We start from the raw sequence: 57,671 nt of genomic DNA on the forward strand, positions 1-57,671 counted from the left end.
CTTTAGAAATTTATGTAGACGGTGAACAAATCATACTAAAAAAATACGAACCAGCTTGTATTTTCTGCGGAGATGCAAGAGACGTTATAAACTATAAAGGAAAAAATGTTTGTACTAATTGTTTAGATGAAATCAAAAACAATAGATAATACCTAATATAAAATAAGAAGCATCTATACGCATAGATGCTTCTTGTTCTATAAAGAATCATAAAAAATAATTATAAATAAAATATTCTTATAAATAATTATTATATATTAATTGAAAATTTATAAACTTCACTTTTAGGCACTTCCCTGTCCTTAGCAACAGCTTTAATAGCTTCTTTCTTACTGAGACCTTCATTTATATATTTTATTATATGATCTTCAATAGATAAATCTATCCATTCTTTTTCTTTTTCTTGTTTTATCTCTTCAAGTCTTTTACCTTCAAGTACAAGAACAAATTCACCTCTAGGTTTATTTTCTGTAAAATAATTTATAGAATCTTCTATTGTACCTCTAAATATTTGCTCATATAATTTTGTTAATTCTCTACATACTGCGATTTGTCTATTTCCAAAAGAATCATGTAAAAAAGATAACGTATCAATTAATCTATGAGGTGCTTCATAAAATATTAAAGTTTCTTGATTTTGAATTAATTCTTCTTTTATTTTTTTTCTCTCTTTATTTTCTCTAGGTAAAAAACCTCTAAATATAAATTTAGTTGTATCTAGACCAGAATAAACTAATGCTGTTGTTATAGCAGTTGCTCCAGGTAAAACAATAAATTCTATACCCTTTTCTATACATCTTTTAACTATAACACTTCCCGGATCAGATATACCTGGTGTTCCAGCATCTGATACTAACGCTATTGTTTCACCATTTAAAATTTTATCAATAATTTCATCACTTTTATCATTTTCATTATATTTATGATAACTTATCAATGTTTTTTTAATATCAAAATGATTTAATAATTTCAAAGTCTGCCTAGTATCTTCTGCTGCTATAATATCTGCTTCTTTTAATACTTCCAATGCTCTTAACGTTATATCTTTTAAATTTCCTATTGGTGTAGGTACTAAATATAACTTTCCTGCTTCCATTTTAAATCCTCCCATAAATTCTATCTATTTCATTTGTATAAGATCCATCTTCATTGTGAACATATAAAGGAATATCCCATTTCAGGTATGCTCCACCATCTCTTTGCCCTTCTACTAATACTATATTAGCTGCTTTTCCTGGTTTAGGATATATCATTTTAACTCTCTTTGGTTCTATTTTGTATTTTCTCATTAATGTAAATATATCTGCTAACCTTTCAGGCCTATGAACTATAAACATCCTACCATTGTCTTTTAATAATAATCTTGATGCATATATTACATCTTCCAAATTACATAAAACCTCATGTCTAGCAATAGCTAATTTATCACTAGGATTTATAATTCCAGCATTATTCAATTTATATGGTGGATTTACAGTAACAATATCAAATTTATCTATTTTCTTTAAATATTCTATATTTTTTAAATTCTCATTTATAAATATAATCTTATCTTCTAAATTATTAAGTTTTACACTTTTTTTAGCCATATCAACCATTTCTTTTTGTATTTCTAAACCATAAATTTCTTTAGGATTATATTTACCTTGTAATAAAAATGGTATTATTCCTGTTCCAGTACATAAATCCATAACTCTATGTTTGTTTTTAACATTTGCAAAATCAGACAATATTACAGCGTCTACTCCAAATTTAAAACCATTAATCTTTTGTATTAATCGTAAGCCTTTTAGTTGTAAATCATCTATAACTTCGTCTTTATCTAAATTAATTAAACTATTTTCAATCATAAATTTCTTCCTTTATCCGCATATTCTAAATAATTATAACTTATACATTTATTCTAAACAACTTAATATAAATTTAGTATTTTTATTTAAAGCTATATTTTAGCATAATATTAATACATATTTAGATCATGATCTTATTTCCTAAGCATCAAAATAAGGCTAGATAGTTACCTATCTAACCTTAGATATATATTAAATTATAAAATTCTTCTAGCTGCATAAAATTTATATACTGAAGATACCTTTACAACATCTCCTGTTTGTGGAGCATGAATCATATTACCTCCACCAACGTATATCCCAACATGTCCTGCATGGGTAAATACTAAATCTCCTGGTTGTAATTGGCTTCGTGATACAGGTACACCTACTCCTATTTGTGAATAAGTAGTTCTTGTTATATCAACACCTGCTGCTTTTCTATATACATATTGAGTAAATCCGGAACAATCAAAATGGCTTGGACCTGTTGCTCCATACACGTAGGCCTTTCCTAAGTGCTTGTATGCTTCATTTAATATAGATTGTGCATTTCCTGCCGATGGCACAGTAACATTTGAAGATCCTAAATTCCCCCTATTAGGAGATTTATTTGCAGCTGCTATTGCAGCTCTTCTAGCTTCTTCTTCTTCTCGTTCCTTTTGTGCTACTTTCGATTTTGCACTTTCAATCTTCGCATTTACTTCTTCTATAACTGTTGGACTTTTAAGTTGGTTATCCCTTATATTTCTTAATTGAGATATTACTGATTTTAAATCGCTAAGAGAGCTACTTGAACTATCTATCACATCAAATTGTGATTTAACAACCTCTTTTTCTGCTTGTGATAAATATTCCTTGTCAAATTTCTTCTTTTCTTCTTTTGTCTTCTCAACTAATGCTTCTTGATCTTTTTTCTTATCATCTAATTCTGATAAACTTACTTGAACTTCAGCATTAAGCTTGTCTATTTTCTTCTTTTTATCTTCCAATGAAGATATTTTTTCATTTAAAGAATCTCTTTTTTCAACAATCTCTTCTATGGCTTTTTTATCTGTACCTAATATTCTACCTAATGACTCTGCTCTTGAAAAGAAATCACTAGTAGACTCTGATTCAAATAAGAAGTTTAAATAACTAAATTCCATATTTCCTGACATATATATAGCTTTTAATCTCTCACCTAATGCTTCATCTAATTTAGAAATATCTTCTTTACATTGTTCTATATCTTTACCTGTATTATCAATTTGTGTGTTTACATTCTTAATTTCTTTTTTATTATTTAAAACAGTTTGTTCTAAAGGTTCTATTTGAGTATTTAAATCATAAATTTTATCTTGAATTTCATTTATATTACGTTCTATTTCAGCATATTTTTGTCTAGTTTCATTTAATTGTTTATTTTCAGGCGTAGCAAAAACTGGCACTGAATTACCTAAAACAATCATGGTGGCTAACATTGCAGCTAAAAGCTTTTTTCTCATTAAATCCCGGTTCTTTTAGGAACCTTCCCTCCTTTATATTAACAAAATGCGTTTACATATCTAAAATTATATCACTTTACATATTTATGGACAACTTTTCTACAGTATTAATACAAAGAATTATACCATATTCTTTTTAAAATAGTCCATAATGCCCTAATTTTCTAAACTATACTACATAAAATATTAGTTATCAAAGGTTTTCAACCCATTATATTACTTATTTAAAAATTTTAATAAAATAATCTAAATATATGTTAGTTAAAAGTTTACATAACATTATTATATTAACATATAAAATAGTAAAATTAAATTCTTGACATAAGTTTTTTGAGATAATATAATTATTTTCATCTGCACTATTTAATACAACATAAAAAGAACTTAAGGGATCGCCTCAAGTTCTTTTTATTATTTAATAATATACTTTTCCAAATAATCTGTGGATAACTTCTAAAACGTCATATTCTAAAAATGTTACGAGTATCAATAAAAATAATCATATACCATTATTTCTGCACTATCTCTTAAAAATGTACATGCTAAAAAATGGATGCCTCACATTTGCTTAGTGATTTTTTTTATCTTTTATGGTATTTTTATAAACATACTAAAAGTGTTAGGGGAATGATTATATATGTTAAGTAATATAAATGCAGCCATATTCGATTTAGATGGAACTTTAGTAGATTCTATGATGATTTGGCAACAAATAGATATAGATTATCTTAAAAAAAATGGATATGAATTACCTAAAGATTTAAAAAATGATATTATACATTTAAGTTTTAGACAAACAGCAGAATATTTTAAAAATCGATTCGATCTCGAAGACTCAATTGATACAATATTAAAGCATTGGCATGACATGGCCTTTGAATATTATTCTAATAAAGTTGAATTAAAAGAGGGAGTAAAAGAATTTTTAGATAGCTTAAAATCTAAGAACATAAAAATAGGACTAGCTACTAGTAACTCTAATGAATTATTAGAAGTTTGTTTAAAAGCAAATAATATCTATGATTATTTTGATTCAATAACTACTACAGGTGAAACTAAAAAAGGAAAGGATTCTCCTGATGTATATTTGCTTGCTGCTAAAAGATTAGATACTACTCCAGATAAATGTGTAGTATTTGAAGATATATTGCCAGCTATAAAATCTGCTAAATCAGCTGGAATGAAAGTTATTGCAGTAAAAGATGAATTTAGTATTGATTCAAAAGATGCTATTGTACATGTAGCTGATAAATATATAAGCTCATTTTTTGAGTTGATATAAAAAAATCGCCAAGGCAACTGTGGAGCCGTCGATTTTTTTAGCCATGCACCCTTTCCAAACGTAGTGCAGGAATAATGGTGCGGCATATGATTATTTTTTATTCTTTAGGTTTTATTTCTTAATCATTAAGCAAAAATATAATTTCCTAAAGAATAAAAAAACGTGGCTAAGCCACGTTTTTATGTTATTATTTTCTTTCAACAACATATTTTTCTGATAATTGCTTTATCATTTCTAAATACTTGTTTTGTTGTCTTTCATTCACAAGTTGTCTTAATACTGCTTCTTTAACTTGATCAAATGGAACTGTAGAACCTTCAGTCTTATCTTCAACTAATATTAAGTGATAACCAAATTGAGTTTTAACTGGTTCACTAACTTTTCCAATTTCTGATTCAAAAGCAACTTTTTCAAATTCTGGAACCATAGATCCTTTTCCAAAACTTCCTAAATCTCCACCGTTTTCCTTAGATGGACAAGTTGAATATTTTTTAGCAGCCTCTTCAAATGATAATCCATTAGCTATTTCTTCTTTTATAGAATTAGCTTCTTCTTCAGTCTTAACTAAAATATGTTTTGCTGAAACTTTTGGTGGATTTACAAACATATTTTGATTATTATCATAATATGCTTTAACCTCATCATCAGTTACTGTAACATCAGCTAAAACCTTATTGATTGCTAACTGAGTTAGTGCTTCTTTAGCTAATCCTTCAACTAAGTTTTTGTACTCATCTGTTTTATCTATTTCTAATTCCTTACCAAAATTACGCATTAGTTCAAAAGCTATAACTTGTTCTAATAAAGCTTTTCTTCCTTGCTCTCCTTCAAACATAGCTCTTCTATCTTGTGGATATCTATTTAGTACTACATCTAAATCTTTTTCTTTGATTTCATTTCCAGCAACAATTGCCACTACTTTATTTTCCATTTCAATTCTCCTTTTAACTCTTTTTTTATATACCTCTATATTTTAACAATATAAATCAATATAAATCAATGATAACAATAAAAAAAGAAAATTAATCATTATTATTTTCAAAAATGTTATACTAATTATGGGTGATTTTATGAATAATATATTAAAAAACGATTGGAATAATTATATAGGTGATGAATTTGAAAAAGATTATTACCTTAAATTAAGAAAAAATTTAATACAAGAATATGAAACCAAAACAATCTATCCTGATAAATATAATATCTTTAATGCTCTTCATTATACAGCATTTAAAGATGTTAAAGTTGTGATATTAGGGCAAGATCCTTATCATGGTCCAAATCAAGCACATGGATTAAGCTTTTCTGTAAACCCTGGCGTCAGAATTCCTCCATCACTTTTAAATATTTATAAAGAATTACGTGATGATCTTGGATGCTACATACCTAATAATGGTTACTTAAAAAAATGGGCAGATCAAGGAGTATTGCTTTTAAATGCAGTACTTACTGTAAGAGCAGGTCAGGCTAATTCACATAAAAATATAGGTTGGCAATTTTTCACTGACAACATAATAAAAGTATTGAATACTAGAAAAGAACCTATTATCTTTATTCTTTGGGGCAATAATGCTCAAAAAAAAGAAGAATTAATAACAAATCCAATACATTGTATTATTAAATCAGTGCATCCAAGTCCTCTTTCTGCATCCAGAGGTTTTTTTGGTAGCAAACCATTTTCAAAAACTAATAAATTTTTAGAAGAAAATAATGAAAAACCTATAGATTGGCAAATAGAGAATATTTAGAAGTTATTAAAAGTGGATATTAGTAGTTAAGAGTTCAGGTTAAAAATTTTGTTGGGATTTTTACTATAATAATATCCACTTTTAAATAATTTATAGAATTATTAATTCTTATAACTTTACATTAAAAGATAATTAATAACTTTATGCATTCTTAATTTTACATATAACTTTAATCTATATATGATGTTCTTTGTATTCTTTTATCTTAGAATAGATTAATGAGCTTACTATTCCTAATACTCCTCCTGCTGCAAAAAAAAGTACTGTATTATCAAAAATTGTGCCAATAATAATTCCAACTCCAACTCCAATTGCAATTCCTTTAGCTAAATTTTCATACTCTTTATCAGTTAACATAATTTTTTCTAGCATCAAACTCATCTCCCATCTAAAATATTCTTATTTAAAACATTACTATATTAAAAATATAATATTATTTTACATTAATACTCTTAAAAATTTATTAATTCAAAGTTAAGCATTTCTTATTATTTATTTTATATCATTGGAAATTCCTATTTGTTACATATATGTGTCCTAATTATTACAAAATAGTTTCATTTGTATTTTTATATAAAAAACTAATTTTAATTATATTTTCTATAACTCTAAAAGATATAACTATCTCTAAAAAATAATTTGTATAAAAAATATATTATGTATATATATTAAATTTATATGATATTATATATTTATCGTTAACTTATTAAGGAGAGAGTTGTATGGAATATAAATTTTTATATGATAATAAAGAATACCAATTAAACAAAGAAAATTGTGAAGGAATATTTTTAAATTCTGATAATGATATTGAAGAAATTGAAAATTTATCAGTAGAATTAATTTTAAGCTCATTATGTGAAGGAAATGAAGTTAATTTTTCAAAAGAATATTATGGTGATAAATGTTTATGTGATATTCAAGAAGAGTTAAATAAATCTTATGCTTATTTAGAGTATCACTTTTTTATTTATACAAAAGAAAATAAATATATAATAAATACTATTTGCAAAGACTATGAAAGTACTTCTTACAATAAACTTCACAGGTCTGGGAAAATAGATAATAGTTACATTGTTAGTATAATAGTTTGTCCTTGTTGTGGTAATTACACAATAGAAATTGAACAATGCACAGTTTAATATTTTTTAATAGGTATAGATGAATATGAAAGCATCTGTGCCTTTCTTTTTTATTAACTTTTAAGGCTTTAAATATCCTATAATTTTCTAGACATAAAAAAACACTAACAAATGTTAGTGTTTTATTGGTGGCTCGAACTGGAATCGAACCAGTGACACGAGGATTTTCAGTCCTCTGCTCTACCGACTGAGCTATCGAGCCATATCTACCTGGCAACGTCTTATCCTCCCACACAGTCTCCCGTGCAGTACTATCAGCGCTGTAGACCTTAACTGTCCTGTTCGGAATGGAAAGGAGTGTTACCTCTACGCCGTCATCACCAGATCACAAGTAGTATTATATCTAGATATCACTATTATGTCAATAACTTTTTTAAATTTTTTTATTTTTTTATTGTTTATTCGTATTTTAACTAATTATATATAATTAACACTTAACATTACTAGTGTTAACAAGATTTTAATATGATTTATAAAATCAGCTTATTAGCTTAATGTTTATAATATCTATAGTAATTCATTAATTCCTTTGTTTATTAAATACTATTACAATAAACACTCTTTATTCATATCTATTTAATTTTTATAATAAATTGTGTAATAATAAAATATATAAATACAGTTTGGAGATGATTTCATGAATACTGAAATAGAAAAACTAACAACAATCTTAAAAGATAGTAATAACATAGTCTTCTTTGGGGGTGCCGGAATGTCAACAGAATCTGGAATACCTGATTTTAGAAGTGCTAATGGCTTATTTAATAAAAAACTAAATGTAACTTTTACTCCTGAACAATTAGTGTCTCATAGCTTTTATATTAAATATCCTGAGGAATTTTTTAACTTCTATAAAGATAAACTTATATATCCAAAAGCTAAACCTAATGCTGGACATATAGCATTAGCTAAACTAGAAGAAATGGGTAAACTTAAGGCTATTGTTACTCAAAATATTGATGGACTTCATCAAGCTTCTGGTTCAAAAAATGTTTTTGAACTTCATGGATCTATTAATAGGAACTACTGTATTAAATGTCATGAATTTTATGATTCAGACTTTATATTAGAATCAAAAGGAGTACCTACTTGTACAAAATGTGGAGGAACTGTTAAACCAGATGTAGTTCTTTATGAAGAAGGATTAGATGAATACACTATCACTGGTGCAATTAAAGCAATATCTAAAGCAGATACATTAATCATAGGAGGAACCTCATTAGTCGTTTATCCGGCTGCTGGATTAATTGATTATTTTAAAGGGAATAATCTCATACTTATAAATAAAAGTGCTACTTCAGCTGACTCAAAAGCCGATTTAGTTATTAATGATTCAATTGGAAAAGTTTTAAGTGATGCTGTTAATAAGATGTAACTAAAATATGCTTAATATGCATTTATTTATTTTATAAATATAAAAATTTATAACTAATAAGGGTATGTTTTCTCAATAGAAAACATACCCTTATTAAAAGCTTTAATTTTATAACTATTTCTTACTACTTAGCAATCATTATTTCTTCTATTTTATCTACACAGCCACCACAACATGTACCTGCATTAGTAGCTTCTTGTACTTCTTCTAAAGTAGTAGCTCCATTATTCATTGCATCCTTTATATCTTGTGCTGTAACTCCAACACATCCACAAATTACTTCACTCATATCCATCTTTCTATTCTCCTTAATAATCATTTTTTATATTACAAGAATAACTCCCTGTGATTTAATTTTAATACATATAACATAAAATTTCAATAGAAATTATTAAATAATATAAATTATTATCTAATAATTTAAAGATTTATTTTAATTATTAGTATTATAAATAAAATTTAATTACAATATAAATTTTATTTAAAACGAATTAAGGAATTTTTTCTATACAGTATAAATATAATTTAAATGATAGTTGTTATAGGAGATTTAATATGAAGATTTTATTATTTTTATTATTTATTATTGTTGCATCAGGTTCTTTACTATTTTTAATATATAATTATGAAAATAGAATATCATCAGTAAAAAAGCAATTAATAGCTAGTCAAGAACAATTTTTTAAATTAAAATCAAAATATAATCAATTAAATACTTTAAAACATAATCCTTCAATTATGTTCTTAGATTTAACTGAACATGCTGGTCTATTAACTAAAGATTCTATAGTATATCTATCTCCAAATGAATTAGCTCCAGCATTACAAACTCTAGACATATCTATGGAAGTTTATATACTTGATAAAGCTTTATGTAACAAAACTGTATGGTATTATGTATCCCTTCCTATAGATACAAATATAAATTCAAGAGGTTGGGTAAAAGAAGATTGTTTTTCTAGTTTCTTAGATAAGTCATCATATACAGATATAATTAAATGTTAGGTACATTCAAATAAATAACTATTCGAGAATGTAGAATAATTTGTGTAAATTAAATATTTTAATATATTGTATAACTGGAAATTATGTTTCCAGTTATATTTTTAATATTTTTACAAATACTAAAACTACGTGGTTTCATAATTTTAGTATGCACTAAAATAAGTATTATATACTGTAATTTTCTAATAAGTACAAGCTATATTGCTAACGCTTCCTCGATTCTATCTTTGAACATTATTTCTAATTTTAAAAGAGTTATTCCCCAATTAGCTATTGGTGAAGTCCATTTTTTCATAACTTGATCTGTTGCTAAATATAATGATTTTCGCAAAGAATCATCTGTTGGAAATACTGTTCTAATTTTAGTGAATTTTCTTAATTGCCTATTAAATCCTTCTAGTGCATTAGTAGTGTAAATCATTTTTCTAATTTCTTTAGTATATGAAAAATATGTAGACAATCTATCCCAATTTTCATACCATGAATCTATTACAGTACTATAAACATCATCCCATTTATTCTTTAGCCTATCGAGCTGCGTTAGCGCTATCTCCTCTGTATCTGCTTTATACACCAGTTTTAAGTCTTTCATAAATTCTTTTCTATTTTTATATGATACATATTTCATTGAATTTCTTATTTGATGTATTATGCAATTTTGAATACATACTTTTGGAAAAACAGCTTTAATAGCATCTGGTAATCCTCTTAAACCGTCCATACATGCAATTAATATGTCTTTAACACCACGATTATTTAAATCATTACAAACGCTAAGCCAAAATTTTGCTCCTTCGGCTTCGCCAATCCATATTCCTAATATATCTTTATAGCCTTCCATATCAACACCCATGCAAATATAAGCAGCCTTTGTAACTATTCTATGTTCGTCTCTCACTTTAAAATGAATAGCATCCATATAAACTATAGGATACACAGGATCTAACATTCTATTTTGCCATTCAGCAGCTGCAATCATTACTTTATCTGTTATTTTAGATATCATTGATGGAGATACATCTATTCCATATAATTCTTCCAGTTCGGATTGAATGTCTCTTGTAGACATTCCACGAGCATATAAACCAATTATTTTTTTATCTAATTCATTACAATCAGTTTCATATTTTCTTATAGTTCTTGGTTCAAACTCTGATTTTCTATCTCTAGGAATATCTATAGGTATCTCCCCGTAGCTGCTTCTAACATCTTTTTTTGAATACCCATTTCTATAATTCTTGTCACTATCGTTATCGGTTCTCTCATATTTTTCTCTACCTAAATGTTCTTCCATTTCAGCTTCAAGTAGTTGTTGCATAACATCTTTTAATAATCTTTGCATTAACCCATTCTTACCCACAACATCGTCCATACTTTTGCATTTCTTTATTTCTTCTTGATAATTTATATCTGGTACTCTCATTTGTAATCCTCCTCTAATATTCATAAGTATATTATTCCAAATCTACCATAAAACCATTCAAAAAAAGATGTAGTAGATTTGCTTTTACACAAATCTCACTACATCCCCAACTATTCAATATGCTAGTTTATTTTGTGAACTACTTATTCCTTGAGTTCTACTAATATCACAACCATTAGTAGAGACTAAGTTATTATATTTCACAAAATATCCTTTGCATCTTTGACTTATTATTTATTTTCATATGCCTTAAAATCTTTATACTAATTTTTAGTTAATAATTAATAATTAAAAGGTGAAAGTTAAAGCTATTTAGAAATTGTAATACTAATTTCTTTATAACTCTACGCTTTCACCTTTTAATTTTAACTAAGGTACGTTTAAATAAATTCATTATTATTTGTTAGTTAATATAATAGAAGCACCCATATATAACAAATATATTACTATTGTTACTATTAATGGCCAATTCATTATTTTGTCTTCTTTATTATGAGAAATCCCTTTATTTAAATTCTCATACTCTACAATTTCAGCCTCTTTATACTGAATTTGTTCATTAATTAAATCTCTTTTTCTCTTATCATTTATTTTCTTAAGTTTTTTAAGTACCAATACAATTAAAACTGCTGAAACTATTCCAAGACCTATAGTGCCTTTTAATAAGTTCAGCTTTTCAGCTATTGATAATGATTTGATAGATATATCCTTTGCTGTCTCTTCAATTCCAAATTTATTTTGAGTAAATGTTAATAGTTTTTGTAAAGCTACAGATGTTCCATTAATCATAAAGTGAAATGTCATAGAAGCAAATATACTATTAGTTATTCTAACTAAATAAGCTAAAATCCCTCCTAGAACAGCTGCATATAAAAATTGCTGACCATTTAAATGAAATATACCAAATAACAAACCTATTATCACACAAGTTTTTAAATCACTTTTATCATCATATCCTGATTGAACTATCCCTCTTAAAGTTATCTCTTCTGTTATGGCTGGCATAACCGCCATTAAAAGTAACATTATTAAAAATGGTGTATTTGATATTTCAGATACAAACTTACCTATATCATTTTCAAAGAAAAATGATGTTATAAGTGAAAATAAAGTCACCAATGGTTGACTTATAATAGATAAAAGAACTATTAAGAAGAAGTCTTTTAAATATAGTTTATTAAATTTAAAAGTTTGTTTTATATTTGCCTTAACTATTATCACATATAATATTGCTGGAATTATAAATAAAATCATATGATTCAAAAATAATGCTACTCTTATATCACTTGTTCTCATATAAAAATACAAAAGTGGGCATATAATGTTTGTTCCTATTATTTCCCATAATAATATTATTAAAAAATACAAATTTGCTCTAAATGTTTTTCTCATACTTACACCTTTAACTACAAAATTTAAGATTTAGGCACATTCAAATAAATAACTATTCAGTATGATAGCTTATTTTATGAACTACTTTTTCTTTGGAGCCTACTACTAGCACAACTATTAATGAAATCCCAAGTCATTGTATTTCACAAAATATCCTTTGCATCTTTAACTTTTTATTTATTTTCATATGCCTTATATTCTACTAAATAAAATATATTCACTACAATTTTAAATTATAAATTTAATTCATCTTAAAATAAAGTCCAATATTTAATATATCTAAATATATAACTAATTATAAAATTATTTTAAATTAAATTAATTTAAAGTGTATAAATAATTATCTCTTAGGAAAGAATTTATATTGAAGTAACTAACTTCAATATTTAATCGCCTCTCCCCCCATTTTATTTATATACCAAATTTTATTCCTATTGTTATTAACATAGCAATAGGAATATTTTTTTCTTCAAAATATTTTAATTAAGACCTTAAGATATGTTTTCTACTTCTCTTCTAATCATATCTAAAGCACATATAGTTGTTAGTTTTCTTACTTTTGATCTATTTCCCTTAAATAAATACCTTTTAGCATATGCCTTACCATTTATACATATTCCTATATAAACTAATCCTACTGGTTTTTCTGGCGTTCCACCACCTGGTCCAGCAATTCCAGTTGTAGATATCCCTATATCAGTTCCTGCAGTTTTACAGATTCCTTTTGCCATTTCAATTGCTACTTGTTCACTTACTGCTCCATAACTATCTAAAGTATCTTTTCTAACTCCTAATCTTCTTATTTTGGCATTATTAGAATATGTTACTGCACCTTCCATAAAAACTTCTGATATTCCTGGATACGAAATTAATGTACTAGCTATTAATCCCCCAGTACATGATTCAGCACTTGCTAAAGTTAAATTCTTATTTATTAAAGTTTTTCCCAATACTTCTTCTATTGTCTCATTACTAATGGAATATATATTTTCTTTTAATCTTTCCCTTATATCATTTAATACTGGTTCTATTAATCTTAATCCTTCAGCTTTATCATTTGCTTTAGCAGTTAATCTTAACTCTACTTCTCCATTTTTTGCATAAGGTGCCACTGTTGGATTAGTTTGATTATCTATTATATCCTTTATTTTTTCTGCTACAGAACTTTCTCCTATTCCTATTATTTTTACTACTTTAGAATATAAGACTGCATTAGTCTTATTACCTAAATAAGATTTTATATTCTCCTCAAACATAGGTTTAATTTCATTAGGAGGACCTGGCATAATAATCATTACTTTACCTTTAGCTTCTATAATAATTCCTGGTGCTGTTCCATTATTATTTTCAACTACAATCGAATCTTTTGGATATAAAGCCTGTTTTAAATTATTTTTAGGCATGCTTTTACCCATTGATTTAAAATAATCTTCAATTTTTTCTCTTGAATATTTATCTTCTACTAATTCTCTATCAAAATATTTTGAAGCGACTTCTTTAGTCATATCATCATCTGTAGGCCCAAGACCTCCTGTTGTTATAACTATATCACTTCTACTAAATGCTAGTTCAAATGCTTCCATAATTCTTTCTTCATTGTCACCAACAACTTGTTGATTATATACATCAAGCCCTAGCAAAGCTAACTCCTTAGATAAATATTGAGAATTAGTATTCACAATATCACCTAATAATATTTCTGTTCCTATTGATACTATTTCAACTTTCATTCTATAACCTCTCTATTAAAGATTTAAAGATTTTCTGTATGACTTCTATCATTTTTAAATAGAATGTTAAATTTATCTTTATCTCTTACTATTTTAGTCAATGAAGCTTGACCATATACACCCTTAAGTTCACACTCAAATTCTGTAAAGTAACTCATTATAACTTTTAAAGCCATTCCATGAGTAACTATTAAAATATTTTTATCACTTTCTTTCTCTAAAATTGATTCTAACATCTTAAAACTTCTGTTCTTTACATCCAAAAGTGTCTCTCCATTTGTACCTTTTATTTCATGATTTCCACAAAACATTTCTTCTAAAAAATTATTTTCACCTATTATTGGTAGATCTTTTATATACTTTCCTTCGTATTCTCCAAATCCAATTTCTTTAAATTCATCACAAGTTACTATTGGTGTATTATTAGCTTCTGCTATAATTTTGGCTGTATCTAAAGCTCTTTTAGTTGGACTTGAATATATTACATCTATTTTTTCATTTTTTAATCTATCTCTTAAACTCCTAGCTTGTCTCAATCCTCTTTCTGTTAAAGGTGAATCTTGACTTCCTTGAAGCTTTCTATCTATATTCCATTCAGTTTCTCCATGTCTAGTTAAAAATAATGTCATCATACCTAATCACTCTCCATACTGTAATTCATATAATTAATTTTACAATACTTACAAATTATATTCAAAAGATAATGTAAATACGCCACGCTTTTTAGTTAAAAAATAAAACCACTTACCTGCATAAATATATAACAGTTAAGTGGTCTTATAAAAATTTTATATTATTAATCTTCTTTAGTTTCAAGTAATGCTAATGCTACTGCACCAATAACACCTGCATCTGTACCAAGTCCCGCTGGTACAACTTTAACTGATTCTGCCATTGACTTAAAGCATCTCTTATCTACAACTTTTCTTACTGTATCAAATACGATATCTCCAGCCTTTGAAACTCCTCCACCAATAATTATAACTTCTGGATCAAAGATTGAAACTGCATTAGCTACAGCAATTCCTAAATAGTTTAATGCATTATCTACGATTTCCTTACATACTTCATCTCCAGCAGCTGCTTCTACAAATACTTCATATGAAGTTATTTTTTCATATTTTCTTAATGATGTTTCAACTTTACTATTAACAGCTTCTTGTCCTCTTTTACCAATAGCTGTTCCTGATGATATCGCTTCTACACAACCAATATTTCCACAATTACATCTTGGACCATCAGGATTTACAGTCATATGACCAATTTCTAAAGCATTTGATGTATGACCTCTGTATATCTTTCCATCTAATACGGCTCCGCCGCCTACGCCTGTGCTTACTGTAAAGAATAATACGTTTTTAGCACCTCTTCCTGCACCAAACATAAATTCTCCAATAGTAGCAACGTTTGCATCATTATCTAGAAATACTGGTACTTCAAACTTCTTATTTAGTGGATCTACTAAGTTAAAATTTTTAAACGGAAGATTAGGTGTATATATTATTACCCCTTTTTCTGCATCAAGTGGTCCTGGTGAACCAATTCCTATTGATTTTACATCCTTATAAGTAACTCCACCATCTTTTATTACCTTATCTACCGAATCTATTATTCTATTTAATACAGGAATTTCTCCCTCATGTGCATTAGTTGGAACTGTTGTTTGGCTAATAACTTCACCATTTAAATTTGATAAAGCTGCACTTATTTTAGTTCCTCCTAAGTCAACTCCTACTACAAATTTTTGCATAAATTTATCCTCCATACTGAATACTTTTGTTGTAATCTTTTTCACCGGTAACGGTTCTAATAAATTCATTATACTATATAATTCAGCTTAAAGGAATGGGGAAATTAGTATTTTATCTTTCTTTATGCGCATTTATGGAATAACAACCATATGAATTAAAGCCAGCATTACTAATAATAAATTTATTATCTGCAAGCATAGAATTAATTAACTTTATATTTTCTTCGCTATCCTTATTTATTCTTATTATGAAATTATCACCATGATCTACAATACTAAAATAATCAAAAATATTACTATATTCGCTTAATCCAAGTCTTCCTATAATATCCATACTATATGTTGACATACATTATATCCCTCACATCTATTATTGAACTTATAAATTTAATTATCATCTTGTATAACCTTATTATTCCTCTATTATTTAGTATTATTCTATATATTATTATGTAAAAAAAGATATAAATACTATTATTTTCTAGTACTTATATCTTTTATAAAAACTCTAATCCGTCTAAATTAATAACATATCTTATTACATTATTACTATATTCATAATAACATTACTTATTATCCAAATTCAGTTTTTCTATTATCTTACTTGCTTCTGCTTCTGGTACTTCTTCATATCTTAAGAATTCTTTCTTAAAACTTCCACTTCCATGAGTAATAGACCTTAGTTCAGTTACATATCTAGTTATTTCTGAAAGAGGAATTTCTGCAGTTATTTCTTGAGAAGAATCTATTGGATTCATGCCTATGATCCTCCCCCTCTTTTTATTTATATCCCCCATAATATCACCTGTATATTCATCAGGAACTGTTACTTGTACTTTCATTATAGGTTCTAACAATATTGGCTTAGCTTGTTCTAGACCTTTTTTATATGCTATTGATGCTGCAACTTTAAATGCCATTTCTGATGAATCTACTGGATGATACGATCCATCATGTAATGTAGCTTTAAGACCTATTACAGGACATTTGGCAAGAACTCCATGTTCTATACATTCTTTTAATCCCTTTTCTACTGCTGGTATAAAGTTTCTAGGTACAGCTCCTCCAACTATCTTGTCCACAAATTCTAAGTCTGTTTCCCCATCATTTCTAGGTTCAAACTTTATTACAACATCTCCATATTGTCCATGGCCACCTGATTGCTTTTTATGCTTTCCTCTAACATCAGCTGATGATTTTATAGTTTCTTTATATGGAATTCTAGGTTCCTTTAATAAAACATCAACACCAAATTTATTTTTAATTTTGCTTGCAATTATATCTATATGTGTTTCACCAAGACCTGATATTATTATTTCTGAACTTTCATTATCCCTAGTTATATCAAAAACCAAATCTTCATCTTTCAATTTAGCCAATGCTTGTGATATTTTTTCTTCGTCTCCTTTAGTTTTAGGGATTACAGCCATAGAAATAACTGGAACAGGTACATTCATCTTGTCATATACTATTTTAAAGTTACTATCGCATAAAGTGTCACCTGTATTTGTATATTGTAATTTCGATATAGCTCCTATATCTCCTGCTATAATTTTTTTAGTTGGAATTTGATTTTTACCTCTGATAAAATACATGTGTGAGAATTTTTCTATCTTATTTTTATTGCTATTCAATACATTAATATCTTCCGTTGCTGCTCCAGTCATAACTCTAAAGAATGATATCTTACCAACAAAAGGATCAGAAATTGTTTTAAACACCAAAGCAGAAAACGGTTTATTCTCATCAATAGTTATAAATTCTTCTTCATTAGTTTCAATATTTAAAGCCTTTTGTGAAATTGCATATTCTGGTGATGGAAAACATTGTATTATGTTCTCAAGCAAAGTATCAATACCTATTACTTTTAATGAACTACCACACATTACTGGAGCAATCTCACCATTTGCACATCCATTTATTAATCCTTTATATAAATCTTCACCACTTAATGTACCTTCACTAAAATACTTCTCAAGTAATTCTTCATCAGTTTCAGCAATTGATTCTATAAGCATTTCTTTACATTGTTGTACTTTTTCTTTTAAATTTTCTGGTATATCTACTATTTCAGTTTTCTTAGTTTTAGGATTGTATACCTTAGCCTCATTTGTAATAATATTAACTACACCTTCAAAATCTTCTTCAGAACCAATTGGATATTGAATTGGAACTACACTTATACCAAACTTATCTTTAAGTGATTGTAATACCTTATCAAAATTAGAATTTTCTCTATCTAACTTATTTATAAAAAATGTCCTTGGTAATTTTATCTTGTTACAATATTTCCAAGCCTTTTCTGTTCCTACTTTTATTCCAGATACTCCACTAACAACTATCATTCCAACATCTACAGCTCTCATACCTTCTATGCATTCACCTTCAAAGTCGTAATATCCAGGAGTATCTACAAAATTTATTTTCACATCATTTACTTCAATTGGTGCTATAGAAAGTGAAATTGTTAATTTTCTTTTTTTCTCCTCATCATCGTAATCTAAAGTAGTTGTTCCATCTTCTATATTTCCTAATCTATCAATTATATTAGAATTGTATAAAATGGCTTCAACCAAAGAAGTCTTTCCTGTACCGCTATGACCCATTAATCCTATATTTCTTAAGTTTTTAATATTATAACCTCTCATAAATTCATAGCCAAACCTATAAGTTTCCTTAGGAGTTGGCTTTCACCTGCCTTTCCTTTAAATACTTATTATTTAAATATATTATTCAATAATATATTTAAAAACTCCTTTTCTATTTTTAAAATATTCAGAATATTTTATCTTTTTAAATTGATACTTAATATATATCAATTTATTTAAATATATTTACTACAAATAAAACTGTATATATTATAAATATTAAATTTATCTTTAGATAATGCTATAATAAATCTTATAAATTTGAAAAATTAAACATATAAGGTAATTTTGAAAATCATAGTACATTTAATCATAAAAATAATTATACTAAAATTGTTTACCTGAAAATTTGCTATTTATAATCTCAATATTTGAGGTAATATTTATATATACAATATATCCTTATTTAAAAAACAAGTTCTTTATTTAAAAAAACAAGTATAATAAAGAATTAAAAAATAAATAAACATATTATTTATTAAAAATCTATCTATATTATAAAAATTTAATATCTTTAAGTTCTTATAATATAAATAGAAATACTTATTACATAGGAGATTACTATTTATGAAAAAATTAAATTCCAAAAAATTATTTTCTGATAAAGTAACGATGTTAAAAATTTTCACCATTGTTACTATGTTAATAAAAACTATTCTTTTTATATCTATTCTCAATACAGATACTGCTGATAAAATATTAATGAATACTTTAAGCTTTAAGTTTTCTATTGTTTATTTAGCTTTTATTCTTTTTATTTATTCATTTGGTTATTTATTTTCAAAAAATAAACAAACTATTTTTTATATAATTATAAATTCACTATATTCATTATTATTGATTGCAGATCTATCCTATTTTAGACCTAATAGAGATTTATTAGGATTAAAAAATATTTTTTTCCAAGGTACTTTTAATCCTTTATACCACTCATTTATAAATCTTAAGTTAATCGATATTATATTTGTTATAGATATAATATTACTTTGGTTTATTAAAAATAAAATTAAAAATAATAATAAAATAAGTTTTAAAAATTTCTTTATTACAATTATAATTTCAATATTTATAATTATAAGTTCTTACATATGTATTGATGTCTATAAATTAGGTGACTTTGGAGATAGTATAATTTTTAATCAATGGACAACCTTAGCAGAAGTTAAAGTTCCCGGTCCTATTGGATACCATATAGTAGAAGGTATTAGAGCAACTGACAAATACTTTAACGAAAAACCTTCTAATAATGATAAAAATGAAATTGAAAATTGGTTAAAATTTAATAAAGAAAAAATTCAAGATAATGAATATAAAGGATTGTTTAAAGGTAAAAATGTAATATTTCTTCAAATAGAGTCTTTAGAGAATTTCGTTATAAATAAAAAAACAAATGGAAAAGAAATAACACCATTTTTAAATAAACTAGCTAGTGAAGGGCTATATTTCAATAATTTCTATGAACAAAATAATGCTGGTAATAGTATTGATTGTGATTTTATGGTTAATACTTCTATATATCCTTTAGGTGATAAGATAACAGCTTTGAATTATGGAGAAAATGTTTATCCTAATTCATTACCAAGAATTCTAGAAAAAGAAGGTTATCACACAATATCATCTCATGCTGAATTACCTAATTCATTTAATTGGACTGAACTTCATAGAAATAGTTTTGGAGTCAATGAACTTTGGACTGTAAATGATTATGTGTATGAAGAAAGCGTTGGATATGGATTAGCGGATAAAAGTTTTCTAAGACAAACTGCTGAAAAACTTAAAAAAGTTAAACAACCATTTTTTATTCAATTACCTACATTATCTAATCATGGTCCTTTTGATTTACCAGAAAAATATAGACAATTAGATTTACCTGATGAAGTTAATAATAGTTATCTAGGGGGATATTTTGAAAGTGTATTATATACTGATAACCAATTAGAAATGTTTTGCAATAAACTAGATAAAGCTGGATTACTTGATAATACTGTTTTAGTTATATATGGTGATCATACTGGAGTCCATAAATACTATAATGAAGACATTAAAGATATTGATTACGAAAATAATTGGTGGGATAAAGTAGATCATAAAATTCCATTAATAATATATTCTAAAGATTTAAAACATAAAATTATAAATAAAGCAGGTGGTCAAACAGATCTTATGCCAACTATATGTTATTTATTAGGTGTTAATGATGATTTATACAGAAATTCAAGTATGGGAAGGATCCTAGTTAATACTAATAGAAATGCCATAACTATAAAAGGAAATAATATGGTTGGAAATGTTAGACCTTTAGATGAAGAACATGTTTCAAAAGCTTATGAAATAGGAGAAAAAATAATAAAAACTAATTACTTCAATAATAACTAAGTAAATAAATTATAAATAAAAACTTCAATTCAATAAGTACATATTGGTTGAAGTTTTTATTTAAGTTATAATATATACAAAATAAAATAAAACTTAATGGAGAAAACATATGAAGAAAAAATTAAAAAGCATTATTAAAAGTAATTGGTTATTTGTATTTATGGTAATTATCCTTCAACTAAAATCCATGATATTACTATCTATGCTAAGAACACCAAATTCATCAAGTATAAGTTTAAGTAATACTTATTTTACACCACCTGTAATATGGGCACATTTAGCCATAATAGTATTAATATGTAGTCCCATATTTCTTTTTAAAAATAAAGATCAATTAAAAGCTACTTTAGTAATAGATATTTTGATTACAATTATATTTGTAGCAGATATATGGTACTACCGAGCTAATGGAACCTTTTTATCTATTAGACATTTAATGCATACCGAAATATTTAATCCAATTAAAAAGAATTTATTTAATTTTAGATTGGTAGATTTAGCATTTTTTATTGATTTTATTATATTACTTATTGCAAATAAATTAATTAAAATAAAAAAAGAAGAAAATGAAAGAAAGTTATCTTTTAGAATAGCAAAATCTATATCAATTTTCTTATTAAGCACATTTACTATAGGTTTAGGACATTATTATGTAGATATTAAACACATGATACCAGGAAAAAGATTATTCAGCTTATCTTGGGCACCATTTCAAACATTTAGTGACATGAGTCCCTTAGGATATCATGGATTTGATATTAATTTTTATAAAGATAAAAATAAATCTTTAACTTCTAATGACATAGCTACTATAAAAAATTGGTTTAATGATAATAAAGAGAATCTTCCAGATAATAAATATAAAGGTCTACTTGAAGGTAAAAATTTAATTGCTTTGCAGGTAGAATCCTTAGAAAATTTTGTTATAAACCAAAAAGTATATGGACAAGAAATAACACCTAATTTAAATAAATTAATATCAAATAGTTTATACTTTGATAATATATATGAACAAAACAATTCTGGTACAAGCTCAGATGCAGATTTATTAGTTAATACATCCATATTACCAATAAGACAAAATACAACTGTATTTTCCTATCCTTGGGATAAATATAACTCATTACAGCATTTATTAAGTACTAAAGGATATACTACTATTTCTACACATGCTGAATTACCAGGTAGTTGGAATTGGGCAGAGATGCATAAATCTTTTGGAGCAGATAAAATATTGGATATAGGAATGTACACTCAAGATGAGATAATAGGCTTAGGACTATCTGATGAATCTTATTTAAAACAAATATCAGAAAAGTTAAAAAATGAAAGTCAACCTTTTTATGCATTTATGACTACATTAACTAGTCATGGACCATTTGAAATGCCCGATAATAAAAAATATTTAGATTTACCAAAAGAACTAGATGAAGATATGTTAGGTGCATATTTTCAAAGCGTAAGATATACCGATGAAGCTATAGGAAAATTCTTAGATGCATTAGAAAAAAATAATCAATTAGATAATACTGTTGTTATGATTTATGGAGATCACTGCGGAGTTCATAAATTTTATGAAGAAGATATAAAAAATTCTCCTTTAGAGGGTAATTGGTGGAAAGATAATCATAAAAACATACCATATATAATATACTCTAAAGATTTAAAACCAGAAGTAATATCTAAAGCAGGTGGGCAATCCGACTTTCTACCAACAATATCTTATTTACTTGGAATAAACAGAAATGAATTTGAAAATAGTTCTATGGGAAGAGTATTAGTAAATACAGAAAGAAATACTACAATTTTAAATTCTGGTAATATTATAGGTACTCCAAAAGATGAAAGTGAACTTAATCATTTAAAAAATTCATTTAAAATAGCTGATACTATAATTGAAAAAAATTATTTTAAAAATTATAATTAACTATAATTATAACTAAAGGTTGAAAATATAAAGAACAAAAGTGGCTACGGGACTTTTTGTAGTTGAGATTGTATAATCTTAAAGCTTAGAATTTTAGTTGAAAATCCTAAAGATTTTATAAAATTTTTAAGCTTTAAGATTTCTATATTTTCCTAGATATAAATAAAAGGATGTTGAAATTTCAACATCCTTTTTATATTAACAATATTACATCATCATACTTACTCCAGGTCCTAATGGTAATTTAAATACAAACCAAAATATTAATAACATACTCCAACCTATTAAGAATGCTATTGAATATGGTACCATTGTCGATATAAGTGTTCCTACTCCACTTTCTTTGTCATATTTTTCTGCGAAAGCTACTATTAAAGCAAAATAATTCATAAGTGGAGAAATTATATTAGTTGTAGAATCTCCTATTCTATATGCCATTTGAGTTAATTCAGGGGAATAATGTAATCCCATTAACATAGGGACAAATATAGGCGCCATAATAGCCCATTTAGCTGATGCTGATCCCATAAATAAATTTATGAATGAAGCAACTACTATAAATCCAATTAATAATGGTATACCTTGTATTCCTGTAGCTTGTAAAAAATTTGCTCCTTTTACTGCTATTATTGTTCCTAAATTAGAATAAGCAAAGTAAGCAACAAATTGAGCTGCAAAAAATACTAATACTATGTATCCACCCATTGTAGACATACTCTTTCCCATTAAATCAATAACTTGTTTATCATTCTTAATTGTTCTAGCGCCAATACCATATGCAACACCTGGTATTAAAAATACTATTGCAATTATAACAACTATAGAATCCATAAATGGAGATTTTAAAACTTCTGCTGTTTCTGGATTTCTTAATATTCCATTAGATGGTACTATTAAAATTGCTAAGAAAATTAATGTTAATAAAAATGCAATACCTGCAAATAATAGTCCTCTTTTTTCTTCTTTACTAATCTTTATAACTTGTTCTTTTTCTTTATTTCCTTTATATTTACCAAGTCTAGGTTCAACTATTTTTTCAGTTACTATAGTACCTATAATTGTTATAAGGAATGTTGATGCTATCAAGAAATACCAATTTGATGTAATTTGAACATCATATCCTGCTTGAGATATTTTAGCTGCTTCAGTTGTAATACCTCCCAATAAAGCATCCGTTGGACCTGGTAATAAATTAGCACTAAATCCACCTGATACCCCTGCAAATGCAGCTGCAATACCAGCTAAGGGATGTCTACCAAAGCTTCTAAATATAACTGCTCCTAATGGTATTAACACAACATACCCTGCATCAGAAGCTATACTAGAAACTACTCCAGCAAATACAACCACCATAGTTATAAATCTTTTTGGTGTACTTGTTACTAATTTTCTTAATAATGTTGAAATTAATCCACTACCTTCAGCAACTCCAACTCCTAATAATGCAATTAATACAGTTCCTAATGGTGCAAAACTTGTAAAATTATTAATTGCACTTGTGAACATATATCTAATACCTTCTGGTGTTAAAAGACTTACTACTCCAACAGTAAATTCCTTTAATTCCATAGTTTTTCTATCAATTCCTTCATAACTTACATTAACACCTGCTAAATAAGCAATATGAGATATTATCATTAAGGCTGCACAAAATATTATAAATAGTGTAGTAGGGTGTGGAAGTGCATTACCTATTTTCTCTATCCATGTAAGTATCCCAAACTTACCTTTTTTATTTTCCATAAGTTCCTCCTTGGTAAAATTCTAGTGTGATTTTAAAAAATAAGAAAATTTTACTATTATATATACATATTCATTATATTATTAAATTTGATTTTTATCAAAAAAAGTACCCAATGGTTTAATAAAATATGATAAAAAAAAGTATGAATTTTTAACATTATAATAATAAATATTAATTTTTTTATTTTTTTAAAATTCATTTTTACGATTTTTCACCAAAAATAAAAACTTTAAGATTAAAGTTTTTATACTTTATATCTTAAAGTTTTTATTTTAGATATGATAAAAATTCCAAATGTCCCACCAAAAGTATCAATAAGAACATCTCTTATTGCACCTTCTCTTCCAGGCACAAATACTTGATGTATTTCATCTGAACAAGCATATAGAAATACTAATACAATTGCCAACATTTTAATTTTTTTATTTTATATTGAAATTCTAATACATTTAATATTAATATGCCTAATATCATATACTCTAAAAAATGTGCAGACTTTCTAACAATAAAATTTGTCAATTCACCAAATATACTATTTATATTAACCCCTAGTTTAGTTAATATTGTTATAACTAATCCACTTTGTTTATCAGATACAACTGCTGGTTGATTAGACATAAAAAATATAATGCTCATCCAAATTATTAATAAAATCCAGTTAATTATTTTTCTCTTATTACAAGTATTTTTATTTTCTTTCATTAGTCACTCCATTATATTATATTTTTTAACTTATGTTTATATATATTCTATTAAGTTAATGTATTTATAATTTCTTTATTAATCTTTATTAAAAAAGTGGCTATACCACACTTTTTAATTGAGAGTGTATAGTTGAGAGTTTCTGGTTGAAAGTCTTAAGACTTTCTAAAAATATATATCTCTCCTTAACTCTCAACTGATATTTAAAATATTGCTTTCTATTATTATACATCAAGTTTGATTATATTAAAATCCCTTCCCTATCTTACTGAATTAGCTTATTTACACATATATTTATTTATGTAAGCTAATGATTCCTCTAATAATTCATGCCCTTTTTCTAATCCTTCAACTTTTAACTCTAAATTACAAACCCTTTGATCTACTTGATGCATTAAATCCTTTATATCATGTAATAGTTTTGCTTCATAAGTTACTTGAACCCCATCACTATCTATAAATACTTTTTCTGGTGGTGCACCACATTTAGTACATTTAGCATATATAGCATCACTATCTAAGTCTTTAAATACTTTAAACTTACTATTATTGCATGATGAGCAACTTGATAAAATCTTAAAATCATAGCTATTATTATCATAATAATATTCTTTTTTACACTCACTACATACTAATTTTATTTTATTATCTTTGCTATTTATATAAAACTCATTTCCACTACATCCATCTTTTTCACAAACAATAGTTCTAACCATATAACTTCACTCCCTATTTTTAATAAATAACTTTCTTATAAATTTAATATGTTATTTTTCAATAAAATATTACTAAAAACTAATCACATTAAAATATTAATAAAATTACTATATATGAACAAACTAATATTGTCATACTTGTGTAAATTTAAAATACTATAGATTAAATATTTATTATTAATTTATATAGTTAAACATTAACATTAAGTATTTTATTTAAGGAGTTGATTGAATGAAAAAAATATTATTAATATCTTTAAGTTTATTATTGATTTTATCTTTAAATGGTTGTAATAATAAAAGTGTATATAGAGATGGAATATATATTGGACAAGGAGAAAACTATTCAAAAGGTTCTGACGATGTAACTGTAAATATAGAAGGTGGTAAAATTGTTGATGTTGTAATTAGGCATTTAGATACTAATGGAAAAGAAATTGATTATACAAAATGGACCGGAGAAAATTTAGACGGAAATACTAATCCAAATGTACAAAAATATAGAGCTGATACAATTAGAAATGTATTAAGTAAACAGTCAGCAGATATAACTATTATTGATGAAATTAATGATATGTCTTCAAATTGGAAAATTGCTATAAATGATGCTTTACAAAAAGCAAAAAAATAAGCTATGAATACTCATAGCTTATTTATAAATGGTGGAGATAAAGAGATTCGAACTCTTGACCCCCTGCGTGCAAGGCAGGTGCTCTCCCAACTGAGCTATACCCCCATATGGTGGACCTTCAGGGACTCGAACCCCGGACCTACCGGTTATGAGCCGGTTGCTCTAACCAACTGAGCTAAAGATCCTCTTTTTCACCTGGCAACGTCCTAATCTCCCACACAGTCTCCCATGCAGTACCTTCGGCGCTATGGATCTTAACTTTCCTGTTCGGAATGGATAGGAGTGTTACTTCCATGCCATCATCACCAGATCTAATACTTTTATTATTTTAATACATAATTATTTTTTTGTCAATAATTATCTTTTTGAAAGAATGTTCTTTCAAAATTGCACATAATTTGTATACAATATTTATTGGTCAAGCCCTCGACCTATTAGTATCAGTCAGCTAAATATGTTACCATACTTACACCTCTGACCTATCAACCTTGTAGTCTTCAAGGGGTCTTACTAGCTTACGCTATGGGAAATCTCATCTTGAAGGAGGCTTCACGCTTAGATGCTTTCAGCGTTTATCCCGTCCCGACTTAGCTACCCAGCTATGCTTCTGGCGAAACAACTGGTACACCATAGGTCGGTCCATCCCGGTCCTCTCGTACTAAGGACAGCTCTTCTCAAATTTCCTGCGCCCGCGACGGATAGGGACCGAACTGTCTCACGACGTTCTGAACCCAGCTCGCGTGCCGCTTTAATGGGCGAACAGCCCAACCCTTGGGACCTACTTCAGCCCCAGGATGCGACGAGCCGACATCGAGGTGCCAAACCTCCCCGTCGATGTGAACTCTTGGGGGAGATCAGCCTGTTATCCCCGAGGTAGCTTTTATCCGTTGAGCGATGGCCCTCCCACGAGGTACCACCGGATCACTAAGCCCGACTTTCGTCCCTGCTCGACTTGTAGGTCTCGCAGTCAGGCTCCCTTCTGCCTTTGCACTCTACGAACGATTTCCGACCGTTCTGAGGGAACCTTTGGGCGCCTCCGTTACTTTTTAGGAGGCGACCGCCCCAGTCAAACTGCCCACCTAACAATGTCCTGTCACCAGATTCATGGCATCCAGTTAGAATTCCAGTACTATCAGGGTGGTATCCCAAGGATGACTCCATCAAAGCTGACGCTCTGATTTCCCAGTCTCCCACCTATCCTGTACAGACAATACCGAAATTCAATGCTAAGCTACAGTAAAGCTCTACGGGGTCTTTCCGTCCAATCGCGGGTAGCGAGCATCTTCACTCGCACTACAACTTCGCCGGATTTGCAGTTGAGACAGTGCACAAGTCATTACGCCATTCGTGCGGGTCAGAACTTACCTGACAAGGAATTTCGCTACCTTAGGACCGTTATAGTTACGGCCGCCGTTTACTGGGGCTTAAGTTCACACCTTCGCTTACGCTAAGTGTTCCCCTTAACCTTCCAGCACCGGGCAGGCGTCAGCCCCTATACATCAGCTTTCGCTTTAGCAGAGACCTGTGTTTTTGTTAAACAGTTGCTTGTGCCTATTCTCTGCGGCCTGCTCTCGCAGGCACCCCTTCTCCCGAAGTTACGGGGTCAATTTGCCTAGTTCCTTAACTGCAATTCTTCCGCCGGCCTTAGGATTCTCTCCTCACCTACCTGTGTCGGTTTGCGGTACGGGCACTACTTCTCTTTCTAGATGCTTTTCTTGGAAGCATGGAATCAGATACTTCGGTTCCGTAGAACCTTCCCCATCACGCCTCAGGATTGTTAGAACGGATTTGCCTATTCTAACTCCCTAAATGCTTAGACTAGCATCCAATAGCTAGCACATCCTATCCTTCTCCGTCACACCATCGATAATAACGATAATAGTGGTATCGGAATATCAACCGATTGTCCATCGCCTACGCCTTTCGGCCTCAGCTTAGGTCCCGACTAACCCTCAGCGGACGAACCTTCCTGAGGAAACCTTAGGTATTCGGCCTGTAGGATTCTCACCTACATCTCGCTACTAATGCCAACATTCTCACTCGTAATCAGTCCACCGCTCCTTACGGTACGACTTCAGCCCGATTACGACGCTCCTCTACCACTCACACAAAGTGTGAACCCGTAGCTTCGGTGGTAAGTTTGAGCCCCGGACATTTTCGGCGCAGGATCTCTTGACTAGTGAGCTATTACGCACTCTTTTAATGAGTGGCTGCTTCTAAGCCAACATCCTAGTTGTCTTAGAAATCCCACATCCTTTTCCACTTAACTTACACTTTGGGACCTTAGCTGACGATCTGGGCTGTTTCCCTTTTGACTACGGAACTTATCTTTCGCAGTCTGACTGCCGGACTGATAGTATCTGGTATTCGGAGTTTGATAAGGTTCGGTAAGCGCTATGCCCCCTAGCCCATTCAGTGCTCTACCCCCAGTACTCACATTTTCCGACGCTAGCCCTAAAGCTATTTCGAGGAGAACCAGCTATATCCGAGTTCGATTGGAATTTCTCCGCTATCCACAGCTCATCCCATGCTTTTTCAACAGCAACGTGGTTCGGTCCTCCACGAGGTTTTACCCTCGCTTCAACCTGGCCATGGATAGGTCACCCGGTTTCGGGTCTACAGCATGCAACTAGTCGCCCTATTAAGACTCGGTTTCCCTTCGGCTCCGTACCTTAAGTACTTAACCTTGCTACATACCGTAACTCGTTGGCTCGTTCTACAAAAAGCACATCATCACACACATAAGGTGCTTTGATCGGTTGTAGGCACATGGTTTCAGGTTCTATTTCACTCCCCTCCCGGGGTTCTTTTCACCTTTCCCTCACGGTACTGCTTCACTATCGGTCATCAGGTAGTATTTAGCCTTGGGAGGTGGTCCTCCCTGCTTCCCACAAGGTTTCACGTGTCTCGTGGTACTCTGGATCAGAACTTGATTGTTATAACTTTTACTTACAGGACTATTACCTCCTACGGTCCAACTTTCCAGTTGTGTTCGGTTAATTATAACTTCTCGTTAATGTTCTGTCCGCAACCCCAAAGATAAATCTTTGGTTTGGGCTCTTTCCCTTTCGCTCGCCGCTACTAAGAAAATCGATTTTTCTTTCTCTTCCTCCAGGTACTTAGATGTTTCAGTTCCCTGGGTTTACCTTCATAAAGCTATGTATTCACTTTACGATACATGGGGTTTCCCATGTGAGTTTCCTCATTCGGACATCTCCGGATCTCTGGCTATGTGCGCCTACCCGAAGCTTATCGCAGCTTATCACGTCCTTCATCGGCTCCTGATGCCAAGGCATTCACCATGCGCCCTTTGTAGCTTGACCTTTTACTCGTTTATTGTCGCTAACTACTTCGTCAACTTCATATTTTATGTACTCACGTATCACGATACGCTCCGAGCATAAAATATTCGTTTCCTCGTATTTATCTCCACTAAACTTCGTAACATTGTTTTATTTGTTTACAAACAAATAAACAATTTGCCAATATTAATTTGAGTAATTATCTAGGTAATTATTTCAATTATTACAAAGAATATATTCTTGGCTTGTTGTATTATATACAATATACTCGTTTATTGAATCTTATTACTTCGTCATCTGCATAATTTTTTCATTCACGTATAAAATACGCTCATTACAAAAATCATTTGATTTCTTGTACTAAACTTCACTAAACTTCGTATTATTATGTGCAATTTTCAAAGAACATTTTGAAAGACTTAGTCTTTCAAAATTGAACAGAAATCATTAAATAAACCTTCTTATATTAAGTAAGCATTCATTTTAATTACTAGTTAAACGCCTTGTTAACTAGATTTCTCCATAGAAAGGAGGTGATCCAGCCGCAGGTTCTCCTACGGCTACCTTGTTACGACTTCACCCCAATCGCTGACCCTACCTTAGGTCGCTGCCTCCCTTACGGGTTAGCTCACGAACTTTGGGTATTGCCAACTCTCATGGTGTGACGGGCGGTGTGTACAAGGCCCGGGAACGTATTCACCGCGACATTCTGATTCGCGATTACTAGCAACTCCAGCTTCATGTAGGCGAGTTTCAGCCTACAATCCGAACTGAGACTGGTTTTAAAGTTTAGCTCCACCTCACGGTATTGCGTCTCTCTGTACCAGCCATTGTAGCACGTGTGTAGCCCTAGACATAAGGGGCATGATGATTTGACGTCATCCCCACCTTCCTCCGCGTTAACCACGGCAGTCTCGCTAGAGTGCTCAACTAAATGGTAGCAACTAACAATAAGGGTTGCGCTCGTTGCGGGACTTAACCCAACATCTCACGACACGAGCTGACGACAACCATGCACCACCTGTCTTCCTGTCGCCGAAGCGACTTCCTCGATTAAGAGTAATTCAGGAGATGTCAAGTCTAGGTAAGGTTCTTCGCGTTGCTTCGAATTAAACCACATGCTCCGCTGCTTGTGCGGGCCCCCGTCAATTCCTTTGAGTTTTAATCTTGCGACCGTACTCCCCAGGCGGAATACTTAATGCGTTAGCGGCGGCACAGAAGCCATGACAGCTCCTACACCTAGTATTCATCGTTTACGGCGTGGACTACCAGGGTATCTAATCCTGTTCGCTCCCCACGCTTTCGAGCCTCAGTGTCAGTTACAGTCCAGAAAGTCGCCTTCGCCACTGGTGTTCTTCCTAATATCTACGCATTTCACCGCTACACTAGGAATTCCACTTTCCTCTCCTGCACTCTAGATATCCAGTTTGGAATGCAGCACTCAGGTTAAGCCCGAGTATTTCACATCCCACTTAAATATCCACCTACGCTCCCTTTACGCCCAGTAAATCCGGACAACGCTTGCCACCTACGTATTACCGCGGCTGCTGGCACGTAGTTAGCCGTGGCTTCCTCCTTGGGTACCGTCATTATCGTCCCCAAAGACAGAGTTTTACAATCCGAAGACTGTCATCACTCACGCGGCGTTGCTGCATCAGGGTTTCCCCCATTGTGCAATATTCCCCACTGCTGCCTCCCGTAGGAGTCTGGGCCGTGTCTCAGTCCCAATGTGGCCGATCACCCTCTCAGGTCGGCTACGCATCGTCGCCTTGGTAAGCCATTACCTTACCAACTAGCTAATGCGACGCGGGCCCATCTCATAGCGGATTACTCCTTTTATTGCTGTTTCATGCGAAACTACAATCTTATGAGGTATTAATCTTCCTTTCGGAAGGCTATCCCTCTCTATGAGGCAGGTTGCCCACGTGTTACTCACCCGTCCGCCGCTAATCCACTCCCGAAGGAGCTTCATCGCTCGACTTGCATGTGTTAGGCACGCCGCCAGCGTTCGTCCTGAGCCAGGATCAAACTCTCAATAAAAAGTTTAATCTTGACTTACTTTAATAAAGAATTGCTGGTTTATTTTAATGTTTCTTCTGTTCAATTTTCAAAGACCAAATTTTCATAGCTGACTTTCTTGTCAACTTTTCTTTTATCTTGTCACCCTTAAGCGACTTCCTAAGTATATCACCTAAGTTTTTTTATGTCAACAAGTTTTTTAAAGTTGAAATTTAATTTCTAAAACTTAATTCTTAAACTTGTTTGCCACATCTCTTAGCGACGAATTATATGATATCATCTAAAAAAATAATTGTCAACATTATTTTTAATTTTTTTTATTATTCTAAAATAAAATAGCTATACTACTGTTTTTAGTTGAGAGTTGATAATTAATAGTTGAGAGTTTTAGTTGAGAATCTTAAGACTTTCAACTAAAACTATATATAGTTCTAGAATAATAGTATTAATACAGATAGTCATTTTTTCAAAGATTAAATGAAAAAATTATAAATGTTTATATTGTGTCAGCCTTTCAAATTTCAAAAATTCTATACTTTCCTCCTATTAAAAAGTACCTATATTCTTAAACAATTACTAAAACTGCTTACAATATAGGTACTTATTATATATTATTATCTTTACTTTAATGTCTTAATATAAATTATTTTATATATTATATAAAAATATCTCAATAAAAACTATAAATATTATTTCAAAAAACATTTTTAAAGATATTCTTTTTTCATAACTACTAAAGGATATAAGCTAGACCCTATTAATCTTTCTCCTTCTTTAACTTTTATACCTTTATCAGTAATAACACTATCTAACATAGTCTCATCTTCAATAATACTATCTTGCATTACTACACAATTTTTTAATTTTGCATTTTTTCCAACAAAAACTCTTCTTCCTATAACACAATTTTCAACTTCACCTTCTATATAACATCCATTCGCTATTATAGAATTTCTAACATCACTAGTTGAAGTATAATGTGTTGGTGCTTCATCTTTTGCTTTTGTATATATTCCTCTATCTTCTCTAAATATTTCTTTGCTTATTCTTCTATTTAATAATTTCATATTGCTATCATATAACGTTTTTATAGAATTTATACAATTTAATTGTCCATCAAATTTGTATGCTCCAACTCTTAAACTTTCTAAATTATCATGTATGAAACTCTTAACTTTTTTATACATGCCGCTAATTAAACAATCTTGGACTATATCAATAAATAAACTAGTTTTTAATATATACATTTCCATACTTATATTAACATCATCATCTCTACCTACATTTTCGCCTATACTTATAACATCATGTAAATCATCAAAATTTAAAACGTCACATCCCATAAATGAATTTTTTCCACTATTTATTTTTTTATAAACCATTGTTATATCTTTACCACTTTTTTTGTGATAGTCAATAGCTTTTTGATAATCTATATTACAAATCATATAAGATGGTGTTAATAGTACATATTCTTTATGACTACGCTTAAAAAACTCCATATTTTCTGAAAAACTATGAACATCTTCATATACTGGATCTACTTCGCAAAAATTAAACACTCTTAAACCATTTTGGTTTCTATGCAAATCCCATGGTCTACCGTTAGTTAAATGATCAATTAATGACCTAGATTTATTTTTTGTAAAAATTCCAATACTCTCTATTCCTGAATTTGTCATATTTGATAATACAAAATCTATAATTCTATATCTTCCTGCTATAGGCACTGATGCAAGTGGTCTGTTATTCACTAATTCACCCATTTTTGTCTCATTTTCATCTAAGTTTATTATTCCTACACAATCATTCATCTCTTTTTCCCCCAAACTTCCTTTATACCGCTATACCGCTTTGCTATTTTTCATTATGCTACCCATTTTTACTTCTTCTTTTGCAGCAACAATTTCAATTTCATCTCCTGTGCCTATTACACAATCCTTTCTTATTACAGCATCACTTCCAATTATAGCTTTTTCAATAACTACATTATCTCCAATCTTAGCATTTGTCATAATAACAGAATCTTTTATTATAGTGTTTTTACCAACTTGTACACCTTGGAATAGAACTGAATTTTTAACTTCACCATTAACAGTACAACCTTCAACAATAAGTGAATTAGTAATTTTAGCATTTTCACCTATATATTGAGCTGGTCTTACTGGATTTGTTGAATATATTCTCCAATCTTGATCATGTAAATTAAGCTGATTGTCCGGTTTTAATAAATCCATATTTGCTTGCCAAAGACTTTGAATTGTTCCAACATCTTTCCAATATCCTTCAAATGGATAAGCTATCATATTGCTACCATTATTTAGCATTGCTGGTATTATGTCTTTTCCAAAATCATTGCTTGAATTTTTATTTGCTTCATCTGACCTTAAATATTTTTTTAATGTTTTCCAATTAAATATATATATACCCATTGAAGCTAAATTACTCTTTGGTATTTTAGGCTTTTCTTCAAATTCATATATAGACATATCATCTCTAGTATTCATTATTCCAAAACGACTAGCCTCATTTATTGGAACTTCAATTACTCCAATTGTAGCATCAGCATTTTTTTCTTTATGAAATTCTAACATTTTTGTATAATTCATTTTATATATATGATCACCAGATAATATAAGTACATATTCTGGATCATATCTATCTACAAATTCTATATTTTGATATATTGCGTTTGCTGTTCCTTTATACCAATTACCACCTTTTTCTTCTTGATACGGTGGTAATATACTTACTCCTCCATCTTTTCTATCTAAATCCCAAGGTTGTCCTATTCCTATATGTGTATTTAATTCTAATGGTTTATATTGTGTTAAAACTCCTACTGTGTAAATTCCTGAATTGGCACAATTGCTTAACGGAAAATCAATTATTCTGTATTTTCCTCCAAACGGCACTGCTGGCTTAGCTAACTTCTTGGTCAATACTCCTAATCTAGACCCTTGTCCCCCTGCCAATATCATAGCTACAATTTCAGTATTTCCCATAAATATCCCCTCTCTTTTTTTCCTCAAATTATCATCTATTTATAACATCTTTTTTCTATTTTCAGTAAAATACATAATTATCTTAATTTAGATAATATAAAAAAGTCATATGGTAATAAATTAATATCATTCTTATCAAAATCTATAATTTTATTACTAAATAAATCTTTATATACACCTTCAAATTCCAATTTATTTAAGTTTTTATGCAATGGTGAATTATTTATAATTATTATTATATTTTTACCCTCATATGTTCTTTTTAATATACATATGTTCTGATCCATATGAAACATTTTTAGATTACCTTTTTTTAAAACTTCTTCATTATTCCTTAAATTTATTATTTTTAAATAGAATCTCATTATTTCTTTATTTTCATTATTCCATGGATATGATTTTCTATTTTCAGGGTCTTTTCCTCCTTTTAAGCCAGCTTCATCACCATAATAAATTGTTGGAACTCCTGGTAATGTCATTTGAAGAACTAGTATTAATTTAAGCAAATGAAATTTTCCATCTAATACTGTTAAAATTCTCTCTGTATCATGTGTACCTATAATATTCATATTAGAATTAAAAATCTCTCTTGGGTAATTTTCATACAAAGACATTACTCTCTTTTTAAATTTTTCTGAATCTATATATCCTTTTACAAAATTTATCAAATATTCTCTTAATGGATAATTAGTAACTGAATCTAATTCCTTTCCAAATAAATATTTTCTTCTCTTTGAATAGCTTATCTTATTGGAAGCATCATCCCAAACTTCTCCTATAAGTACGCTATCACTATCAATTTCTTTCATTCTTTTTTTGAAAATTTCTATAAATTTATCTGGTAATTCATCAGCCACATTTAATCTCCACCCACTAGCTCCAAGTTTCATCCATTTCTCAATTATTGAACCCTTTTTATTTACCATATAATCTAAGTAACTATCTTCAAGTTCATTTACATTTGGTCTATTATCTATACCCCACCAAGATTCATATTGATAAGGATAATTTATAAATCTATACCATTTATAAAATTCAGAATTAGGTGATTGATATGCACCTACTTCATCATAATTTCCATATTTATTAAAATATTTACTATCAGATCCTGTATTACTAAATACTCCATCTAATATAATTCTTATTCCCTTACTTCGTGCTATATTACATAATTTTGAAAATTCTTCATTAGTTCCAAACATTTCATCGATAATTTCATAATCACCAACATCATATTTATGACAGCTAGATGACTTAAATATTGGAGTTAAATATATAATGTTTGCACCTAAAGATTTTATATAATCCAATTTTTTTATTATTCCTTTTAGATTTCCACCATAAAAATCCCATCTTAGAATTCTTCCCATATTATCTTTTATATACATTGGGTCATCATCCCATGTAGCATATAAAAAAGAATTCTTCTTTGGTGCATTTATTTTATTATCTTCATTTCCATTACAAAATCTATCAACAAAAATTTGATATATAATTCCTTCTTTATACCAATTAGGTGTCTCAGTTTTTTCATATACCACTACTTCATATGGCACTGGATCATTATTATATACTTGTCCTACTCCACCTAACTTTTCATCATTATTTCCATAGTAAATCCTTCTATACCCATCTATTAAAATAAAATAATACCTTAATAAACCAATCTTATTTGATGTATCTACTTCTATTGAATATTTATAATTACCGTCATTTAAATACTCTTTTTTCATTTCCAATAAATCACTCTTATCATTAAAATTAATTAATTCAAGAGCTACTAATATATCTTTATTAACAACAATTGATATCTTTATAAATTTACCAATTTCAACTGCTCCAAATGGTTTCTTAAAACTCTTATCTTGTGAATTGTATATCACTTCTATTTTGTCCATAAATTAGTCCTTCCTATAAGGTACATTCAAATAAATAACTGATCATATTTTGTGAACCACCTCTTCCTTGAAACATACTAATAACACAACTATTAGCACCCCCAAATCATTGTATTTCACAAAATATCCGTGGCATCTTTGATTTATTATTTATTTTCATATGCCTAAGTTCTTATAAATAACTTCAGATCCCCAAATTCCTGTTGCATATTGTTCAATAGTTCTATCAGATGAGAATATTCCTGAATGTGATATATTTATTCCACATATCTTGTTCCAAGTATCCTTATCTCTATAAAGAGAATCTATTTTATCATGTGCCTTTAAATAAGAATCAAAATCTTTTAATACAAAAAATTCATCATTATAAGTTATTAAATTTTGATATAAAGATTTAAATCTTTGCTTATCATTATGGTATTTTCCATTAGTTAAATCATCTATAACATTTCTAACCCTTGGATCACTATTATATATTTCTGATGATCTATAACCACCATGTTGATAATAATTCAATACTTCATCTGCCTCTAATCCAAAAATAACTATATTATCTTCTCCAACTTCATCTTTTATTTCTATATTAGCTCCATCTAATGTTGCTACTGTAATTGCTCCATTCATCATAAATTTCATATTTGAAGTTCCTGAAGCTTCCTTAGTTGTTGTTGAAATTTGTTCACTCACATCTGCTCCTGGAATGATCTCTTCTGCTAATGAAACATCATAGTTTTCCATAAATACTACTTTCATTTTTTATTAACTCTTGGATCATTATTTACTTTCTGTGCAACATTATTTATAAGCTCTATAATATTCTTTGCTAAATAATAGCCTGGTGCAGCTTTTCCACCAAAAATAAATGTCCTTGGATAAACATCTAAATTAGGATTATCAACTAATTTATTATACAAATACATTATTCTTAAACAATTTAATGTTTGTCTCTTATATGCATGTATCCTCTTTACTTGAACATCAAATATAGAATTAGGATCAACTACAACCCCCTCATTATCTAATATTCTTTTAGCAAGATTTTTCTTATTCTCAAGTTTTATTTTGCCTAACTCATCTAAAACACTCTTATCATTTAAATATCTTTCAAAATTTTCCAAATCAAGAGGGTGCTTTATAAATCCATCACCTATTGTCTCAGAAAGCAAATTAGTTAAATTAGGATTGCACTTTAATAACCATCTTCTATGAGTTATTCCATTAGTTTTATTATTGAATCTATTAGGATACAAATAATAAAAATCTTTCATTTCTTTTTTCTTTAATATTTCAGTATGAAGCTTTGCAACCCCATTAACACTATGGCTACCTACAATAGCAAGATGAGCCATTCTTATTTGATTATTTCCAATTATGCCCATTTTAGATATTTTATCTTCTTGACCTTTAAATTTAGCTCTTAATTCTTCACAATACCTTCTATCTATTTCTTCAACTATCATAAATATTCTAGGTAATAATTTTTTAAACATATCAACAGGCCATTTCTCTAAAGCCTCAGACATAATTGTATGATTTGTATAAGATATAGTATTTTCAGTGATTCTCCATGCTTCATCCCAATCTAGTTCTTCTTCATCTAGTAATATTCTCATAAGTTCTGGTATGGCAAGAGTTGGATGAGTATCATTTATATGAATAGCTATCTTTTCTGCAAATTCTGATATCTGTCCACCATGCTTTTTAAAATGCCTTATTATACTTTGTATTCCAGCAGAAACAAAGAAATATTGTTGTTTTAATCTAAGCATCTTTCCTTCATAAAAAGAATCTTCTGGATAAAGAACTTGTGATATTGCTTCTACTGAATTTTTATATTTAATAGCTTGCAAAAAGTCTCCTCTATTAAAAGAAGAAAAATCAAACTCATTAGATAATGGTTCTGCACTCCAAAGCCTTAAAGTGTTAACTATCTCATTTTTATAACCAACAACTGGAGTATCATATGGTATTGCTAAAATTGGTTCATAATTTACATGAACAAAATTTAATCTTCCATTTTTTTCTTCAACATCAATTTTTCCACCAAACTTAACTATTTCAGACTTATTAGTTTTTCTTTTTTCCCATACATTACCTTCTTTTAACCAATTATCAGATACTTCTACCTGTTTTCCATCTATAATTTTTTGTTCAAAAAAACCATATTTATATCTAATTCCACATCCATGACCAGGCATATTTAATGATGCCATTGAATCTAAAAAACATGCAGCAAGTCTTCCTAAGCCACCATTTCCAAGCCCTTGATCTTCTTCTAAATTTTCCAAATCTTTCAAATCTATATTAAGCTCTTTTAAAGCATCTTTACATATATCTCTTATTCCAATGTTTAATAAAGAGTTTCCTAATAATCTTCCTAGCAAAAATTCCATTGAAAAATAATAGACTTGTTTTTCACCTGTCTTATTATATTTCTTATTTGTTTTAAGCCATGTTCTCGTTACATAATCTCTTACCAAACTTCCTAAAGCTTCGTATTTTTGTTGATTTGTTCCTTCTTTTAATTCTATTCCGTGCATTTCTAGAAATTTATTTACATACGCTTTTTTAAATGCTTTCTTATCCATTTCTATCATCATTGCCCCTCCTTTAGAAAAATCAATTAGATTATCTATAGCTTAATTCTTTATACATATTTAAATATTCATCTGCTGATCTACTCCAACTATTATTAGAATTCATAGCGTTTCTCACAAGATTTGGCCATTTATTTTTATCATAATAAATTCTTAAAGCGTATTCTATTATATAAAGCATCTCATCTGCGTTATAATTGTAAAAGCTAAATCCATTTCCTTCACCTGTATACTCATTGTATGCTCTAATAGTATCCTTTAAACCACCAGTTTCTCTTACTATAGGAACACTTCCATATCTAAGTGCTATTAATTGCCCTAAACCACAAGGTTCAAATAATGATGGCATTAAAAACATATCTGATGCAGCATATACCTTATGTGCCAATGTATTATCAAATCTAATATTTGCTGAAACTTTGTTACCATATTTATAATCTAACCATTTAAAATGATCTTCATAATTTTTATCTCCAGTTCCTACAATCACTAATTGAACATCATTGTTTTGTAACAATCTTTCTGAAATATACATTAATAAATCTAATCCTTTTTGACTTGTTAATCTTGTTACCATTCCTATCATAGGTATATTTTCATTAACATTTAACCCTAGTTCTGCTTGCAGATTTCTCTTATTCTCATATTTGTCATTTATATTATTTAAATCATAATTTTTATATATTAAATAATCATTTTTAGGATTAAATTCATCATAATCTATTCCATTTAAAATGCCTCTTAACATGTAAGATTTTTCTCTTAATAGCCAATCTAATCTTTCTCCAAATTGAGGGGTCTTTATTTCTTCTGCATAACTGTAACTAACAGTTGTTACCATATCTGAATAATTTATAGCACCTTTCATAAATCCTACGCCATTATCAAATCTTAAATTAGTATTTGTATATTGCTCATAATCATATCCAAATAATTCTGGTAATATTACTGGATCAAATACTCCTTGAAATGCTATATTGTGAATTGAAAATACAGATTTTATGTCCCAGTAAAACATATCTTTTCTCATATATTCTAATTTTAACAAAACAGGTATCATCCCAGTTTGCCAGTCATTACAGTGAATTACATTTGGCTTCCAATCTAATTGTCTTATCATATCAAGAACTGCTCTATCAAAAAATGCAAATCTTTCAGCATCATCATAAAATCCATATATTCCATCTCTATAAAAATAGTATTCATTGTCTATAAGATAATAAATAACTCCATTTTCTTCATATTCTAAAATTCCACAATATTGATTTCTCCATCCAACATTTACTCTAAACCATCTATTAAACCTAAGCCTATTTTTTAGCTCATAATTTATTTCCTTATATTTAGGTATTACTACCCTAACATCTACACCTTTTCTTGCTAATTCCTTAGGTAAAGCTCCAGCTACATCACCTAATCCTCCACTTTTTATAAATGGTTGTGCTTCTGATGCTACAAATAAAACTCTCATGCATTCTCCCCCTAATTTTTTAATCCACGCTAAGCATTCTTCTCATTAATAACCTAACAAATTTTTAATAAACGTTTTTATCATTTTATATCTTCAATTTTATCTAACAACTCTTCCCTATCTATTTCAGCTATTTCAGTCACCTTTTTCATAAATGTTTTTTCTTCAATATCTATATATATAGACTTTATTTTTAATACCAATGTTGCCATAGGTGGTACTTTAACTTGAAGTGAATATGGTTGGTTATGATATTCTGATTTCTCAGATACTAATATTTCTCCCATAACTTGTCCTGAACCACCATACTTACTATCATCTGTATTAAATACTTCTTCATATTCACCTAAAAATGGTACACCAACCTTGTAGTCATAATATACTACTGGTGTGAAATTGCTAATAAAAATTAATGTATCTTTATCATCCCTGCTTCTTCTTATAAACTCTAATATACTTTGAGAATTATTATCTGCATCTATCCAAGTAAATCCTTTATCATCATAATCTAATTCCCAAAGTGCTTTATTATCTATATAAAAATGATTTAAATCTCTAAAAAATTCTTGTGTTTGTCTATGCATATCATATTTATCAATTAAAAACCATTGTAATTCTTCGTATTCTCTCCATTCTACAAATTGTCCAAATTCACAACCCATAAATAACAATTTTTTACCTGGATGTCCCATCATATAAGATGCAAACAATCTTAATCCAGAAAACTTATTCCAATAATCTCCCCACATTTTATCTACTAATGATTTTTTACCATGTACCACTTCATCATGTGATATTGGAAGTATAAAATTCTCAGAATAGTTATACATCATTGAAAAATTTATTTTATTATGAATATGTCTTCTAAATATAGGATCTTCCTTTATATATTCTAATGTGTCATTCATCCATCCCATATTCCATTTAAAATTAAAACATAGTGATTCCCCACTATTAGATTTACTAACATTTGGCCATGCTGTTGATTCCTCTGCAATCATTAACACATTAGGAAATTCTTCTAGTACAGCCTTATTTAATTGTCTTAAGAATTCTATTCCTTCCAGATTAGCATTGCTTCCATATTCATTAGGTATCCATTCACCATCTTGTTTGTCATAATCTAAATAAAGAATACTTGATACAGCATCTACTCTTATACCATCCATATGAAATTCTCTTATCCAATATAAAGCATTAGATATTAAATAACTACGAACTTCTGATTTTCCTAAATCAAAGTTACATGTTCCCCATCCACAATTTTCTGATCTCCATTCATCACTATATTCATAAGTTGGAGTACCATCAAATTTATATAAACCATGAGAATCCTTGCAAAAATGACCTGGTACCCAATCAAATATTACTCCTATTTCTTCATCATGTAATTTTTCTACAAGAGTTTTTAAACCATTTAAATCGCCATATCTACTAGTTGGAGAATAATATCCAGTTCCTTGATAACCCCAAGAGGCATCTAATGGATGCTCAACAAGTGGCATCAATTCAACATAAGTATAGCCCATATCTTTTAAATACTTTGGTAAAGTTTCACTCAATTGCTCATATGTTAAAAATTCTCCATCCTCATCTCTTTTCCATGATCCTAAATGCATTTCATATATATTTATTGGTGATTCAAATACATTTAATTTATCCCTTGTATTAATCCAGTTTTTATCATTCCATTTAAACTTATTTGATTCACATACTATTGATGCAGTATTAGGTCTAAGTTCACTTTGAATTGCATAGGGATCAGACTTGAATTCTAATTGATTTCCAAGCTCATCAATGAAGCAATATTTATATTTAGTACCACTACTTATTTTAGGTAAAAATATACTCCATAATCCGCTATCATCTATTTTGTCAAGCTTATAATTTTTATCTACTTCAAAATTATTAAAATCTCCAACTAAATAAGCTTCTTTAGCATTTGGAGCCCATGTAGTAAATCTTACACCTTTTTTTCTTTTTTCTGTTTTTATATGTGATCCTAAAATCTTATAGGACTCATAATTTTTCCCTTCATGAAATTTTTTCATATTTATTTCATTTAATTCATCAGAATTTGATTTCTTAGCTTTACTCTTTATTTCCTTACTTGTATTATTATTTGATCTAGTTTTTGCGCTTGAGGATTTTTTCTTAATAGTTCGACTTGATTTTTTAGATGAACCTACTTTTTTAGTAGTTTTAGTTGTATCTTTTACTATATCTTTTACTATATCTTTAGGTATTTCATTTATTTTTTCTGATGTAACTTTTTTTAACTCAGTATCTAATTTATAACCTATGTTTTTGATACTAGTATTACTCAAGTTATCCCCTCCATTATTTTTATCCAATTTTATATTATCTACTATATTTTAAGTAGTATCTCAAAGTTATCACTTGTTATTTTACCAAATTATTGAATATAATTCATTAATTTTCATTACTGTATAAATATCATAAACTTACTTATATCTAACTTTTTCCTGTTTATTTTAAAAATTAAATTTCATTTTTTACATTTATTTGTTGCATTGTGTAAATTATTAATATAATATAGATTACTAAATTTGAATACTTAGTTTATCGGCAAACGTTTACTTTGGGGTTAATGATTTTTTTATTTTGAAATTAAGAGTATCTTTATAATTATAAAAATACTTTTTAATAATTTTTATATAAATTTCATTATATATCTTTAAGTATTTTAAAATTTCCTATATAAATAAAATGAAGAAACTACTTTTTTAATGTTTTATAATTATATATATTTGAATTTTTACCTAATATTTTATTTAACTTAAATTTTAATTCCTATAATTTCTTGTACAAAAAAAGAACTGTCATAAATATAACAGCTTATCTTTTAGTTAAATCATTAACTTAAAAAAACAAAATGCACACCATGTTTTTTAATTGATAGTAAATAATTAAAAATTATTAATATTTATTTAAATCTAGATTACATTAAGTTTTAATAAAACTATAATTTGCTGTACAAAAAAAGAGACAGTTATAATAACTATCTCTTTACACTTACCTGGCAACGTCCTAATCTCCCACACAGTCTCCCATGCAGTACCTTCGGCGCTATGGATCTTAACTATCCTGTTCGGAATGGGTAGGAGTGTTACTTCCATGCCATCATCACCAGATGCTATGATTCTCCAAATCTTTAATTTGGTTAAGAATCTTGTACTCCTCAATTTATCTGAGTGAGTTTCATTTGAAAGAATGTTCTTTCAAAATTGCACATAATTTGTATATAATATTTATTGGTCAAGCCCTCGACCTATTAGTATCAGTCAGCTAAATATGTTACCACACTTACACCTCTGACCTATCAACCTTGTAGTCTTCAAGGGGTCTTACTAGCTTACGCTATGGGAAATCTCATCTTGAAGGAGGCTTCACGCTTAGATGCTTTCAGCGTTTATCCCGTCCCGACTTAGCTACCCAGCTATGCTTCTGGCGAAACAACTGGTACACCATAGGTCGGTCCATCCCGGTCCTCTCGTACTAAGGACAGCTCTTCTCAAATTTCCTGCGCCCGCGACGGATAGGGACCGAACTGTCTCACGACGTTCTGAACCCAGCTCGCGTGCCGCTTTAATGGGCGAACAGCCCAACCCTTGGGACCTACTTCAGCCCCAGGATGCGACGAGCCGACATCGAGGTGCCAAACCTCCCCGTCGATGTGAACTCTTGGGGGAGATCAGCCTGTTATCCCCGAGGTAGCTTTTATCCGTTGAGCGATGGCCCTCCCACGAGGTACCACCGGATCACTAAGCCCGACTTTCGTCCCTGCTCGACTTGTAGGTCTCGCAGTCAGGCTCCCTTCTGCCTTTGCACTCTACGAACGATTTCCGACCGTTCTGAGGGAACCTTTGGGCGCCTCCGTTACTTTTTAGGAGGCGACCGCCCCAGTCAAACTGCCCACCTAACAATGTCCTGTCACCAGATTCATGGCATCCAGTTAGAATTCCAGTACTATCAGGGTGGTATCCCAAGGATGACTCCATCAAAGCTGACGCTCTGATTTCCCAGTCTCCCACCTATCCTGTACAGACAATACCGAAATTCAATGCTAAGCTACAGTAAAGCTCTACGGGGTCTTTCCGTCCAATCGCGGGTAGCGAGCATCTTCACTCGCACTACAACTTCGCCGGATTTGCAGTTGAGACAGTGCACAAGTCATTACGCCATTCGTGCGGGTCAGAACTTACCTGACAAGGAATTTCGCTACCTTAGGACCGTTATAGTTACGGCCGCCGTTTACTGGGGCTTAAGTTCACACCTTCGCTTACGCTAAGTGTTCCCCTTAACCTTCCAGCACCGGGCAGGCGTCAGCCCCTATACATCAGCTTTCGCTTTAGCAGAGACCTGTGTTTTTGTTAAACAGTTGCTTGTGCCTATTCTCTGCGGCCTGCTCTCGCAGGCACCCCTTCTCCCGAAGTTACGGGGTCAATTTGCCTAGTTCCTTAACTGCAATTCTTCCGCCGGCCTTAGGATTCTCTCCTCACCTACCTGTGTCGGTTTGCGGTACGGGCACTACTTCTCTTTCTAGATGCTTTTCTTGGAAGCATGGAATCAGATACTTCGGTTCCGTAGAACCTTCCCCATCACGCCTCAGGATTGTTAGAACGGATTTGCCTATTCTAACTCCCTAAACGCTTAGACTAGCATCCAATAGCTAGCACATCCTATCCTTCTCCGTCACACCATCGATAATAACGATAATAGTGGTATCGGAATATCAACCGATTGTCCATCGCCTACGCCTTTCGGCCTCAGCTTAGGTCCCGACTAACCCTCAGCGGACGAACCTTCCTGAGGAAACCTTAGGTATTCGGCCTGTAGGATTCTCACCTACATCTCGCTACTAATGCCAACATTCTCACTCGTAATCAGTCCACCGCTCCTTACGGTACGACTTCAGCCCGATTACGACGCTCCTCTACCGCTCACACAAAGTGTGAACCCGTAGCTTCGGTGGTAAGTTTGAGCCCCGGACATTTTCGGCGCAGGATCTCTTGACTAGTGAGCTATTACGCACTCTTTTAATGAGTGGCTGCTTCTAAGCCAACATCCTAGTTGTCTTAGAAATCCCACATCCTTTTCCACTTAACTTACACTTTGGGACCTTAGCTGACGATCTGGGCTGTTTCCCTTTTGACTACGGAACTTATCTTTCGCAGTCTGACTGCCGGACTGATAGTATCTGGTATTCGGAGTTTGATAAGGTTCGGTAAGCGCTATGCCCCCTAGCCCATTCAGTGCTCTACCCCCAGTACTCACATTTTCCGACGCTAGCCCTAAAGCTATTTCGAGGAGAACCAGCTATATCCGAGTTCGATTGGAATTTCTCCGCTATCCACAGCTCATCCCATGCTTTTTCAACAGCAACGTGGTTCGGTCCTCCACGAGGTTTTACCCTCGCTTCAACCTGGCCATGGATAGGTCACCCGGTTTCGGGTCTACAGCATGCAACTAGTCGCCCTATTAAGACTCGGTTTCCCTTCGGCTCCGTACCTTAAGTACTTAACCTTGCTACATACCGTAACTCGTTGGCTCGTTCTACAAAAAGCACATCATCACACACATAAGGTGCTTTGATCGGTTGTAGGCACATGGTTTCAGGTTCTATTTCACTCCCCTCCCGGGGTTCTTTTCACCTTTCCCTCACGGTACTGCTTCACTATCGGTCATCAGGTAGTATTTAGCCTTGGGAGGTGGTCCTCCCTGCTTCCCACAAGGTTTCACGTGTCTCGTGGTACTCTGGATCAGAACTTGATTGTTATAACTTTTACTTACAGGACTATTACCTCCTACGGTCCAACTTTCCAGTTGTGTTCGGTTAATTATAACTTCTCGTTAATGTTCTGTCCGCAACCCCAAAGATAAATCTTTGGTTTGGGCTCTTTCCCTTTCGCTCGCCGCTACTAAGAAAATCGATTTTTCTTTCTCTTCCTCCAGGTACTTAGATGTTTCAGTTCCCTGGGTTTACCTTCATAAAGCTATGTATTCACTTTACGATACATGGGGTTTCCCATGTGAGTTTCCTCATTCGGACATCTCCGGATCTCTGGCTATGTGCGCCTACCCGAAGCTTATCGCAGCTTATCACGTCCTTCATCGGCTCCTGATGCCAAGGCATTCACCATGCGCCCTTTGTAGCTTGACCTTTTACTCGTTTATTGTCGCTAATTACTTTGTCAACTTCATATTTTATGTACTCACGTATCACGATACGCTCCGAGCATAAAATATTCGTTTCCTCGTATTTATCGCCACTAAACTTCGTAACATTGTTTTTATTTGTTTACAAACAAAAAAAAACAATTTGCCAATATTAATTTGAGTAATTATCTAGGTAATTATTTCAATTATTACAAAGAATATATTCTTGGCTTGTTGTATTATATACAATATACTCGTTTATTGAATCTTATTACTTCGTCATCTGCATAATTTTTTCATTCACGTATAAAATACGCTCATTACAAAAATCATTTGATTTCTTGTACTAAACTCCACTAAACTTCGTATTACTATGTGCAATTTTCAAAGAACATTTTGAAAGACTTAGTCTTTCAAAATTGAACAGAAATCATTAAATAAACCTTCTTATATTAAGTAAGCATTCATTTTAATTACTAGTTAAACGTCTTGTTAACTAGATTTCTCCATAGAAAGGAGGTGATCCAGCCGCAGGTTCTCCTACGGCTACCTTGTTACGACTTCACCCCAATCGCTGACCCTACCTTAGGTCGCTGCCTCCCTTACGGGTTAGCTCACGAACTTTGGGTATTGCCAACTCTCATGGTGTGACGGGCGGTGTGTACAAGGCCCGGGAACGTATTCACCGCGACATTCTGATTCGCGATTACTAGCAACTCCAGCTTCATGTAGGCGAGTTTCAGCCTACAATCCGAACTGAGACTGGTTTTAAAGTTTAGCTCCACCTCACGATATTGCATCTCTCTGTACCAGCCATTGTAGCACGTGTGTAGCCCTAGACATAAGGGGCATGATGATTTGACGTCATCCCCACCTTCCTCCGCGTTAACCACGGCAGTCTCGCTAGAGTGCTCAACTAAATGGTAGCAACTAACAATAAGGGTTGCGCTCGTTGCGGGACTTAACCCAACATCTCACGACACGAGCTGACGACAACCATGCACCACCTGTCTTCCTGTCGCCGAAGCGACTTCCTCGATTAAGAGTAATTCAGGAGATGTCAAGTCTAGGTAAGGTTCTTCGCGTTGCTTCGAATTAAACCACATGCTCCGCTGCTTGTGCGGGCCCCCGTCAATTCCTTTGAGTTTTAATCTTGCGACCGTACTCCCCAGGCGGAATACTTAATGCGTTAGCGGCGGCACAGAAGCCATGACAGCTCCTACACCTAGTATTCATCGTTTACGGCGTGGACTACCAGGGTATCTAATCCTGTTCGCTCCCCACGCTTTCGAGCCTCAGTGTCAGTTACAGTCCAGAAAGTCGCCTTCGCCACTGGTGTTCTTCCTAATATCTACGCATTTCACCGCTACACTAGGAATTCCACTTTCCTCTCCTGCACTCTAGATATCCAGTTTGGAATGCAGCACCCAGGTTAAGCCCGAGTATTTCACATCCCACTTAAATATCCACCTACGCTCCCTTTACGCCCAGTAAATCCGGACAACGCTTGCCACCTACGTATTACCGCGGCTGCTGGCACGTAGTTAGCCGTGGCTTCCTCCTTGGGTACCGTCATTATCGTCCCCAAAGACAGAGTTTTACAATCCGAAGACCGTCATCACTCACGCGGCGTTGCTGCATCAGGGTTTCCCCCATTGTGCAATATTCCCCACTGCTGCCTCCCGTAGGAGTCTGGGCCGTGTCTCAGTCCCAATGTGGCCGATCACCCTCTCAGGTCGGCTACGCATCGTCGCCTTGGTAAGCCATTACCTTACCAACTAGCTAATGCGACGCGGGCCCATCTCATAGCGGATTGCTCCTTTTATTGCTGTTTCATGCGAAACTACAATCTTATGAGGTATTAATCTTCCTTTCGGAAGGCTATCCCTCTCTATGAGGCAGGTTGCCCACGTGTTACTCACCCGTCCGCCGCTAATCCACTCCCGAAGGAGCTTCATCGCTCGACTTGCATGTGTTAGGCACGCCGCCAGCGTTCGTCCTGAGCCAGGATCAAACTCTCAATAAAAAGTTTAATCTTGACTTACTTTAATAAAGAATTGCTGGTTTATTTTAATGTTTCTTTTCTGTTCAATTTTCAAAGACCAAATTTTTCCCCAGTTGACTATTTTGTCAACTATTGTTTTAATCTGTCACCCTCAAGCGACTTAATCAGTATAACATTTTGTTGCTTTTATGTCAACATTTTATTTTAAAAACTTTTTATCTCATTTTTTAAATTCTATTTTTTAATGAAATTAAATTGTTTTCTGTTTGCTGACTCATCTCTAAGGACGTGTTTTATCTTACCATATATTTTCTATCTTTTTAGACTTAATTCTTATATTTTTCTTATTTAAATTCATAATAATTCATTTTTCTTATATTTTTTAATTTTTACTACTATTGATACACGTGGTATAGTATTCCTTAATTATTATATTGTTACTACATATCCTATATATTTATATCCATATTAGTTACTATTTATTCAACATTTTTAATATATATAACTAATTTACACAAATTAAAACTAGTAATTATCATAAAATCACTTTCAATAGATATTTATAGATTTAAATAATTAATATTCACATTTACTACTTGTCTTAATTTTTCGTTTAGAACAAGCTAAAATATAATTGTACTCATTTTATTATTCCTAAATTAATTTAATTACTCTTTTCAATTTATTTGTACATAATATCAACATTTTACTAAAAATAAAGCTTATAACTTATTAAACAATATAAACATTATTTATTGTAATTAACATAATTAATTAAAGTATTAAATTTTATTGTAAACGTAATAAAAGTTTATTGACATACTGAATATAAGATTATATAATTATCTAGACGTGTTACTGTTAAATCAGGCATAAGTTTTCTTTTAATATAAGAAACCTTATGCCTTTTTTATTAAACATTAACAGCAATATGCTCATATTTTTTAATATGTAGGTAAAAATACAATATACGAATATATTATAATGTAAGAAAGGATGTGAATTATCCTGATCAATCAGGATGTAATTTATGTTTGGATTATTTAAAAAGAATAAAAAAGAAGATAGCAATTTAAAATTAGTAGCACCTATTACAGGTAAATCAATTCCTTTATCAGAAGTTCCAGATCCTGTTTTTGCTCAAAAAATGGCTGGTGATGGTTTAGCGATAGAACCATCTGAGAACGTTGTTGTAGCTCCTGCTGATGGAGAATTAACTTTAGTATTTAATACTAAACATGCATTTGCAATGACATTAGAAAACGGAACAGAACTTTTAGTTCATATTGGTATAGAAACAGTATCTTTAAATGGAGAAGGATTTGAACAATTAGTTGAACAAGGTACTAAAGTTAAAGCTGGAACTCCTATAATAAAATTTGATAAAGAGTTCATTAAATCAAAAGGACTTCCATTAACAACTCCTGTTTTAATAACTAATGTTGATTCAGTTAAATCAATAAATACTGTTGAAAATGTTGATACTGTAGCTGGAGAAACTACAGTTTTAGAATACACTTTATAATTTAAAGTAAAACTGCCCAAAATATTTATTTTGGGCAGATTTTTTATGTTCTTTATTAAATCAAAATCAAATCTCATATTAATTAATCTATATTTTTAACTAGAATAATAATAAAGTTAAATTTAGAAATTTAATTAATTACTATAATAAGATTACTATTACAATCTTTCTAAAAATTTCTTTTAAATAAAATACCCCAGTAGATAATTACTTATCCACTAGGGCAAAATTTTTATAAACTAATTATTGTAAACTAATTATTTGATACCTAATATATCATTGATTGCATTCTTATATCTGTCAGCTTTAGCTCCAAATATAGCTTGAATTCCATTACCTACTTCCATAACTCCAGCAGCTCCCAATGATTTTAGCTCTGCCTTATCTACCTTAGATTTGTCTTTAACTTCAACTCTAAGTCTTGTTATACAAGCATCAACACTTACTATATTTTCTTCTCCACCTAATGCTGCTAATACAGCTGGTGCTTTTTCAGTAATTTCATTCTTAGCTGTTGCTACTTTATTAGCGCCTGAATCATTACCATTTTTTCCTTGATAATCCGCTTTAGTATATAACTTAGTTTCTTCCTCATTTTCATCTCTACCTGGAGTCTTTAAGTTGAATTTCTTAATCATAAATGTGAATAATAAGTAGTAAACTACTGCATATACTAAACCAACTAATATAAGTATAAACCATCTAGTTGGAACTCCTGCACCTGCTGGAAGTAATCCAAATAAGCTAAAGTCAATGAATCCACCTGAGAATGTCATTCCTATAAATACGCTAAATATATCCATTAACATAAATGATAAACCTGCTAGTAAACAATGTACTCCGTATAATACTGGAGCAACAAATATAAATGTAAATTCTAGTGGTTCAGTAATACCTGTTAAGAATGAAGTAACAGCTGCTGCTAATAATAATGATCCAACAACCTTTCTCTTACTTGGAGCTGCTGCTCTATACATAGCGAATGCTGCTGCTGGTAAACCAAACATCATGAATGGGAATTTACCTGCCATAAATCTTGTAGTTCCACTAACAACTGTTGACATAGTATCAGCTGATGCACCTACTAAATCACTCATACTAGATAATTGTGTGAAGTATGCTGTGTTAGCCCCTGCAACTGTTTGCCATGTTCCATCAACCAAAATTTTACCTTCAACAAATGATGTAAACCAGAATGGAGTATAGAATACATGATGTAATCCAAATGGAATTAATGCTCTTTCAATAACTCCAAAGAAGAATGTTCCTATAAATCCTGCCTCTCTAACTAAATTAGCTATAACTGAAATACCATCTTGAACTATTGGCCATAAGAATGCTAGTATTCCACCTACAAATGCCATAGTAACTGCTGTTATTATTGGAACAAATCTTGCTCCTGAGAAAAACCCTACTACTTGTGGTAATTGTATTTCATGGAATCTATCATGTAATACAGCTGTAATAATACCTGTAATAATACCACCGAATACTGACATATTTAATGTAAATATTCCAAGGTTAGTTGTAACATATGTACCATAATCACCAACATTACCAGGAGTAAGTACTCCAAGTTGAGTAATACCTAGAGATAATAATGTTGAAATTACTTGATTCATTACTATAAATCCAAATACTGACGCCATTGCTGCTGTACCCTTATCTTTTTTAGCAAGACCTACTGCAACACCAACTGCAAATAGTATTGGTAAGTTTCCAAAAATAATATCACCTATGTTTTTCATTACTGTTAATATAGCTGTTATTGCTGGTATACTAACAAATGCTATAAGTGGTTCATAAACTGCTGGTGGATTGTTTAACCCTGCAATTCCAAGTAAAGCTCCACCGACTCCTAATAATATACCTGCTATTGGTAAAGCTGCTATTGGTAGCATGATAGCTTTACCTATTCTTTGTAAATATTGAAGCATAATAATTCCTCCTAAACTTATTAAATAAAATAAAATGATTATTAATTATGTATTTATTGTTATCTTTATTTTAAGCTGGCCAGCTAAAAATTATACAAACAAAAAAGACTTAAATATAAGCCCAGAAAAATTTATTCAATAAAAAACACTATTGTAATAAATTTTTCTTCACCTATATTAAGTCTTGCCTGCACTACCAGTTACACCTTAATTCTATAATAATAATATCATATTAATTTTCTTTTGTAAAGGTTTAATTACCTTTAGATAACTTGAATCTTTCAACATGTATAGTTAAAAATGCCACTTCATCTTTTGTAACTTTAACTTTAAATTCATCCTCAATAATTTTAGCAATTCCCTTAGCTATTGAATAAGATTCACTATATGTCCTCTTTATAATTTTAGATAAATCATTATGAATACTTGTATTTTCCATTATTCTTTGAAGAGCAAATTTAATGTGAGTACAAAATCTAGCATAATCTAAAGATTTTTTGTTTATTTTTATTCCTAATCTATCTTCAACATATTCAGCTATAGTGCTACTTAAATAAGTATTTTTTATTGTATTAGAAAGTTTACCATTATTTAATGAAGAATGTATATGAAGTGCTATAAATGCTACTTCACCATCAGGAATATTTACTTTAGCGTATTCTCCTACCTTTTTTGCAATTATCTTAGCCAATCTAAATTCTTCTGAATATAAAGTTTCAGTTTCAACTAAAAATGGATTTTCTATTTCTTCTTTATTCTTCATTCTTTTAACTGCAATAAATAAGTGATCTATTAAACCAATGTGTATATGTTCATCTAATTCTTCTTTTAATTGTTTAGATATTTCATATATGGCTTCTTCACAAACTGCAAAAAATTCATCATCAATTTTTTCAATCATGCCATGGAGATTCTTTATATTTTCCTTATTTTCTATAGTAAAAACTTTTTCTATTTCAGTATTTTCAGGTATAATATGACCTGGTTTTTTACCAAATCCTATACCTTTAGCAAAAAGTATTTTTTCTTTACCATCTGAATTAACTAAAACTATATTATTATTAAAAACTTTTGACACTACTTCGCTTTTATTAAGTATTATTGTCATTCCATTATCCTTTCTATATACAAAATTTATTATTTTATATAATGCACATTTAAATAAATAATCAGTATATTAGTTGATTTTGTGAATTACTTCTTCCTTGTAACATACTAATAAAACAACTATTATCATAACCTCAGTCATTGTATTTCACAAAATATTTGGGCATCTTTCACTTATTATTTATTCTCATATGCCTAATAACTCATCAATTATTATAGCATTAAAATTAAATATAATTAGTATTTTTAACAAAGTTACTATTATAATTTTTTGTTAAGCAGAAATTGAGTTTAATCTTTAATATAATATATTATTTAATTTTTGAATACTTAATTATACATGATAAAAATTTCATTATATTTCCTAATCTTGTATATGTCTTTTAATTATCTTTTATAAAATTCTTCTCTAGTAATATAATAAGTAATATGATCTTTCCATTGACCATTAATAAATAAATATTTCTTATTTATACCTAGTTCATTAAATCCGCAACCTTTTAAAACACCCTTTGATCTTTCATTTTCCAATAATGCTGATGCTTCTATTCTGTGTAAATCTTCTTCTGTAAAAAGATAATCTACAAAGAGGTTAACAGATTCTTTCATATATCCATGTCCTTGTTCTAACTTATCTATAGAATAGCCTAATATTCCATTTTTAAAACTTCCATAAACCAAATTAGCTAATTTTATTTTTCCAATAAAGACATCATTTTTAAATATACCTACTTCAATAGAATTTCCATTTAAAAATTGTCTATAACTTTCATTTAAAAGATTTCTTTGTCCCTTTAATGTATAGAATTTTTTATCTCTATCAGGTTCAAAAGGACATAAATGCTCTTTATTTCTTACATAATATTCTAATAAATCATTTGCATTTCCAGGTGTTAAATTTCTTAGCACTACATTTTGACCTTTTATTTCTATAAAAGAAGACTTTGCTTTGTGGTTATATTCTGTTCTGGTTATTCCAAATGATAATTCATCAAAAAACTTACCATCATGATATTCATTTTCACTAAATACCCCTTCTAAAGCAAATCCTAAATCTAAAAATGAATTAACATCTATTCCTTCTACAGTTCTAATATTAACTTTATATATATTTATATCCTTAAATACAGCTCTAAGAGTGAGTTTTAATGTTTCTTTTAACAATTCATATTTACATGTTTTATAAAAATTAAGCTTAATATCACATTTTTTATTGGAATTAATAAATCCTATTATATAAAATCTACCAATAGTTATGTCATCTTTATCTTTAATTATATATTCATTTTTTGACAACTTACTAGCTTCTATTTTAACTTTAAAATTAGATTCCATCAAAATTCTCCTACTGCATTTAATCGAAACTTCTACTATCAATAAATGTTATCTTATTTATCACTAATAATAACATCCATAAAAAATTCTATTTTTTCCTATATCTATTCTACCATATTTAAGTTTATTAAAAAATAATAATAAGCATAAATAATCAGTACTTTAATTATTTATGCTTATTTATGCTTATTTATTTCATCTTATATAAAAATTCTTTAACATTATATATCTCTTTAGTATAATCAATTTTAAATTCATATATATTTAAATATACCTTTTTCCCTCTTAATTCAAACTTTTTTGTCCAATTAATAGCTTGTTTTTTTACTATTAGTTAGATAAAATCCATTAATATTTCAATAATATAAGCTTATCAATTTTAATTAATGACTCTGCTCTTTTCTTATATCATTTATTTCTATATCACTTAATCCTGTCAATTCATTTATTACTTCATTAGTCATTCCCATTTTTATTGCCTTTATTGCTGTTTCTTTAGCCTTCTTTTCTATTCCTTTTTCTATTCCTTTTTCTATTCCTTTTTCTATTCCTTTTTCTATCCCTTTTTCTATCCCTTTTTCTATTCCTTGTTTTAATCCTCTTTCTATGGCATTATTCTGTATTCTTTCTATAGTTTTTCCTAAATTACTAACCATAAAATCTACCTCCTCTTGATTACTTTTTTCAAGAACATCATCAATTTCACCTTGCAAATTATCTCTAACTCTTGGTTTTACTATTTTCTTTAGCCATTGCTTAAATAAACTAAATTGTTCTGGAGATATTTTCTTTAGTATCTTAATCATCTTTTGCAATCTTTTTATTAACTCTTCTTCACTTAATTCTTGATCTAATAAAAATACTGCTGAAACTAAATTTGATACTCTATACAATTCTTCTTCTGAATATCTGTTAACATCAAATAATATATAATTAAAATCTAAAACATTATCTCCAAATAATTCTGATCCACTTAATACATCTTTGAAATTAACTTTTGCACTCCAATTATGCTTCCCATTATACAATACTATAGGTACTATCGCTGGTAACTTAAAATTCTTTCTTTTTATCTCATTTTTTTTAGAATTTTTAAGTGTTTCTCTCCAAATTTCTGTCATATAAAATAACAATCTCATAGGCATTCTATAATCAACCTTTGATTGAAATTCTAATAATAAATAAAATATTATCTCTTCCCCATTTATATTTGCTCTATATACTATATCTGATTCTTCCTCTTCAAAATCTGAAAGTATATATGATTTATCACTTAATTCTAAATTATCTTTTGTTATAAAATTTACCCATTCCTTATTTGTAAAACTTCTTAAAAGCTCTAAAAATGTTTCTTTATGTGAAAATATATGCTTATATCCTACATCGTGTTCATGATGCACATTATTATTTTTCAAAACATCACTCCTACTATTTATTATCTTAATTATAACCTAAACTTCATTTTCTTAAAACAATTAATAATCTTTAAACTTGTACCTGTAAAAATTTACACCCCAGGGGTAAATGAAAAAATTATATGTTTATTTTTTATTGAAATTTGATATAATAAAGATAGAAAAAGCTTAGTGCTGGTAACACTAAGCTAATCCTAGAACGTTTTTAAGTTTTGGGACTATTGAATTATTTTAATTAATTTAATGACTTTGTTCTTTTCTAATATTATCTATTTGTTCATTACTCAATCCTGTTAATTCAATTATTATTTCATTACTCATACCTAGCTTTATTGCTTTTATTGCTGTTTCCTTTGCTTTTTTTTCTATACCTCTTTTTTCTACTTCTGGATCATATAATGTTTTTGTCATTGTACTCACCTCTTCTTCTAATCTATCATCATTGAAATAATTTCTATTTAAATATTCAATTAAGTTTTGTATTGCAAGTAACATCTTATGGAAGTCCTCACCTACTATTTCATTATTATCAAATAAATATTTAGATTCATTAGCTATTTTTAAAGCTATTTCCTTTGCCTCATGTGACAAATTATTTATTTGATCAATATTATTACTTCTTCTTGCATACTCTAAATCTTTTCTCAAATTAAATAACTGCAACGGTAATAAAGGATACATCTTATTTTCTATAAGTTCTTTATCAGTATATTCCCAATATTTCATTACAGGTACTGAATATATAAAACTCTGACCATCAGGTAATACTATTCTTAACTTTATGTCATCTTTTATATTATTATTTCGTTCAATAAAAATCACCTTTTGTTTTGGAAAATAAATAGTTTTAAAGTCATCTCTATTTCCTGTTTGTTCTTTACCTTTTCTAAATCCATATTCAAACATTCTTATTATCATTGTACTATCATTTTTAGTTTGAAATTCCAGATGATAAGTAACTTTATTAC

35 protein-coding genes, 3 tRNA genes, 7 rRNA genes and 2 pseudogenes (2 of these 47 running past the window's edge) are annotated in these 57,671 nt (G+C 30.0%); 10 read left to right on the top strand and 37 right to left on the bottom strand.

Annotation, left to right across the window (positions count from 1 at the left end; all coding sequences use genetic code 11):
* On the top strand, window positions 1-149 hold the 3' portion of the coding sequence (locus BGI42_RS13575) for an AbrB/MazE/SpoVT family DNA-binding domain-containing protein (RefSeq protein ID WP_003369321.1). Its footprint begins 97 nt before the window's first position; only the last 149 of its 246 coding nucleotides appear in the window; its start codon lies off the left edge, out of view; it ends in the stop codon at window positions 147-149.
* Window positions 150-250: 101 nt separating this feature from the next.
* Here BGI42_RS13575 and rsmI read toward each other — a convergent pair whose 3' ends face one another.
* From rsmI to BGI42_RS13590, 3 genes are all read right to left on the bottom strand, one after another.
* Complete coding sequence (gene rsmI / locus BGI42_RS13580; RefSeq protein ID WP_069680811.1) at window positions 251-1,096, bottom strand: 16S rRNA (cytidine(1402)-2'-O)-methyltransferase; 846 nt, start codon at window positions 1,094-1,096, stop codon at window positions 251-253.
* 1 nt (window position 1,097) lies between these two features.
* On the bottom strand, window positions 1,098-1,850 hold the full coding sequence (locus BGI42_RS13585; RefSeq protein ID WP_069680812.1) for a tRNA1(Val) (adenine(37)-N6)-methyltransferase: 753 nt from the start codon (window positions 1,848-1,850) through the stop codon (window positions 1,098-1,100).
* A 197-nt stretch (window positions 1,851-2,047) separates the two neighbouring features.
* Entirely contained in the window at window positions 2,048-3,316 is a 1,269-nt protein-coding gene (locus tag BGI42_RS13590) for a C40 family peptidase (protein WP_069680813.1), read from the bottom strand.
* Window positions 3,317-3,953: 637 nt separating this feature from the next.
* Between BGI42_RS13590 and BGI42_RS13595 the strand changes: the two genes are divergently transcribed.
* A complete protein-coding gene (locus BGI42_RS13595) occupies window positions 3,954-4,598 on the top strand; it encodes an HAD family hydrolase (RefSeq protein ID WP_069680814.1) in 645 nt (214 codons plus the stop codon).
* Window positions 4,599-4,785: 187 nt separating this feature from the next.
* Here the strand turns inward: BGI42_RS13595 and BGI42_RS13600 are convergent, their stop codons facing one another.
* Window positions 4,786-5,529: a peptidylprolyl isomerase gene (locus BGI42_RS13600; protein WP_069680815.1), complete on the bottom strand. Its 744-nt coding sequence runs from the start codon at window positions 5,527-5,529 to the stop codon at window positions 4,786-4,788.
* A gap of 139 nt (window positions 5,530-5,668) precedes the next feature.
* On the opposite strand from BGI42_RS13600, the gene BGI42_RS13605 reads away from it, so the two are divergent.
* A complete protein-coding gene (locus BGI42_RS13605) occupies window positions 5,669-6,346 on the top strand; it encodes a uracil-DNA glycosylase (RefSeq protein WP_069680816.1) in 678 nt (225 codons plus the stop codon).
* Window positions 6,347-6,520: 174 nt separating this feature from the next.
* On the opposite strand, the gene BGI42_RS13610 is transcribed toward BGI42_RS13605, so the two are convergent.
* Window positions 6,521-6,718 (bottom strand): hypothetical protein, encoded by a 198-nt coding sequence (locus BGI42_RS13610; protein ID WP_069680817.1) that lies wholly within the window; start codon window positions 6,716-6,718, stop codon window positions 6,521-6,523.
* Window positions 6,719-7,068: 350 nt separating this feature from the next.
* On the opposite strand from BGI42_RS13610, the gene BGI42_RS13615 reads away from it, so the two are divergent.
* Window positions 7,069-7,488 carry a DUF3785 family protein gene (locus tag BGI42_RS13615; protein ID WP_069680818.1) on the top strand — a complete coding sequence of 140 codons (420 nt, stop codon included), beginning with the start codon at window positions 7,069-7,071 and terminating at the stop codon, window positions 7,486-7,488.
* Window positions 7,489-7,614: 126 nt separating this feature from the next.
* Here the strand turns inward: BGI42_RS13615 and BGI42_RS13620 are convergent.
* Window positions 7,615-7,690 (bottom strand) — tRNA-Phe (locus BGI42_RS13620).
* Window positions 7,691-7,696: 6 nt separating this feature from the next.
* Window positions 7,697-7,813: ribosomal RNA gene (gene rrf / locus BGI42_RS13625) — 5S ribosomal RNA — on the bottom strand.
* A gap of 312 nt (window positions 7,814-8,125) precedes the next feature.
* Here rrf (BGI42_RS13625) and BGI42_RS13630 point away from each other — a divergent pair.
* On the top strand, window positions 8,126-8,863 hold the full coding sequence (locus BGI42_RS13630; RefSeq protein ID WP_069680819.1) for an NAD-dependent protein deacylase: 738 nt from the start codon (window positions 8,126-8,128) through the stop codon (window positions 8,861-8,863).
* Window positions 8,864-8,987: 124 nt separating this feature from the next.
* Here BGI42_RS13630 and BGI42_RS13635 read toward each other — a convergent pair whose 3' ends face one another.
* On the bottom strand, window positions 8,988-9,158 hold the full coding sequence (locus tag BGI42_RS13635; protein WP_069680820.1) for a (2Fe-2S)-binding protein: 171 nt from the start codon (window positions 9,156-9,158) through the stop codon (window positions 8,988-8,990).
* Window positions 9,159-9,418: 260 nt separating this feature from the next.
* Here BGI42_RS13635 and BGI42_RS13640 point away from each other — a divergent pair, with 260 nt between their 5' ends.
* On the top strand, window positions 9,419-9,868 hold the full coding sequence (locus BGI42_RS13640) for a hypothetical protein (protein ID WP_069680821.1): 450 nt from the start codon (window positions 9,419-9,421) through the stop codon (window positions 9,866-9,868).
* A 196-nt stretch (window positions 9,869-10,064) separates the two neighbouring features.
* Here the strand turns inward: BGI42_RS13640 and BGI42_RS13645 are convergent, their stop codons facing one another.
* The 7 genes from BGI42_RS13645 to fusA all read right to left on the bottom strand — a co-directional run bounded on the left by BGI42_RS13645 (window position 10,065) and on the right by fusA (window position 18,811).
* The gene (locus tag BGI42_RS13645) at window positions 10,065-11,291 is read right to left on the bottom strand and encodes an IS256 family transposase (protein ID WP_069678411.1); all 1,227 of its coding nucleotides are present in this window, start codon (window positions 11,289-11,291) and stop codon (window positions 10,065-10,067) included.
* 396 nt (window positions 11,292-11,687) lie between these two features.
* On the bottom strand, window positions 11,688-12,683 hold the full coding sequence (locus BGI42_RS13650) for a CPBP family intramembrane glutamic endopeptidase (RefSeq protein WP_069680822.1): 996 nt from the start codon (window positions 12,681-12,683) through the stop codon (window positions 11,688-11,690).
* A 491-nt stretch (window positions 12,684-13,174) separates the two neighbouring features.
* The gene (locus BGI42_RS13655) at window positions 13,175-14,413 is read right to left on the bottom strand and encodes a competence/damage-inducible protein A (RefSeq protein WP_069680823.1); all 1,239 of its coding nucleotides are present in this window, start codon (window positions 14,411-14,413) and stop codon (window positions 13,175-13,177) included.
* A 23-nt stretch (window positions 14,414-14,436) separates the two neighbouring features.
* Window positions 14,437-15,045: a histidine phosphatase family protein gene (locus BGI42_RS13660; RefSeq protein WP_069680824.1), complete on the bottom strand. Its 609-nt coding sequence runs from the start codon at window positions 15,043-15,045 to the stop codon at window positions 14,437-14,439.
* 164 nt (window positions 15,046-15,209) lie between these two features.
* Window positions 15,210-16,163: an ROK family protein gene (locus BGI42_RS13665; protein WP_069680825.1), complete on the bottom strand. Its 954-nt coding sequence runs from the start codon at window positions 16,161-16,163 to the stop codon at window positions 15,210-15,212.
* 112 nt (window positions 16,164-16,275) lie between these two features.
* A complete protein-coding gene (locus BGI42_RS13670; protein WP_069680826.1) occupies window positions 16,276-16,512 on the bottom strand; it encodes a hypothetical protein in 237 nt (78 codons plus the stop codon).
* 217 nt (window positions 16,513-16,729) lie between these two features.
* Window positions 16,730-18,811 carry an elongation factor G gene (fusA, locus tag BGI42_RS13675; protein ID WP_069680827.1) on the bottom strand — a complete coding sequence of 694 codons (2,082 nt, stop codon included), beginning with the start codon at window positions 18,809-18,811 and terminating at the stop codon, window positions 16,730-16,732.
* A 567-nt stretch (window positions 18,812-19,378) separates the two neighbouring features.
* Between fusA and BGI42_RS13680 the strand changes: the two genes are divergently transcribed.
* Window positions 19,379-21,187: an LTA synthase family protein gene (locus BGI42_RS13680; protein WP_069680828.1), complete on the top strand. Its 1,809-nt coding sequence runs from the start codon at window positions 19,379-19,381 to the stop codon at window positions 21,185-21,187.
* 109 nt (window positions 21,188-21,296) lie between these two features.
* A complete protein-coding gene (locus BGI42_RS13685; RefSeq protein WP_069680829.1) occupies window positions 21,297-23,114 on the top strand; it encodes an LTA synthase family protein in 1,818 nt (605 codons plus the stop codon).
* A gap of 207 nt (window positions 23,115-23,321) precedes the next feature.
* Here the strand turns inward: BGI42_RS13685 and BGI42_RS13690 are convergent, their stop codons facing one another.
* The 3 genes and pseudogenes from BGI42_RS13690 to BGI42_RS13700 form a co-directional block, all read right to left on the bottom strand.
* The gene (locus BGI42_RS13690; protein WP_069680830.1) at window positions 23,322-24,857 is read right to left on the bottom strand and encodes an AbgT family transporter; all 1,536 of its coding nucleotides are present in this window, start codon (window positions 24,855-24,857) and stop codon (window positions 23,322-23,324) included.
* A gap of 245 nt (window positions 24,858-25,102) precedes the next feature.
* Window positions 25,103-25,560 (bottom strand): annotated as a pseudogene (locus tag BGI42_RS13695) (VanZ family protein).
* 278 nt (window positions 25,561-25,838) lie between these two features.
* Window positions 25,839-26,276: a hypothetical protein gene (locus BGI42_RS13700; protein WP_069680832.1), complete on the bottom strand. Its 438-nt coding sequence runs from the start codon at window positions 26,274-26,276 to the stop codon at window positions 25,839-25,841.
* A gap of 232 nt (window positions 26,277-26,508) precedes the next feature.
* On the opposite strand from BGI42_RS13700, the gene BGI42_RS13705 reads away from it, so the two are divergent.
* Window positions 26,509-26,907 (top strand): hypothetical protein, encoded by a 399-nt coding sequence (locus BGI42_RS13705; RefSeq protein WP_069680833.1) that lies wholly within the window; start codon window positions 26,509-26,511, stop codon window positions 26,905-26,907.
* A 29-nt stretch (window positions 26,908-26,936) separates the two neighbouring features.
* Here BGI42_RS13705 and BGI42_RS13710 read toward each other — a convergent pair.
* The 14 genes and pseudogenes from BGI42_RS13710 to BGI42_RS13775 form a co-directional block, all read right to left on the bottom strand.
* Window positions 26,937-27,012 (bottom strand) — tRNA-Ala (locus BGI42_RS13710).
* Between the two features lie 3 nt (window positions 27,013-27,015).
* Window positions 27,016-27,092: transfer RNA gene (locus BGI42_RS13715), tRNA-Ile, on the bottom strand.
* A gap of 8 nt (window positions 27,093-27,100) precedes the next feature.
* Window positions 27,101-27,217: ribosomal RNA gene (gene rrf / locus BGI42_RS13720) — 5S ribosomal RNA — on the bottom strand.
* A 104-nt stretch (window positions 27,218-27,321) separates the two neighbouring features.
* Window positions 27,322-30,230: ribosomal RNA gene (locus BGI42_RS13725) — 23S ribosomal RNA — on the bottom strand.
* A gap of 505 nt (window positions 30,231-30,735) precedes the next feature.
* Window positions 30,736-32,249: ribosomal RNA gene (locus BGI42_RS13730) — 16S ribosomal RNA — on the bottom strand.
* The 16S, 23S and 5S rRNA genes sit together here with 2 tRNA genes alongside, the layout of an rRNA operon.
* A 686-nt stretch (window positions 32,250-32,935) precedes the next feature.
* Window positions 32,936-34,042: a glucose-1-phosphate adenylyltransferase subunit GlgD gene (gene glgD, locus BGI42_RS13735; RefSeq protein WP_069680834.1), complete on the bottom strand. Its 1,107-nt coding sequence runs from the start codon at window positions 34,040-34,042 to the stop codon at window positions 32,936-32,938.
* Between the two features lie 30 nt (window positions 34,043-34,072).
* Window positions 34,073-35,233, bottom strand: coding sequence for a glucose-1-phosphate adenylyltransferase (locus tag BGI42_RS13740; protein WP_069680835.1), 1,161 nt, complete (start codon window positions 35,231-35,233; stop codon window positions 34,073-34,075).
* 77 nt (window positions 35,234-35,310) lie between these two features.
* The gene (locus BGI42_RS13745) at window positions 35,311-37,131 is read right to left on the bottom strand and encodes a glycoside hydrolase family 13 protein (RefSeq protein ID WP_069680836.1); all 1,821 of its coding nucleotides are present in this window, start codon (window positions 37,129-37,131) and stop codon (window positions 35,311-35,313) included.
* A 156-nt stretch (window positions 37,132-37,287) separates the two neighbouring features.
* Window positions 37,288-39,728 (bottom strand): annotated as a pseudogene (locus tag BGI42_RS13750) (glycogen/starch/alpha-glucan phosphorylase).
* Window positions 39,729-39,759: 31 nt separating this feature from the next.
* Window positions 39,760-41,199 carry a glycogen synthase GlgA gene (gene glgA / locus BGI42_RS13755; protein ID WP_069680838.1) on the bottom strand — a complete coding sequence of 480 codons (1,440 nt, stop codon included), beginning with the start codon at window positions 41,197-41,199 and terminating at the stop codon, window positions 39,760-39,762.
* Between the two features lie 80 nt (window positions 41,200-41,279).
* Window positions 41,280-43,526, bottom strand: a complete 2,247-nt coding sequence (gene glgB, locus BGI42_RS13760) for a 1,4-alpha-glucan branching protein GlgB (RefSeq protein ID WP_069680839.1) — start codon at window positions 43,524-43,526, stop codon at window positions 41,280-41,282.
* Between the two features lie 711 nt (window positions 43,527-44,237).
* Window positions 44,238-44,354: ribosomal RNA gene (gene rrf, locus BGI42_RS13765) — 5S ribosomal RNA — on the bottom strand.
* A gap of 120 nt (window positions 44,355-44,474) precedes the next feature.
* Window positions 44,475-47,383, bottom strand: a 23S ribosomal RNA gene (locus BGI42_RS13770).
* Between the two features lie 508 nt (window positions 47,384-47,891).
* A 16S ribosomal RNA gene (locus tag BGI42_RS13775) occupies window positions 47,892-49,405 on the bottom strand.
* 1,009 nt (window positions 49,406-50,414) lie between these two features.
* Here BGI42_RS13775 and BGI42_RS13780 point away from each other — a divergent pair.
* Window positions 50,415-50,909 (top strand): PTS sugar transporter subunit IIA, encoded by a 495-nt coding sequence (locus BGI42_RS13780; RefSeq protein ID WP_069680840.1) that lies wholly within the window; start codon window positions 50,415-50,417, stop codon window positions 50,907-50,909.
* 257 nt (window positions 50,910-51,166) lie between these two features.
* Here BGI42_RS13780 and BGI42_RS13785 read toward each other — a convergent pair whose 3' ends face one another.
* From BGI42_RS13785 to BGI42_RS13805, 5 genes are all read right to left on the bottom strand, one after another.
* Window positions 51,167-52,846: a PTS transporter subunit EIIC gene (locus BGI42_RS13785; RefSeq protein WP_069680841.1), complete on the bottom strand. Its 1,680-nt coding sequence runs from the start codon at window positions 52,844-52,846 to the stop codon at window positions 51,167-51,169.
* A 253-nt stretch (window positions 52,847-53,099) separates the two neighbouring features.
* Entirely contained in the window at window positions 53,100-53,954 is an 855-nt protein-coding gene (locus BGI42_RS13790; RefSeq protein WP_069680842.1) for a PRD domain-containing protein, read from the bottom strand.
* A 386-nt stretch (window positions 53,955-54,340) separates the two neighbouring features.
* Entirely contained in the window at window positions 54,341-55,288 is a 948-nt protein-coding gene (locus BGI42_RS13795) for a GNAT family N-acetyltransferase (RefSeq protein WP_069680843.1), read from the bottom strand.
* 383 nt (window positions 55,289-55,671) lie between these two features.
* Complete coding sequence (locus BGI42_RS13800; protein ID WP_105165933.1) at window positions 55,672-56,703, bottom strand: Rpn family recombination-promoting nuclease/putative transposase; 1,032 nt, start codon at window positions 56,701-56,703, stop codon at window positions 55,672-55,674.
* A 240-nt stretch (window positions 56,704-56,943) separates the two neighbouring features.
* Window positions 56,944-57,671, bottom strand: the 3' portion of a protein-coding gene (locus BGI42_RS13805; protein ID WP_069680844.1) for an RpnC/YadD family protein. It continues 217 nt past the right edge of the window; the window shows 728 of its 945 coding nt (coding positions 218-945); its start codon lies off the right edge, out of view; the stop codon is at window positions 56,944-56,946.

The organism is Clostridium taeniosporum, assembly GCF_001735765.2.
Classification (GTDB): Bacteria; Bacillota; Clostridia; order Clostridiales; family Clostridiaceae; genus Clostridium; species Clostridium taeniosporum.

Bases quoted from the DNA above. Each gene is read 5' to 3' on its own strand.
- rsmI (WP_069680811.1), bottom strand. From the start codon at position 1,096: ATGGAAGCAGGAAAGTTATATTTAGTACCTACACCAATAGGAAATTTA.
- BGI42_RS13585 (WP_069680812.1), bottom strand. From the start codon at position 1,850: ATGATTGAAAATAGTTTAATTAATTTAGATAAAGACGAAGTTATAGAT.
- BGI42_RS13590 (WP_069680813.1), bottom strand. From the start codon at position 3,316: ATGAGAAAAAAGCTTTTAGCTGCAATGTTAGCCACCATGATTGTTTTA.
- BGI42_RS13595 (WP_069680814.1), top strand. From the start codon at position 3,954: ATGTTAAGTAATATAAATGCAGCCATATTCGATTTAGATGGAACTTTA.
- BGI42_RS13600 (WP_069680815.1), bottom strand. From the start codon at position 5,529: ATGGAAAATAAAGTAGTGGCAATTGTTGCTGGAAATGAAATCAAAGAA.
- BGI42_RS13605 (WP_069680816.1), top strand. From the start codon at position 5,669: ATGAATAATATATTAAAAAACGATTGGAATAATTATATAGGTGATGAA.
- BGI42_RS13610 (WP_069680817.1), bottom strand. From the start codon at position 6,718: ATGCTAGAAAAAATTATGTTAACTGATAAAGAGTATGAAAATTTAGCT.
- BGI42_RS13615 (WP_069680818.1), top strand. From the start codon at position 7,069: ATGGAATATAAATTTTTATATGATAATAAAGAATACCAATTAAACAAA.
- BGI42_RS13630 (WP_069680819.1), top strand. From the start codon at position 8,126: ATGAATACTGAAATAGAAAAACTAACAACAATCTTAAAAGATAGTAAT.
- BGI42_RS13635 (WP_069680820.1), bottom strand. From the start codon at position 9,158: ATGGATATGAGTGAAGTAATTTGTGGATGTGTTGGAGTTACAGCACAA.
- BGI42_RS13640 (WP_069680821.1), top strand. From the start codon at position 9,419: ATGAAGATTTTATTATTTTTATTATTTATTATTGTTGCATCAGGTTCT.
- BGI42_RS13645 (WP_069678411.1), bottom strand. From the start codon at position 11,291: ATGAGAGTACCAGATATAAATTATCAAGAAGAAATAAAGAAATGCAAA.
- BGI42_RS13650 (WP_069680822.1), bottom strand. From the start codon at position 12,683: ATGAGAAAAACATTTAGAGCAAATTTGTATTTTTTAATAATATTATTA.
- BGI42_RS13655 (WP_069680823.1), bottom strand. From the start codon at position 14,413: ATGAAAGTTGAAATAGTATCAATAGGAACAGAAATATTATTAGGTGAT.
- BGI42_RS13660 (WP_069680824.1), bottom strand. From the start codon at position 15,045: ATGATGACATTATTTTTAACTAGACATGGAGAAACTGAATGGAATATA.
- BGI42_RS13665 (WP_069680825.1), bottom strand. From the start codon at position 16,163: ATGCAAAAATTTGTAGTAGGAGTTGACTTAGGAGGAACTAAAATAAGT.
- BGI42_RS13670 (WP_069680826.1), bottom strand. From the start codon at position 16,512: ATGTCAACATATAGTATGGATATTATAGGAAGACTTGGATTAAGCGAA.
- fusA (WP_069680827.1), bottom strand. From the start codon at position 18,811: ATGAGAGGTTATAATATTAAAAACTTAAGAAATATAGGATTAATGGGT.
- BGI42_RS13680 (WP_069680828.1), top strand. From the start codon at position 19,379: ATGAAAAAATTAAATTCCAAAAAATTATTTTCTGATAAAGTAACGATG.
- BGI42_RS13685 (WP_069680829.1), top strand. From the start codon at position 21,297: ATGAAGAAAAAATTAAAAAGCATTATTAAAAGTAATTGGTTATTTGTA.
- BGI42_RS13690 (WP_069680830.1), bottom strand. From the start codon at position 24,857: ATGGAAAATAAAAAAGGTAAGTTTGGGATACTTACATGGATAGAGAAA.
- BGI42_RS13700 (WP_069680832.1), bottom strand. From the start codon at position 26,276: ATGGTTAGAACTATTGTTTGTGAAAAAGATGGATGTAGTGGAAATGAG.
- BGI42_RS13705 (WP_069680833.1), top strand. From the start codon at position 26,509: ATGAAAAAAATATTATTAATATCTTTAAGTTTATTATTGATTTTATCT.
- glgD (WP_069680834.1), bottom strand. From the start codon at position 34,042: ATGAATGATTGTGTAGGAATAATAAACTTAGATGAAAATGAGACAAAA.
- BGI42_RS13740 (WP_069680835.1), bottom strand. From the start codon at position 35,233: ATGGGAAATACTGAAATTGTAGCTATGATATTGGCAGGGGGACAAGGG.
- BGI42_RS13745 (WP_069680836.1), bottom strand. From the start codon at position 37,131: ATGGACAAAATAGAAGTGATATACAATTCACAAGATAAGAGTTTTAAG.
- glgA (WP_069680838.1), bottom strand. From the start codon at position 41,199: ATGAGAGTTTTATTTGTAGCATCAGAAGCACAACCATTTATAAAAAGT.
- BGI42_RS13780 (WP_069680840.1), top strand. From the start codon at position 50,415: ATGTTTGGATTATTTAAAAAGAATAAAAAAGAAGATAGCAATTTAAAA.
- BGI42_RS13785 (WP_069680841.1), bottom strand. From the start codon at position 52,846: ATGCTTCAATATTTACAAAGAATAGGTAAAGCTATCATGCTACCAATA.
- BGI42_RS13790 (WP_069680842.1), bottom strand. From the start codon at position 53,954: ATGACAATAATACTTAATAAAAGCGAAGTAGTGTCAAAAGTTTTTAAT.
- BGI42_RS13795 (WP_069680843.1), bottom strand. From the start codon at position 55,288: ATGGAATCTAATTTTAAAGTTAAAATAGAAGCTAGTAAGTTGTCAAAA.